The 56164-nt window shown below is 72.6% G+C and carries 53 protein-coding genes (2 of these 53 only partly in view); 28 read left to right on the forward strand and 25 right to left on the reverse strand.

The window, feature by feature from the left end; all coding sequences use genetic code 11:
- The 7 genes in view from B0I33_RS18355 to B0I33_RS18390 are tightly spaced (at most 25 nt apart) and all read left to right on the forward strand, a layout consistent with a single transcriptional unit that may run on beyond the window.
- On the forward strand, positions 1-2072 hold the 3' portion of the coding sequence (locus tag B0I33_RS18355; RefSeq protein ID WP_181193352.1) for a UbiA family prenyltransferase. It extends 496 nt beyond the left edge of the window; 2072 of the gene's 2568 nt are visible here — the last part of the coding sequence; its start codon lies off the left edge, out of view; its stop codon occupies positions 2070-2072.
- Entirely contained in the window at positions 2057-3229 is a 1173-nt protein-coding gene (locus tag B0I33_RS18360) for a radical SAM protein (protein ID WP_106180025.1), read from the forward strand. The genes B0I33_RS18355 and B0I33_RS18360 overlap by 16 nt, the downstream gene beginning before the upstream one ends.
- Positions 3230-3240: 11 nt before the next feature.
- Positions 3241-3711 (forward strand): hypothetical protein, encoded by a 471-nt coding sequence (locus B0I33_RS18365; protein ID WP_106180026.1) that lies wholly within the window; start codon positions 3241-3243, stop codon positions 3709-3711.
- Positions 3708-4928, forward strand: a complete 1221-nt coding sequence (locus tag B0I33_RS18370) for a cytochrome P450 (RefSeq protein ID WP_106180027.1) — start codon at positions 3708-3710, stop codon at positions 4926-4928. Before B0I33_RS18365 ends, B0I33_RS18370 begins: the two co-directional genes overlap by 4 nt.
- A gap of 5 nt (positions 4929-4933) precedes the next feature.
- On the forward strand, positions 4934-6598 hold the full coding sequence (locus B0I33_RS29705; protein WP_181193353.1) for a prenyltransferase/squalene oxidase repeat-containing protein: 1665 nt from the start codon (positions 4934-4936) through the stop codon (positions 6596-6598).
- Positions 6595-7791, forward strand: coding sequence for a cytochrome P450 (locus tag B0I33_RS18385; RefSeq protein ID WP_219927211.1), 1197 nt, complete (start codon positions 6595-6597; stop codon positions 7789-7791). The genes B0I33_RS29705 and B0I33_RS18385 overlap by 4 nt, the downstream gene beginning before the upstream one ends.
- A gap of 25 nt (positions 7792-7816) precedes the next feature.
- Positions 7817-9121 (forward strand): FAD-dependent oxidoreductase, encoded by a 1305-nt coding sequence (locus B0I33_RS18390; protein ID WP_106180029.1) that lies wholly within the window; start codon positions 7817-7819, stop codon positions 9119-9121.
- Here B0I33_RS18390 and B0I33_RS18395 read toward each other — a convergent pair.
- Entirely contained in the window at positions 9090-9884 is a 795-nt protein-coding gene (locus B0I33_RS18395) for an SDR family NAD(P)-dependent oxidoreductase (protein ID WP_106180030.1), read from the reverse strand. The genes B0I33_RS18390 and B0I33_RS18395 overlap by 32 nt on opposite strands.
- Before the next feature lie 90 nt (positions 9885-9974).
- Between B0I33_RS18395 and B0I33_RS18400 the strand changes: the two genes are divergently transcribed.
- On the forward strand, positions 9975-10928 hold the full coding sequence (locus B0I33_RS18400; protein ID WP_106180031.1) for a TIGR03560 family F420-dependent LLM class oxidoreductase: 954 nt from the start codon (positions 9975-9977) through the stop codon (positions 10926-10928).
- Positions 10929-10969: 41 nt separating this feature from the next.
- Positions 10970-11818: an N-acetyl-1-D-myo-inositol-2-amino-2-deoxy-alpha-D-glucopyranoside deacetylase gene (mshB, locus tag B0I33_RS18405; RefSeq protein ID WP_106180032.1), complete on the forward strand. Its 849-nt coding sequence runs from the start codon at positions 10970-10972 to the stop codon at positions 11816-11818.
- Between the two features lie 21 nt (positions 11819-11839).
- Here mshB and B0I33_RS18410 read toward each other — a convergent pair whose 3' ends face one another.
- The 6 genes from B0I33_RS18410 to B0I33_RS18435 all read right to left on the reverse strand — a co-directional run bounded on the left by B0I33_RS18410 (position 11840) and on the right by B0I33_RS18435 (position 18673).
- Positions 11840-13903 (reverse strand): helix-turn-helix domain-containing protein, encoded by a 2064-nt coding sequence (locus B0I33_RS18410; RefSeq protein WP_106180033.1) that lies wholly within the window; start codon positions 13901-13903, stop codon positions 11840-11842.
- 389 nt (positions 13904-14292) lie between these two features.
- Entirely contained in the window at positions 14293-15063 is a 771-nt protein-coding gene (locus B0I33_RS18415; RefSeq protein ID WP_106180034.1) for an SDR family NAD(P)-dependent oxidoreductase, read from the reverse strand.
- Positions 15060-15773: an acetoacetate decarboxylase family protein gene (locus B0I33_RS18420; RefSeq protein WP_245900797.1), complete on the reverse strand. Its 714-nt coding sequence runs from the start codon at positions 15771-15773 to the stop codon at positions 15060-15062. The genes B0I33_RS18415 and B0I33_RS18420 overlap by 4 nt, the downstream gene beginning before the upstream one ends.
- Positions 15763-16701, reverse strand: a complete 939-nt coding sequence (locus tag B0I33_RS18425) for an alpha/beta hydrolase (RefSeq protein WP_106180035.1) — start codon at positions 16699-16701, stop codon at positions 15763-15765. Before B0I33_RS18425 ends, B0I33_RS18420 begins: the two co-directional genes overlap by 11 nt.
- Complete coding sequence (locus tag B0I33_RS18430) at positions 16698-17327, reverse strand: TetR/AcrR family transcriptional regulator (protein WP_106180036.1); 630 nt, start codon at positions 17325-17327, stop codon at positions 16698-16700. Before B0I33_RS18430 ends, B0I33_RS18425 begins: the two co-directional genes overlap by 4 nt.
- The gene (locus tag B0I33_RS18435) at positions 17324-18673 is read right to left on the reverse strand and encodes a flavin-containing monooxygenase (RefSeq protein ID WP_106180037.1); all 1350 of its coding nucleotides are present in this window, start codon (positions 18671-18673) and stop codon (positions 17324-17326) included. The genes B0I33_RS18430 and B0I33_RS18435 overlap by 4 nt, the downstream gene beginning before the upstream one ends.
- A gap of 89 nt (positions 18674-18762) precedes the next feature.
- On the opposite strand from B0I33_RS18435, the gene casG reads away from it, so the two are divergent.
- Positions 18763-20409 (forward strand): steroid-24-oyl-CoA synthetase, encoded by a 1647-nt coding sequence (gene casG / locus B0I33_RS18440; protein ID WP_106180038.1) that lies wholly within the window; start codon positions 18763-18765, stop codon positions 20407-20409.
- A 51-nt stretch (positions 20410-20460) separates the two neighbouring features.
- Complete coding sequence (locus B0I33_RS18445; protein WP_106180039.1) at positions 20461-21474, forward strand: SDR family NAD(P)-dependent oxidoreductase; 1014 nt, start codon at positions 20461-20463, stop codon at positions 21472-21474.
- Here the strand turns inward: B0I33_RS18445 and B0I33_RS18450 are convergent.
- Positions 21422-22051, reverse strand: coding sequence for a TetR/AcrR family transcriptional regulator (locus tag B0I33_RS18450; RefSeq protein WP_106180040.1), 630 nt, complete (start codon positions 22049-22051; stop codon positions 21422-21424). The two genes, B0I33_RS18445 and B0I33_RS18450, sit on opposite strands and share 53 nt — an antisense overlap.
- 112 nt (positions 22052-22163) lie before the next feature.
- Between B0I33_RS18450 and B0I33_RS18455 the strand changes: the two genes are divergently transcribed.
- Complete coding sequence (locus B0I33_RS18455) at positions 22164-22574, forward strand: DUF6292 family protein (protein WP_106180041.1); 411 nt, start codon at positions 22164-22166, stop codon at positions 22572-22574.
- A gap of 33 nt (positions 22575-22607) precedes the next feature.
- On the opposite strand, the gene B0I33_RS30910 is transcribed toward B0I33_RS18455, so the two are convergent.
- From B0I33_RS30910 to B0I33_RS18475, 4 genes are all read right to left on the reverse strand, one after another.
- On the reverse strand, positions 22608-22898 hold the full coding sequence (locus B0I33_RS30910) for a DUF5994 family protein (protein WP_245900799.1): 291 nt from the start codon (positions 22896-22898) through the stop codon (positions 22608-22610).
- Positions 22899-23247: 349 nt separating this feature from the next.
- Positions 23248-23721: a nitroreductase/quinone reductase family protein gene (locus B0I33_RS18465; RefSeq protein WP_106180043.1), complete on the reverse strand. Its 474-nt coding sequence runs from the start codon at positions 23719-23721 to the stop codon at positions 23248-23250.
- 115 nt (positions 23722-23836) lie between these two features.
- Positions 23837-25024: an MFS transporter gene (locus B0I33_RS18470; protein ID WP_106180185.1), complete on the reverse strand. Its 1188-nt coding sequence runs from the start codon at positions 25022-25024 to the stop codon at positions 23837-23839.
- Between the two features lie 36 nt (positions 25025-25060).
- Positions 25061-25513, reverse strand: a complete 453-nt coding sequence (locus B0I33_RS18475; protein WP_219927213.1) for a carboxymuconolactone decarboxylase family protein — start codon at positions 25511-25513, stop codon at positions 25061-25063.
- Between the two features lie 52 nt (positions 25514-25565).
- On the opposite strand from B0I33_RS18475, the gene pdxR reads away from it, so the two are divergent.
- The gene (gene pdxR / locus B0I33_RS18480) at positions 25566-26999 is read left to right on the forward strand and encodes a MocR-like pyridoxine biosynthesis transcription factor PdxR (protein WP_219927214.1); all 1434 of its coding nucleotides are present in this window, start codon (positions 25566-25568) and stop codon (positions 26997-26999) included.
- A 180-nt stretch (positions 27000-27179) separates the two neighbouring features.
- Here pdxR and B0I33_RS18485 read toward each other — a convergent pair whose 3' ends face one another.
- Both B0I33_RS18485 and B0I33_RS18490 read right to left on the reverse strand, forming a co-directional pair.
- Positions 27180-27644 carry a PPOX class F420-dependent oxidoreductase gene (locus B0I33_RS18485; protein ID WP_106180044.1) on the reverse strand — a complete coding sequence of 155 codons (465 nt, stop codon included), beginning with the start codon at positions 27642-27644 and terminating at the stop codon, positions 27180-27182.
- 202 nt (positions 27645-27846) lie between these two features.
- The gene (locus B0I33_RS18490) at positions 27847-28782 is read right to left on the reverse strand and encodes an NADP-dependent oxidoreductase (RefSeq protein WP_106180045.1); all 936 of its coding nucleotides are present in this window, start codon (positions 28780-28782) and stop codon (positions 27847-27849) included.
- Between the two features lie 131 nt (positions 28783-28913).
- Here B0I33_RS18490 and B0I33_RS18495 point away from each other — a divergent pair, with 131 nt between their 5' ends.
- Complete coding sequence (locus B0I33_RS18495; protein ID WP_106180046.1) at positions 28914-29411, forward strand: MarR family winged helix-turn-helix transcriptional regulator; 498 nt, start codon at positions 28914-28916, stop codon at positions 29409-29411.
- An 82-nt stretch (positions 29412-29493) separates the two neighbouring features.
- Here the strand turns inward: B0I33_RS18495 and B0I33_RS18500 are convergent, their stop codons facing one another.
- Together B0I33_RS18500 and B0I33_RS18505 are read right to left on the reverse strand one after the other, a co-directional pair.
- Positions 29494-30621, reverse strand: coding sequence for a winged helix DNA-binding domain-containing protein (locus tag B0I33_RS18500; protein WP_106180047.1), 1128 nt, complete (start codon positions 30619-30621; stop codon positions 29494-29496).
- Positions 30622-30693: 72 nt separating this feature from the next.
- Positions 30694-31404 (reverse strand): TetR/AcrR family transcriptional regulator, encoded by a 711-nt coding sequence (locus B0I33_RS18505; RefSeq protein ID WP_106180048.1) that lies wholly within the window; start codon positions 31402-31404, stop codon positions 30694-30696.
- A gap of 65 nt (positions 31405-31469) precedes the next feature.
- On the opposite strand from B0I33_RS18505, the gene B0I33_RS18510 reads away from it, so the two are divergent.
- The 3 genes from B0I33_RS18510 (at position 31470) to B0I33_RS18520 (ending at position 33923) form a co-directional block, all read left to right on the forward strand.
- Complete coding sequence (locus B0I33_RS18510) at positions 31470-31802, forward strand: nuclear transport factor 2 family protein (RefSeq protein ID WP_181193354.1); 333 nt, start codon at positions 31470-31472, stop codon at positions 31800-31802.
- 29 nt (positions 31803-31831) lie between these two features.
- Positions 31832-32674 (forward strand): oxidoreductase, encoded by an 843-nt coding sequence (locus B0I33_RS18515; RefSeq protein WP_106180050.1) that lies wholly within the window; start codon positions 31832-31834, stop codon positions 32672-32674.
- Positions 32675-33080: 406 nt separating this feature from the next.
- Entirely contained in the window at positions 33081-33923 is an 843-nt protein-coding gene (locus tag B0I33_RS18520) for an alpha/beta fold hydrolase (protein ID WP_106180051.1), read from the forward strand.
- A gap of 13 nt (positions 33924-33936) precedes the next feature.
- Here the strand turns inward: B0I33_RS18520 and B0I33_RS18525 are convergent, their stop codons facing one another.
- Positions 33937-34602, reverse strand: a complete 666-nt coding sequence (locus B0I33_RS18525; protein WP_106180052.1) for a GntR family transcriptional regulator — start codon at positions 34600-34602, stop codon at positions 33937-33939.
- 48 nt (positions 34603-34650) lie between these two features.
- On the opposite strand from B0I33_RS18525, the gene B0I33_RS18530 reads away from it, so the two are divergent.
- Positions 34651-35658: a 1-aminocyclopropane-1-carboxylate deaminase gene (locus B0I33_RS18530; protein WP_106180053.1), complete on the forward strand. Its 1008-nt coding sequence runs from the start codon at positions 34651-34653 to the stop codon at positions 35656-35658.
- Between the two features lie 357 nt (positions 35659-36015).
- Here B0I33_RS18530 and B0I33_RS18535 read toward each other — a convergent pair whose 3' ends face one another.
- Positions 36016-36666 (reverse strand): TetR/AcrR family transcriptional regulator, encoded by a 651-nt coding sequence (locus B0I33_RS18535; RefSeq protein WP_106180054.1) that lies wholly within the window; start codon positions 36664-36666, stop codon positions 36016-36018.
- 460 nt (positions 36667-37126) lie between these two features.
- On the opposite strand from B0I33_RS18535, the gene B0I33_RS18540 reads away from it, so the two are divergent.
- The 5 genes from B0I33_RS18540 to B0I33_RS18560 all read left to right on the forward strand — a co-directional run bounded on the left by B0I33_RS18540 (position 37127) and on the right by B0I33_RS18560 (position 42828).
- A complete protein-coding gene (locus B0I33_RS18540) occupies positions 37127-38605 on the forward strand; it encodes a sodium:solute symporter family protein (RefSeq protein ID WP_106180055.1) in 1479 nt (492 codons plus the stop codon).
- A gap of 48 nt (positions 38606-38653) precedes the next feature.
- The gene (locus B0I33_RS18545; RefSeq protein ID WP_106180056.1) at positions 38654-39061 is read left to right on the forward strand and encodes a hypothetical protein; all 408 of its coding nucleotides are present in this window, start codon (positions 38654-38656) and stop codon (positions 39059-39061) included.
- Between the two features lie 119 nt (positions 39062-39180).
- Positions 39181-40170 carry an LLM class flavin-dependent oxidoreductase gene (locus tag B0I33_RS18550; RefSeq protein WP_106180057.1) on the forward strand — a complete coding sequence of 330 codons (990 nt, stop codon included), beginning with the start codon at positions 39181-39183 and terminating at the stop codon, positions 40168-40170.
- A 63-nt stretch (positions 40171-40233) separates the two neighbouring features.
- A complete protein-coding gene (locus B0I33_RS18555) occupies positions 40234-41127 on the forward strand; it encodes an SMP-30/gluconolactonase/LRE family protein (protein ID WP_106180058.1) in 894 nt (297 codons plus the stop codon).
- Between the two features lie 27 nt (positions 41128-41154).
- A complete protein-coding gene (locus tag B0I33_RS18560; RefSeq protein ID WP_106180059.1) occupies positions 41155-42828 on the forward strand; it encodes a long-chain fatty acid--CoA ligase in 1674 nt (557 codons plus the stop codon).
- A 15-nt stretch (positions 42829-42843) separates the two neighbouring features.
- Here B0I33_RS18560 and B0I33_RS18565 read toward each other — a convergent pair whose 3' ends face one another.
- The 5 genes from B0I33_RS18565 to B0I33_RS18585 form a co-directional block, all read right to left on the reverse strand.
- The gene (locus tag B0I33_RS18565) at positions 42844-43521 is read right to left on the reverse strand and encodes a TetR/AcrR family transcriptional regulator (protein WP_106180060.1); all 678 of its coding nucleotides are present in this window, start codon (positions 43519-43521) and stop codon (positions 42844-42846) included.
- 130 nt (positions 43522-43651) lie between these two features.
- Positions 43652-45286 carry a carboxylesterase/lipase family protein gene (locus tag B0I33_RS18570; RefSeq protein WP_106180188.1) on the reverse strand — a complete coding sequence of 545 codons (1635 nt, stop codon included), beginning with the start codon at positions 45284-45286 and terminating at the stop codon, positions 43652-43654.
- A gap of 200 nt (positions 45287-45486) precedes the next feature.
- Positions 45487-47013: a tripartite tricarboxylate transporter permease gene (locus B0I33_RS18575; RefSeq protein ID WP_106180061.1), complete on the reverse strand. Its 1527-nt coding sequence runs from the start codon at positions 47011-47013 to the stop codon at positions 45487-45489.
- Between the two features lie 15 nt (positions 47014-47028).
- Positions 47029-47523 carry a tripartite tricarboxylate transporter TctB family protein gene (locus B0I33_RS18580; RefSeq protein WP_146147525.1) on the reverse strand — a complete coding sequence of 165 codons (495 nt, stop codon included), beginning with the start codon at positions 47521-47523 and terminating at the stop codon, positions 47029-47031.
- A gap of 5 nt (positions 47524-47528) precedes the next feature.
- Positions 47529-48512 carry a Bug family tripartite tricarboxylate transporter substrate binding protein gene (locus tag B0I33_RS18585; RefSeq protein WP_106180063.1) on the reverse strand — a complete coding sequence of 328 codons (984 nt, stop codon included), beginning with the start codon at positions 48510-48512 and terminating at the stop codon, positions 47529-47531.
- 785 nt (positions 48513-49297) lie between these two features.
- Here B0I33_RS18585 and B0I33_RS18595 point away from each other — a divergent pair.
- The 4 genes from B0I33_RS18595 (at position 49298) to B0I33_RS18610 (ending at position 53883) form a co-directional block, all read left to right on the forward strand.
- Positions 49298-50125, forward strand: coding sequence for an enoyl-CoA hydratase/isomerase family protein (locus tag B0I33_RS18595; RefSeq protein WP_106180065.1), 828 nt, complete (start codon positions 49298-49300; stop codon positions 50123-50125).
- Positions 50126-50133: 8 nt separating this feature from the next.
- A complete protein-coding gene (locus tag B0I33_RS18600; protein WP_106180066.1) occupies positions 50134-51264 on the forward strand; it encodes a CaiB/BaiF CoA transferase family protein in 1131 nt (376 codons plus the stop codon).
- Between the two features lie 32 nt (positions 51265-51296).
- Positions 51297-52334, forward strand: a complete 1038-nt coding sequence (locus B0I33_RS18605) for a LysR family transcriptional regulator (protein WP_106180067.1) — start codon at positions 51297-51299, stop codon at positions 52332-52334.
- A 298-nt stretch (positions 52335-52632) separates the two neighbouring features.
- Positions 52633-53883, forward strand: a complete 1251-nt coding sequence (locus B0I33_RS18610; protein ID WP_245900802.1) for an SGNH/GDSL hydrolase family protein — start codon at positions 52633-52635, stop codon at positions 53881-53883.
- A gap of 28 nt (positions 53884-53911) precedes the next feature.
- Here B0I33_RS18610 and B0I33_RS18615 read toward each other — a convergent pair whose 3' ends face one another.
- Together B0I33_RS18615 and B0I33_RS18620 are read right to left on the reverse strand one after the other, a co-directional pair.
- Positions 53912-54673, reverse strand: coding sequence for a class I SAM-dependent methyltransferase (locus B0I33_RS18615; protein WP_106180189.1), 762 nt, complete (start codon positions 54671-54673; stop codon positions 53912-53914).
- Between the two features lie 10 nt (positions 54674-54683).
- Positions 54684-55496, reverse strand: a complete 813-nt coding sequence (locus B0I33_RS18620) for an LLM class flavin-dependent oxidoreductase (protein WP_106180069.1) — start codon at positions 55494-55496, stop codon at positions 54684-54686.
- A gap of 143 nt (positions 55497-55639) precedes the next feature.
- Here B0I33_RS18620 and B0I33_RS18625 point away from each other — a divergent pair, with 143 nt between their 5' ends.
- A protein-coding gene (locus B0I33_RS18625; protein ID WP_106180070.1) for a LysR family transcriptional regulator crosses the window boundary here: on the forward strand, positions 55640-56164 show its 5' portion. It continues 495 nt past the right edge of the window; only the first 525 of its 1020 coding nucleotides appear in the window; its start codon is at positions 55640-55642; its stop codon lies off the right edge, out of view.

The following is a 56164-nucleotide window of genomic DNA, read 5'->3' on the forward strand; positions in this document are numbered from 1 at the left end:
CGCTCGTGCTCGCCTTCGTCCTGCACGACACCGGGACGAACCTGATCGGCGCGCTCCGCGACGTCGACGGCGACCGGGCGGGCGGGTACGAGACCTTCCCGGTACGCCACGGGACGCGGGCGGCCCTGTGGCTGGCCGCCGCTCTCGGGGCGCTGTGGTCGGGGCTGGCGGTCGTCGTGCCGTTCACGGGCGCGGCCGGTGGCTCGGTGCCCGCGTTCGCCGCGCTGCTCGCGGTCGCGGCCCTCGCCTGGGCGGCCGTGCTGGCCCGGTTGTGGCGCGCGGGTGAGCCCGTGCCCCGCCGCGCCGCCCTCGCCGCGCACGAGGTGCTCACCGTCGAGCGCATCGGGCTGGGCACGGCGTTTCTCGCACTCGGCTGGGGCGCGGCGCAGGCCGTGGCGGTCGGGCTGCCCGTCGCCGTGCTGACAGTACTCGCGCAGCGCCTGCTGCGCGCGCGCTACGAGTTCGCCGACGAGCCCGGACCGTCCGTGTCGGCCGAGACGATCCTCGGCTACGTCGACGCGCGGTTGCGGGACATCGCCGGGGGCGCGGCCCGCCCGGTCCGCACTCCGGCGGGCTGGCGCCGCCGGATCCGCATCCGCGTGGCGGACCTTCCGCTCGACGTCCACCTGGTCGCCGACGGGGCGATCCGCCGGGTGCCCTCGGCCGAGTTCGCGGCAGGCACCCTCCCGTCGCTCACCATCACCACGACCAGCGACGTCTTCGCGGACATCTTCCTGTCCCGGCGCAGCACCCCGCGCCGCGCGTACCTGTCCCGGGCCATCCGGATGGACGCCTCGGCCCGGGACATGCTGTCGCTGAACCAGATCTTCAACGAGTTCCGCCGCGCCGTGCCGGCCCCCGCGCCGGACCGCGCTCCGGCCAGGACGGAGCAGCCCGGGACCGGGTCCCGTGCGGAGGCCGGACCGGGCCTTCTCCCGGACCGGGTGGTCATCAGTGACACGACGTTGCGCGACGGCGAGCAGATGCCCGGCGTCGCGTTCGCCCCGGAAGCGAAGGTCACGCTGGCCCGCGAGCTGGACGCCCTCGGCGTACCGCTGATCGAGGCGGGCTTCCCGGCCGTGTCCCGCGCCGAGGAGGAGGCCGTGCGGGCGGTCGCCGGCGCGGGGCTGGACGCGGTGATCCAGGTGATCGCGCGCCCGAGGCGGGACGACATCGACGCGGCGGTGCGCAGCGGGGCGCACAGCATCGCCGTGTTCGTCGGCACCTCCGACGCCCACATCCGGGCCAAGCTGCGGACCACACCGGACGCGCTGCTGCGGGACGCCGCCGACGCCGTGGCCTACGCCAAGCGCGCCGGTCACCAGGTGGTGTTCGCGGCGGAGGACGCCACGCGCACCGACCCCGGGTTCCTCATCACGCTCTACGACGCGGTCGCCGGTGCCGGTGCCGACGCGGTCGGGCTCGCCGACACCGCCGGGGTCGCGACACCGTGGTCGCTGGCCGCGCTGGTCCGCCGGGTGACCGAGGCCTGCGAACTCCCGCTCGCGGTGCACTGCCACAACGACCTCGGGCTGGCCACCGCCAACTCGGTCGCCGGGGTCCTCTCCGGGGCGTCCGGGGTGCAGTGCTCGGTGCTCGGCATCGGCGAACGGGCAGGCAACGCCGCCCTGGAGGAGGTCGTGCTCACGCTGGAGATCGCGTTCGGCCACCGCACCGGACTCGACCTGCCCCGGCTCACCGGGCTCGCGCGGCGGGTCGGCGACCTCGCGGGCACCGGCGTCCCTGTGAACAAGGCGGTGGTCGGCGAGAACGCGTTCGTCCACGAGAGCGGGCTGCACGTCGACGGGCTGCTGCGGGACGCCGCCACCTACGAACCGTACGAGCCCGCCCTGCTCGGGCGTCAGCGGCGCATCGTCTTCGGCAAGCACTCCGGACGGTCGGGCATCGCCGAGACGTTGCGGCGGCACGACATCGCGCTGGACGAAGGCCAGCTCGGCGAGCTGGTGCGCGAGGTGAAGCGGGGCGGCACGGGAACATCCTGTCTGGACGAGAACGGCCTGGTGCGCCTGGCCGGCGACCTGCTGAAGGGAGCATCGTGTCGCACGACGTGAGCTGGCTCGAGCAGTACATGAGCGACGCCAAGGCCGGCACCCTGGCGGCCCCGCCGTCGGCCTGGTGGATCGTGACCCGTGCCTGCAACCTGAACTGCTACTACTGCTTCGCGGACGCGCGGAAGAAGGACCCGGACGAGCTGGACACCGCCGAGGCGATGGCCGTGCTCGAGGACTTCGCCGCCAGCGGCCTGATGTTCGTCACGTTCCTCGGTGGGGAACCGCTGGTGCGCAAGGACATCTACCGGCTCGTCGACCACTCCACCGATCTGGGCCTCTACACCGCGCTGCTCACCAACGGGCTGAACGTGCGGGAGGACAAGATCGACCGCCTGGTGGACGCGGGCCTGGAGATGATCGGCGTCTCCATCGACAGCACCGAAGCCGCCACGCACGACTCCGTCCGCGGTGTCCGCGGGTCCCTGGACTGGACCAGACGGGTGGTCCGCCACGCGGTGCGGCGGGGAGTGCGGACGAGTGTGCGCATCGTGGTCAGCGAGGACAGCTACGAGTCGATCCCCGACCTGTTCCGGTGGGCGGTCGACGAGGGCGTCGAGGAACTGATCCTGCTCCCGATGTTCATGGTCGGCCGCGCGGCGGGGGGAGCCGAGGACAGGCGGGCCGACATCGTGGGCAAACGGCTGTTCCTGGACAGCCTCCGGCGCCTGCGCCGGCTCGGCGAGCCGCTCGGCATCTCGGTCCCGGTGCAGGAGACGCTGGCCTGCCCGCAGGGCATCGAACTGCGCCCGCCCACGGACCGGCACCACCACGCCGGGCACGCGGCCGGATTCGAGCTGAGCTCCGGCTGCAAGGTCGGCAGGTTCATGATCAGCGTGCAGCCGAACGGGGACGTCTATCCGTGCCCGTTCGTGCACACCAGCATCGGCAACCTGCGCACGCGGAGCGTGACCGACATCTGGCGCTCACCGCTGCTGCGGCGGGCACGGGGCGAGGACCTCGGCTGCCTGGCGCGATCGATGATCCACACCGGCAGGGCCGACGTGGCCGATCCGACCTACCGGGCCGACGCCGCGCGGCTGCTGGCCGAGCTGCCCGCCCCGGCGGAGGGCGGCGACCGGCCTGCCGCCGGAGACCTGCCGTTCGTTCCGGTGGACGGGCTGTCGCTGGCCTCGCACCGGGCCCGCGGCGAGGGATAGGAGGACACACGATGGCCGAGACGATGTCCGTCGACGAGATCGTCGGGGAACTGCGGGAGATGATCGAGGTGAGCCTGCGCAACCCGACCACCCTGCGCAGGCTGCTGGGCAACTCGATCGTGATCCAGTACCAGTTCGTCCGGCCGGGCGGCGACGTGGTGCCGTACGTGCTCACGGTGGCCGACGGACGCGGCGGTGTCGAGCCGGGCGAGGTGCCGGAGCAGGACGCCGACCTCGTCATCCGGACCGAACCGATCACCCAGCACCGCATCACCAGCGGCGAGCTCGGCGGGCGGGAGGCGGTGGTCAGCGGGATGCTCGACATCCGCAAGGCTCCGTCGATGCCGAAGCTGGTGTTCCTGCGCTCGATGTTCAACCAGTACAAGAAGGCCCGGCTGCGGGCGGACCCGCCGGACGGCGACGGCTGCGCCGTGGAGACGAGCGGACGCCTCGGGCGGCGCGGGAAAGGGGGAACCGAATGACCACAGTGGACTCGGATCGGCCGTCCGGAACCGGCTTCGACCCGTTCGACCCCGCCGTGCGGCAGGATCCCTACCCGCACTACCGGCGGCTCAGGGAGGAGGCGCCCGTCTACCGCGACCCCTCCGGGTTCTGGGTGCTCACGCGGTACCGGGACGTGCGTGCCGCCCTGCGCGACCCGCGGTTCGGGCACAACCTGCGCGAGGTGCTCTCGGGCGGTACCGATTCGGACAGCCTGTTCTTCAAGCTGCCGCCGCTGTTCGTCGTGTTCGACCCGCCCGAGCACACCCGGCTGCGCAGGCTGGTGGGCAAGAGCTTCACCCGCAAGTACGTGGGCAAGCTGGCGGGGCGGGCCCAGGAGATCGTCACCGAGCTGGTGCGCGCCGCGCTGGACCAGGGCGAGGCCGACCTGGTGACGGCGCTGGGCAGGCCCTTCCCGGTCATCGTGATCGGCGAGATCCTCGGCGTCCCGGAGGCGGACCGCACGAACTTCTATCGCTGGTCCAATGACCTTGTCCGGGCCTGGGACCCCGGGTTCGCGCGAACCGAGGACGTCGTGCGGAAGGGTGAGCAGTCCCTGCGCGAGTTCGGCGAGTACTTCGCGTGGCTGGCGCAGCGGCGCCGGGACGAGCCCGGTGCGGACCTGCTGAGCAAGCTCGTGCGGGTGGAGGACGAGGGCGACACCCTGACCATGGAGGAGATCGTCGGCACCTGCGTGCTGCTGATCGTCGCCGGGTACGAGTCCAGCGCCAACGGCATCACCCTCTACGCCCGCGAGCTGCTCAGCAGGCCGGGGCTGCTCGAGCTCTTCCGCTCCCGGCCCGACCTGCACGACCAGGCGGTCGAGGAGCTGCTGCGCTACGAGCCGCCGGGACACATGACGGTGCGCTCGGCGCTGACCGACGTGGAGGTCGACGGGCACACGATCCGGCAGCACGAGCGGGTCATCCTGATGATCTCGACGGCCAACCGGGATCCCGAGGTGTTCGACGACCCGGAACGGCTGGACTTCCGGCGCTGGCCGAACCACAACATCACCTTCGGCGCGGGAATCCACCACTGCATGGGCGCCCCGCTCGCGCGGATGGAGCTGCGGCTCGCGCTGGCGACCCTGTTCCGCGAGGCCTCGCGGGTCGAACTGGTCACCGACGACGTCCGGTTCCGGGACAACCTGCTGCTGCGCGGGCTCGTCTCGCTGCCGGTGCGGCTGGGGCGCTGAGCAACGTGACCAGGGCCGGGGAACAGGCGCCGCGGGCCGAGCCCGCGGTCGGCGCGGCCGCCGAGGCGGTGCTCGCGCTGCGGCGGGCCGACGGTGGCTGGACGGGCACACTGCCGCCGTCCGCGGTGTCCACCGGTGCCGCCGTGTTCGCGCTCGCCTTCGCCGACCCGGACGGCTCCGCCGCTGTCCTCGAGCGGGCGGCGCGGTGGCTGCGCCAGGCGCGGGAACCCGACGGCGGATGGGCCGACTTCCCCGGCGGGCCGTCGACGGTGAACGCCACGGCCATCGCCGTGGCCGCGCTCCGGCTGTGCGAACCGGAGCGGTCGGATGCGCACGTGCGGACCGGCCTGGCCTGGCTGGAGCACCGTGGCGGCGTCGACGTGGTCGCCGACAAGCGGCGCTGCACGCTCAAGGCGGTGTGCGAGCACTACCTCGCGCTGGCGGGGTTGTACGACCCGGCGCGTCTGGCCCGCATGCCGGTGGAGCTCCTCGTGCTCCCGCGGGCGTTGCGGCAGAAGCTGTCCTTCACCGTGCCCGGTCTCGCCGCGTGGGGCGTGATGCAGGCACGCACGTGGCGCTTCGGTCCGGTCCGGCGGGCGGTGAACCGGCTGGCCGAGCCCGCGGCGCTGCGCTACCTGCGCGCGATCCACGACTACGAGGGCCCGGAAGGCGGGGTGGAGGAGTCGCCGCTCATGGTGGCCATCGTCTGCCTCGGCCTGCATCGCGCGGGCCGCGCGCCCGACCTGGTCGCCGCCTACCGCGACTACCTGCACGCGACGGTGCGCCGCGACGGGGCATGGGCGATCGACCGCGACATCGAGTGCTCGGTGACCGGGTACCTGGTGCCGGCGCTGGCCGAGGCGGGCCTGCGGGACGACCCTCGGCTTGCCGCCACCCGGCAGTGGATCCAGCGGTGCCAGCGGGCCGAGCGGTTCCCCGCCACCGGCTGCCCCGCGGGCGGGTGGGGCTGGTCGGTGCCGTCGGGATGGCCGGAGACCGACGACACCGCGGGCGCCGTCCTGGCGCTGACCGAGCTGGGCGTCCCGCCGGGGGATCCGGGGCTGCGCCGCGGCGTCGCCTGGCTGCTCACCATGCAGAACCGGAACGGCTCGTGGAGCTGCTTCGCCCGGGACACACCGTCCGACATGGACGCGCCCTGCACGGTGCTCACCGCACACGCGCTGCTGGCGCTGCGCCGGGTGGGAGCGGGAACCGCCGCCTGCCGCCGCGCCGTCCGGTGGCTGACCCGCACGCAGCGTCCCGACGGCTCGTTCGGCTGCGTCTGGTTCCGGGACCACACCGCCGGGACCGCCCGCGCGCTGGAGGCGCTCGGCGCGCTCGGCCTCGCGGACTCCGCCGCGGCGCGGGGCGCCCGGGACTGGCTGCTGCGGCACCAGCGCGACGACGGCGGCTGGGGCGACGGGCACGGTGCGGCATCCACCGCGGAGGAGACGGCCTGGGCGGTACTGGGCCTGCTGCGCACCGGGGAGCGCGCGGCGAGCGAGCGCGGAGTGCGCTGGCTGCTGGCCGCCCGGCGAGCCGACGGGCTCTGGGACGCCGCGCCCGTGGGGTTCTACTTCCTCGAGCTGACCTACTGGTGCGACCACATTCCGCACGCGTACGCGTTGCAGGCGCTGGCCCGCTACCGGACGGAGGCCGGGTGCCGATGAATGGCCGCCCCCGTTACCCGTTCGCCCGGGAAAGCCAGCTGGTGATGCCCCGGGAGTTCGCGTGGCTGCGCGAACGGGACCCGGTCTGCCGGGTGACGTTGCCGCACGGCCGCGAGGCGGTGCTGCTGACGCGGTACGACGACATCCGCGCGGCCCTGTCCGAGCGGCGGCTCAGCTCTCGGACCAACCGGCCGGGTTCGGCGCTGGAGGGCAGCGCGCCCGGGTTCGGCAACGCGGAACGTCCCTTCAGCGACCCGCCCGAGCACACCCGGTGGCGGGCGCTGGTGGCGGGTGCCTTCACGGCTCGCCGGGTGGCGGCGCTGCGGCCGCGGGTCCAGGACATCACCGACGGGTTGCTCGACGCGATGGCCGCGCACGGCCCGCCGGCGGACCTGATGGCGGGGCTCGCGCTGCCCGTACCGGTCGCGGTGATCTGTGAGCTGCTCGGGGTGCCGGCAGCCGACCAGGCGGAGTTCCGGGACTGGGTCGACGAGGTGTTCCTGCTCCCGGCCGGTCCCGAACGGCGGACGCGGGCGCTGGGCGCGCTCGCCGACTACGTGCGCGGGCTGCTGGCCGCCCGGCGCGCCCGCCCCGGCCGGGACGACCTGCTCGACGGGTTGCTGGCCGTGCGGGACGCCGACGACGGCAGGCTGACCGAGGACGAGCTGGTGCAGACCGTGATGATCCTGCTGGCGGCCGGTTACAAGTCCACCGCCGCGCAGATCGGCCGCGGCGTGCTGACCCTGCTGCGGCACCGGGACCAGCTCGCGGTCCTGCGGGCGGATCCCGGTCTCGTGCCCGCCGCGGTGGAGGAACTGCTGCGGTACGCGGCGCCCGGTAACGGCCTCGGCGTCACCCGGTACGCCACCGGGACGCTGGACATCGGCGGGGTCCGTGTCCCCGAGGGGACGGTCGTCGTGCTCCCACCGCAGGCGGCGAACCGCGACCCCCGCCGGTTCCCCCGTCCCGACCGGTTCGACGTGTGCCGGGCCGGTGCGGCCCGGCACCTGGCGTTCGGCGCCGGGCCGCACTTCTGCCTCGGCGCGGCGCTGGCGCGGCTGGAGCTGCAGGTCGTGTTCGACCGGCTGCTGCGCCGGTTTCCGGGCATCGAGCTGGCGATCCCGCCCGGAGAGCTGCGCTGGCCCGCCGACGGCGCGCTGCAGGGACCGGACGAGGTTCCGCTGCGCTGGTGACCGGTCGCATCCGGAGAGGAGGCCGATGTCCCACTACGACGTGCTGATCTGTGGCGCGGGCGTGGCCGGGCTGACCCTGGCCCGCGTGCTCGCCGCGCAGGGGCGCCGGGTCCTGGTGGTGGACAAGCAGACCCGCGATTCGATGGTACACAAGGGAGAGTTGCTCCAACCGCGGTCGCTGCAGGTGCTCGACGACCTCGGGGCGCTGCCCGCGCTGCGGGACCGGGAAGCCCTGGTGGCGCACCGGCTGGTGTGCTGCCGTCCCTCGGGGGAGGAGATTGCGCCACTGGACTACCGGCTGCTCCCCGGGCCGTTCAACTACTGCCTCGTACATCACTACCACGCCATCACGGCGGCGATCGGGCACGAGCTGGGGCCACGGGTCGAGATACGGCGGGGCACCCGGCTGGCTGCGCTCCACGAGGACTCCTCGGGGCGCGTCCGTGGAGCCCGGCTGGTGGAGGGCGGCGAGGTGCGGCAGGACGTCACCGCCACGCTCACCGTCGGCTGCGACGGAGCGTCCTCCCGGGCCCGGTCGGAGGCGGGTATCGGGGTCACCCGGCAGCCGTACGAGCATCATCTCGTCGGGATCGATCTCGCCGACGGCAGCGGCCTTGGCCGGGACATCGCGGCGCACCTGACGGCGCGCGGCCTGCGGCTGCTGCTGCCCATGCCCGGCGGGCGTGCCCGGCTGTACGTGCAGGCGAGCCCGGCGGAGTGCAGGGAGCTGCGGCGGGACCGGCGCCGGTGGACGGAGCGGCTGCTGGCCGACGTGCCCGCGCTGGAGGTGGTGGCCGGGTCACTGCGGGCCGACGCGGTGCGGCCGCAGCTGCGGACGGCGGTCCGGCTCACCGCGCACTCCTGGACGCGTCCCGGGCTGGCCCTTCTCGGCGACGCGGCACACTGCGTGCATCCCATGGCAGGCCAGGGGATGAACTCCGCCATCGCCGACGCGTGGAGCCTCGGTGCCGCGCTGGGCGAGGTGGACCGGTTCCGCGCCGCCGAGGTCGACGCCGCGCTGGAACGCTACCGCGCGGCCGGAGAGCACCGCATGGCCTACGTGTGCCGGCTCAGCCACAACCTGGCCACCCTGTTCACGGACACCTCCCCGCGCACCAGGCTGCTGGGCCGCTACCTGCTGCGCCGCAACCGGACCAACCGCAGATTGCAGTTCCTGCTGACCTACAACATGTCCGGGCTGGGCGTGCACCGGTTCACCACGCGCGACCGGCTGGTCCAGTTCGGACTGATCCCGGACCGGCGTGCGGGTGAGATCCCGGCGGTCCGGGCAGGCCGGGTCAGCACGTCCACTCGCCGCCGTCGGCCGTGATCACCGAACCGGTGACCCAGCCGCACATCCCGGTGGCCGCGGCGTACACGACCCGCGCGATGTCGTCGGGCCGCCCGTACCGGCCGGCGACTCCGCCACCCGCCGCCGACGAACCGTCGGCCACGCCGTGCCTGCGGGCGGCCTCGATGGCACCCTCGGTGACGGTGGCTCCCGGAGCCACCGCGAGCACCCGCACGCCGCTCGCGGCGAGCTCCTCGGCGAACGCCCTGGTCAGCCCGACGACGCCGGACTTCGCGGCGGCGTAGGCGGCCTGCGCCCCGCCTCGCAGCGCCGCCGTGGACACGATGTTGACGATGCAGCCGCCGCCCTGCTCGCGCATCAGCCGGGCGGCCGCGGCGGTGCCGTGGAAGGTGCCGTCCAGGTTGACGGACAGCACCTCGCGCCACTCCCGCACCGTGGTCGCGAGCGTGGACGTGCTCACGGCGAACACCGCGGCGTTGTTGACCCACACGTCGAGACGGCCCCGCCGCCGGTGGAGCAGTCCGGCCAGTTCGGCGACCTGCTCGGCGGAGGTGACGTCCAGCGCGTGGGCCGTCGCCTCCCGCCCCTGCCCGCGCAGCGCGGCCGCCGCCGCGTGCGCCCGCTCCGCGTCGATGTCGGCGATCGCCACCGCCGCGCCCGCCTCCGCCAGCCGGGCCGCGACCGCACGGCCGATTCCCCGCGCGCCGCCGGTGACGACGGCGTGGTGCCCGGTGAGGTCGGTCAGGTCCGGCAGCGGCGTGTCCGTGAGGTCCTGCAGCATGGTCACCTCAGCTTCGCAGAGCGTCGGCGGACCGGATGTCCGGGCTTTCCCGGACGTGCGGGCCGGAGGGGCTCCGCTAGCGTCGGCGGGGTGCGCTTCGGACTGTTCGTGCCGCAGGGACTCCGCATGGACCTTCCGGAATCCCCGGATCCGTCGGCACAGCTGGACACGCTGCTGGGCGTGGCCAGGGCGGCCGACGAGGGTCCGTGGGACTCGGTGTGGGTGCACGACCACCTGCACACCGTGCCCGAGCAACGGGACAGCACCCTGTTCGAGGCGTGGACGCTCACCGCGGTGCTGGCCAGGGAGACGCGGCGGGTGCGAATCGGTCAGATGGCCTGCAGCAACGGATTCCGGCACCCGGCGTTGTTCGCGAAGATGGCCTCCACTGTGGACGTGGCCAGCGGTGGACGGCTCTGTGCGGGGCTCGGTGCGGGCTGGTTCCGTGGCGAGGCGGTGGCGTACGGGTATCCGTGGCCGGGGCTCGGCGAGCGGATGGCCCGCTTCGCGGAGGCGGTGCGCGTGGTGCATGCCCTGTGGACGGAGCGGCGGCCCACGGTCGACGGCCGGTACTACGCGGTCGACCGGCCCAGCAACGAACCGCGCGGGCTGCCCAGACCCGAGTTCTGGATCGCCGGGGGCGGCGAGCGCGTGACCCTGCCGCTCGTGGCGCGGTACGGCGACGCCTGCAACGTGGGGGCGGGCGACCCCGCGGTGGTCGCGCGGAAGCTGGCGGTGCTGCGCGCGCACTGCGCCGACGCGGGACGCGACGAGGCAGGCATCACGAAGTCGACGAGCCTGGACGTGTTCCCCGTCGGCACCGAGGCGGAGCGGGAGACCGCCCGCACGTACGTGCTCCGGCACGACAGCCTGGCCCGCCTCGACGGCGGGACGGCGGTGCGCACCGTGCGGGAGACGCGGGAGCGGGTCGCGCACCTGCGGGACGCCGGGGTGGAGCACCTGCTGGTGTACCTGCCCGGCCTCGCCCACGACCTGGAGCCCTTGCACCGGTTCGCGGAGGCGGTCATCCCGGTGTTCCGGTAGGTCCGTGCGCGGCCGGTCGGTGGAGACGACGGAGGCAACCGATGACGGAGCACGCAGTCGCCGCCGCGGAGTCCGCGCGGCGTGCCCTGTTCGTCCACGCCCACCCGGACGACGAGACGATCGGCAACGGCGCCACGATCGCCCGGTACGTGGCGGAAGGCGTGCACGTCACCGTGGTCACCTGCACGCGGGGGGAGGAGGGGCCGGTGCTCCGGCCCGAGCTGGCGCACCTCGCGGCCGACCGGGAGGACCGGCTCGGCGAGCACCGGGCGCGGGAGCTGGCGGCCGCGCTGGCGGTTCTGGGCGTGCGGGACCACCGCTGGCTCGGCGGTGCGGGCACCTACCGGGACTCCGGTGACCGGGACGTCGCGCCGGGGCTCCCCGCCGGTTGCTTCCGGCTGGCCGACCTGCGCGAGGCCGCCGATCATCTCGTGGCGGTGATCCGGGAGGTGCGCCCGCAGGTCCTCGTCGCCGACGAGCCCGGAGGGGGCTACGGCCACCCGGACCACGTCCAGGCACACCGGGTCGCGACCTATGCGACCGCGCTCGCCGCGACCGCCGGGTACGCGCCGGAACTCGGGCGGCCGTGGGAGATCGCCCGGGTGTACTGGAACGCCCTGCCCGCCTCCGTGTTCCGGCGGGCGTTCCCCGGGTACCGGTTCCCCGGCGGCCCGCCGTCGATGGTCGTCGACGACGCCGCGGTGACCGCGCGGGTGGACGCGAGCGCCTACCGGGACCGCAAGCGGGCGGCGTTGCGTGCGCACGCGACGCAGATCGACCCGGCACTGCCGGTGTTCACCGTGCTGTCCGACGGTGTCGAGTACTACCGGCTGGCGCACCGGCGGCCTCCCGGCACGATGGTGAGCGACCTGTTCGACGGAACGCGGTGAGCCGCCGTCCCCGTACCGGTGTCAGTGGCCCTGGCTCCGGCCGATCAGGCCGGCGAGCTCGGTGCGCGAGGCCACGTCGAGCTTGGCGAAGATGCGCTCCAGGTACGTCTCGACGGTCCGCGCGCTGATCGTGAGCCTGCGGGCGATCTGGCCGTTGGTCTGCCCGGTGCTCACCAGCAGGGCGATCTCGCTCTCCCGCTTGCTGAGCACGGCGAGCGGACCGGCGGGTTCGGGCGGCTTCTCGCGCGGACCGGTGGCCAGGGCGAGCGTCTCCGCCCGCAGTGTCCACACCGGATCGCCCAGCCTGCGGAAGGCGGCCGCCGCGGCCGCCGCCCTGAGCCTCGCCGCGTCCCCGTCACCCTGGGCCGACAGCGCCCGCGCGGCCGCCAGCGCGGCGAAGCCGACCGGCCGGCACAGGAGGTCGAGACCGCGCGCCGCGGTCTCGGCCCGCGCGGCCCACTCGGCGGCGGCTCCCGGCCGCCCGGCGCGCAGCTCGCAGCGGACCAGGAGGTCGTACACGCGAGGGCGTTCCGGGACGCTCAGCGTCGGCAGGTCCGGACCACCGCAGGTCCGCAGCAGGATGTCGGCGCAGCCGTCGGAGCGCCCGCCGTCCAGCCGCGCCTCCTGGGCGAGCACGTGCAGCCGCTGCGACACCCGGCAGCGGTCCCGGTCGTCGGTGCGCAGCACGTCCGCGCACAGCCTGCTCGCCGTGGCGGGATCGTCGTGTGCCAGTGCCAGCTCGGCCCGCACCATGTGCGCGGTGGCGCGCAGGTAGTTGCTGCGCATCTCCTCGGCCAGGTCGAGCGCGGCGGCGGCCTGCTTCCCGGCCTGCTCCAGCTCCCCGAGCCGCACGTGCCGCATGGCCAGCGTGAGCAGCAGCTCCGGCGCCGCGCGCACGTGCTGCGTCGAGCGGGCGATCGCGAGTCCCCGGCGCGCGTGCCGGGCGGCGGAGGAGAACCGCTCGAGGCGCACCTCGCTCCAGGCCAGGTACACGCTGGCGTCCAGCGTGTCCACCAGTTCCCGGTCGGTCATCCCGTCCACGATCGGGCTCGACTGGTCCGCGTAGTCGAGCGCGGCCGGCACGTCTCCGGTGTCGTAGTGCATCGCGGCGGCGAGCCCGCAGGCGAACGCGAGGGTGCCGGGATGGCCGTAGGTGCGGGCGCTGGCGACCGCGTCCCGGACCTCGTCGACGTCGTGCTCACCCGAGTGGATCTTGCACGCCACCGACCGGAGCGTGAGGGCGAGGCGGACCGCCACTCCTGCCCGCGAGCGCACCCGCGATGCCTGTTCCAGGAATCGTTGCGCCTCCGCGAAGTGGCCGAGCAACTGCTCGACCAGCACGCAGAGCTCGGTGGCCTTCGGCTGGTACTCGCCGAGCGCGTCGCCGCGGCGAAGCCAGTCGTGCAGGAGGGAGCGGCTGCGCCACAACCGGCCCGTGACGGCGAGCGCCTGCGCCTGAACGCACACCAGCCGTGCGCGCCGCCCCAGGTGCCGGTCGCCGTCCGGCAGGAGGCGCAGCGCCGCCGCCGAGTAGGCCGCGCTCTCCGCCGCGCCGCCGGGCAGGGCCTCGCCCGCCGCCGTGAGGAGCTCGTCCACCGCGGCCAGATCGCCGGTCCGCCCCGTGCGCATCACATGCCGAGCCCGGGCCAGCGCACCGGCACCGGCCGCCGCGAGGGTCGCGTCGGCCCGCCGGTGCGCGCCCCACCGCCAGCTCACCGGCGCCGCGGTGTACACGGCCTCGCGTGTCTCCGGGCTGGTGAAGCGCACCCTGCCCGCGTCCAGGTCGCACGAGACCAGCCCGCGCTCGGTGAGCTCGTCGAGACCGATCAGCACTTCGACGGCGTCGAGTTCGGACACCGCCGTGAGCAGCTCGATGTCCAGTGCCTCGCCGACGACGGCGAGGGTGCGCGCCACGAGTGTGGCGGGGGAGGGCGCCGAGACGGGGACGGCCGACGGGTTCGTTCCCGCCGGTGTGGTGATGTCCGGCGATGCACCGCCGGGTGCGGGCCTGGTCTGGTCCAGCCAGGGCCGCTCGGCCTGCCTGGCACCGTCGAGCCTGGTGATATCGGACTCATCCCTGTTCACGTCGCCCCAGTTCTGTTGTGAACGAACAGGCTTCGTCCCCCTCGGAGCTCCCCCGACTCCGTGCGCCGCACGATTTTTCGTTCGCCGCTCCCGTGGCCGTCAATTGTTGACGTCGAGACAATTTATCCAGACGATCTTCCACTGTCAACGCTTCCCGTGCGGGGAGCCGGGTTTTTCCCGGCCACGGCGGGAAACGTGGCGGAGCGCGGAAAAGAGGCACACGCTCTCCGGAGTTCTGTCCCCCATAAGTGTGAATACGAAATGGTTCCGGCAACTGTTCGTGGTGCGATAAACAGAAATTCTTTCACGTGTGAGGCGGTCCCCGTGCGCCGCCGCGCGGTCCTAACCAGACGCTCGCGCCGCGCGCGTGGCTGTCCGGAAACGGTGTTTCAGTCGGCGGGCCGGACGTACCGGGTGACGAGCCTGCCGAGCAGCCGGGGTGCCAGGCGGCGGGCACGCCACACCCACCGGGCACCCCGGCCGGGGAAGACGAACAGCGGCGCGCGGGGATCGGCGAGCGCCCGGTCGACGGCGTCGAGCACGGCACCCGGGTCGGCCCCGGTCCGCCCGCCGAGGACCGCGGGGTCGACCGCCCGCACACCGTCGGCCAGCGGGGTCTCCACCTGGTCCGGGCAGGGACACAGCACCCGGACACCGGTGCCGCGCGTCTCCTGGGCCAGAACCTCGCAGTAGGCGTGCACCGCGCACTTCGACGACGAGTAGGCGGCCAGCCGCGGCGAGGGCAGCCAGCCCGACAGGGAGCCGAACACCACCACCGTGCCGTGGCCGCGCCGGACCATCGCGGGCACGGTCGCCTGGCAGACGTGCACGGTGCCCAGGTAGTTGACCTCGTGCACCCGGCGCAGCTCGGCGGGCGGCTGGTCCAGCGCCCGGCCGATCCGGCACAGCCCGGCGGCGTGCACGACCAGTTCGACCGGACCCAGTTCCGCCGTGGCGGCGGCCACCGCGTCCCGCACCGCGGCCTCGTCGGTGACGTCGCACGGATAGGCCCGCGTGGCAGGCGCCCGCCACGTGGTGCGCGCGAGGTTGCCCGCGTCGACGTCGAGCGCCGCCACCGGCCTCCCGGCGGCGGCCAGGCGCAGCGCGGCCAGTCTGCCCAGCCCGCTGGCCGCGCCGGTCACCAGCGCCGTGCCGTTCATCGGACCGCCGCCACGGGCGCGGCGCCGGCGAACGTCATCTCCAGCCGGCCGATCGTGCTGCCGGCCAGCGCGGTCCTCGGCAGGCCCAGCGCACGGAGTTCGTCGGCGACCGGATGGTCCCCGAGCCGCAGCACGGCCCCGCCGGGCCGGGTGCGCACCCGCCGTGCCCGCAGGCTCCACGGGGTCCGGCGGAGGACGCCGTCCAGGCAGGTGTAGGCGTCGACCGAGGCCGCCGCGGCCCGGCCCGGAGTCGGGACGCCCGGCCTGACCAGGAGGTCGACCGCGAGCCTGCCCTCGTGCCGGACCACGCAGCGCCGCGCGCGGCCTGCGTGCTCCAGCCGGATGTCGGCGAGCTCCTTGGGAAACCCCCAGATCGAGCGCCCGGCCTCCAGCGTGAACGGCTGGTTGACGGGAAGCCAGTGGACGAACGCGCCGAGGCCCCCGCCCACCGGGGCGCGGATCAGGAACGCCACCCCGAACTCGTGGTACGGGCCGAGGTCCCCGTCGGTGTAGCGGACGAACACCAGCGAGCACAGCGCGGCGCCGCGCCAGGGCTCGGCGACGTCCACCCCGGCGTAGGCCAGCACCGACCGCGCCGAGGCCGCGCGCACCGCGAAGGTCGCCGAGCACGCCGCCGCGTCCCGGACCCGGACCGGCATGGTGACCCGTTCTCCCCGGATCAGGTGCCCATCGTGGATGTCACCGTCCACTGTGGTCCTCCTCGGTATCCCGGCCAAGGTGCCGCCGCAGGAAGGCGAGCTGGTGCTCGACCGCGGGCCGGAACCAGGGGTTGCCAGGGAAAACGTCGAAATGGTCGCAGGGGTAGTGGCGAACCTCGGCGCGGCCGGCCACGGCCGCCCTGGCCGCCGCGCCCGGCGGGGCGCTGCGGTCGAGGTCGGCGATCTGCACCAGCAGCGGGGCCCGGACGGCACGCGCGTGCCGGATGGGCCGGTAGCGCCCGATCTCCAGGCCCGCCGCGGGATCGATCTCGTTGCGCCAGGCCGGTCCGGCCAGCGCGGTGTACGCCTCGAACTGACCTGGCAGGGACAGCGCCGCGGCCGAGCCGGGAGCACCGACGAGGGGCACCGGCCTGGTCCCGCGCCCGGCCAGCCGGGCCACCGCACCGCGCACGGCGGTCGCCGCCGACCTGGCGAGCGTGCCCGGCCGGTGCTGCCGGGCGGCCTGCCGGACGGCGGCGAGCCCGTCGGCCATCGGCACCAGCGACACGATCGCCGCGACCCCGCCGTCGCGAGCGCCGGTGACGAGGACGTGTCCCCCGGCCAGGGATGCGCCCCACAGCACGATGCGGCCCGGGTCGACGCCGCCGAGCCCGCGCGCCGCCGCCACCGCGGCCCGGTAGTCGGCGAGCTGCCGGGCGACGGACACGGTCTGGCGCGGCTCGCCGCCGCTGTCGCCGAATCCGCGGTAGTCGAACGCGAGCACCTCGAACCCGCACCGGGCGAACTCGTGGGCGAACGCGCCGAGCCCGCAGTCCCGGGTCGCGCCGAACCCGTGTGCCATCACCACGCACGGCGCGCCCGCCCCGGTGCTCAGGTCGTCGCGGGCGGCCCGGAACCGCCACGCGGCACAGACGGTGCCGCCGGACGGGAAGGAGAGGCGCTGCGCGGGGAGCGTCATGGGCACCTGCCGTAGATCGTCCGCAGCCACACGGTCACCAGCGCCTCCCGCAGCTCGTCGGCGGGCACGGCCGAGGGGCCGCCGCGGGAGAGCCGCTCCAGCGCGCGGTCGTTGAGCTCGAGCAGGACCGTCGCGAGCAGGGCGGGGTCCGGTCCCTCCGGTGCCCTGCCTCCGGTGCGCTCGCGTTCGATCAGGGCCGCGACCCGCGGCACGAACGACTCCCGGTCGCGGTCCCACAGCGCCCGCACGGTCTCGTCGGTGTCGCGCGCGTCGAGCATGGCCCGGAAGACGTGCCGGTGCTTGGCCCACGCCTCGAACAGCCCGGCGATCGTCCGCCGGATGCGGTCCTCGGGGGAGCCCTCGCCGGAGAGCAGTGCGGTGCCCGCGGTGAACGACTCCTGGTACATCTCGTCGCACAGAGCGGCGACGGCGACGGCCTTGTTCTCGAAGTAGAAGTAGAACGCCGAGCGCGTGACGTCGGCCCGCCGGGAGATGTCCCGCACGTTGATGGAGGCGAGGCTGCCCTCGCGCAGCAGCTCGTCGAGTGCGCTGAGCAGCGCCCGCCTGCGGCGGTCGCCCCGGTTGGGCCCGCGCCGGTCCAGCACGTGCTCCCGCTCGGCGCTCACCGGGACCGCCCTCCGAGCGGCACGGGGCCGTTGGCCCGCGCCCGCGCCCGGCCCGCGGGCAGCTCCCGGACGCGGATGTCGTGCTCGTAGACGAAGTAGTCGACCTGCTGGGTGTGCCGGGGCCGGTCGGCGAAGTGCGCGACGAACCGGCGCTCGTCCTCGGCGATGGTCCGCCACATCTCCCGCTCGCCCGGCGGCCGGTAGATCCCCGCCAGGTAGGCGGCCAGCAGCCGGGCCTGGCACTCCACGAACGGGAAGAGAGTCGGCGTGGCCTGGGCGAAGCCGACGAAGACGAGGTCGTCGAGGCCGGGCCGGAACATCCGCTTGTACAGCCGCAGCCGGTTGCCCGGCGCGCTGAGGAACCCGGGGTCGAAGAACGGGAACGAGATGTTGTAGCCGGTGGCGTACACGACGGCGTCGAACTCGGCGGAGCTGCCGTCGGCGAAGTGCACGCGGCGCCCGTCCAGCCTGCTGACGTCGGGTTTTGCCGTGACGTCGCCGGACCCGAGCCGGACCGGCAGTTCCTGCGACTGGGTGGGATGCGCCTCCAGGAAGTGGTGGTTCGGCGTGGGCAGGCCGAACCGCTCGGGGCGGCCCGTCAGCAGAACCGGGCTCTTCCGGAACAGCCACCGCTGCCACGACAGCGGCACGTGCGGGCTGGTGGCGAACAGCCGGTCGGCGGGTACGCCCAGGACGTACTTCGGCACGATCCACGCGCTCGACCTGGTCGAGACGACCACCGTGTTGCCCAGTGCGCGCTGGGACAGCTCGACCGCGATGTCCGCCGCGCTGTTGCCCATACCGACCACCAGGATCCGCTTGCCGTGCAGGTCCAGCGGGTCACCGGGATCGACGTAGTGGTGGGAGTGGATGCTCTCCCCGGTGAACTCGCCGGGGAAGTCCGGGTAGCGCGGATCCCAGTGGTGCCCGTTCGCGACCACCAGTGCGTCGAACGTGTGCCGCTCGCCGTGTCCGGTGCGGATCTCCCACCCGCCACCGGGCCGCCGCCGCGCGTGCTCCACGGTGGTCCGGAACCGGATGTTGTCGTGCAGCCCGAAGGCCGCCGCGTACCGCTCGAGGTACTCCTTGATCTCCGAGTGGTGCGGGAAGTCGGGGAAGTGCTCCGGCATCGGGAAGTCCTTGAAGGACAGCCGGTGTTTCGACGTGTCGATGTGCAGGGACCGGTACGCGCTGGAGTGCCCGTTGGGGTTGCCGAAGGCCCAGTTCCCGCCGATCCGGTCCGAGGACTCGAAGCACTCGTACGGCACGCCGTAGTCCGTCAGCATCTTCCCGGCGCAGAGCCCGCTCAGCCCGGCCCCGATGACGCACGTCCTCGGCAGGGTCATGTCCGGCACGCTACGAGGCGATTTGACGCGTGTCAATGACTATGGACATGTGTCGACAACGGGTTCTCGCGTTGCTAGCCTTCCGGCGCATGAGCAGCAACGTCGCTGATCCCCTGCGTGTCCGTGCCGAGCTGACCGGGCCGGGTGGCGAGTTCGAGATCGTCGAGGAGGACGTGCTCGGCGTGCGGCTGCCGGTCTTCGCCCGGCGCCCGCGGAACCTGGGGGAGCTGCTGGCCGCGGCGCCCGCGCCGGAGGATCGGGACTATCTGGTGACGGCGGACCGCCGGATCGGCTACGGCGAGCACGCCGGTGCCGTCGGGGCTCTCGCCCGCGTGCTGGCGCAGCGGTACGGGGTCGGCAGGGGTGACCGCGTCGCGATCCTCGCCGCGAACTGTCCGGAGTGGATCGTCGCGTTCTGGGCGACGGTGAGTCTCGGCGCCGTGTGCGCCACCTACAACGCGTGGTGGACGACCCGGGAGATCGAGTACGCGCTCGGCCATTCGGAGCCCGTGCTGCTGATCGCCGACGCCGAACGCGCGGCGCGGCTGCCTGCCGGAATCGATGTTCCCGTGCTCGGCATCGAGGGGGACCTGCCCGGGCTGACGGCGGATCCGGCGCCGCTGCCCACAGTGGATGTCGGCGAGGACGAGCCCGCCGCCATCGTCTACACGAGCGGGACGACCGGGCGGCCCAAGGGCGTCACGCACTCGCACCGCAACATCGTGGCGACGGCTTTGTACCACCGGCTGATGAAGGCCACGGCCGCCGCGCTGGACCCGCGCGCCGCGGCCCCGGGCCGGTGGCTGCTGAGCCTGCCGCTGTTCCACATCGCGAGCCTGCACAACGTGGCGGTGCCCCGGCTGGCCACCGGCGAGACCGTGGTGCTCACCCAGGGCGCCTTCGACCCGCACCGGGTGCTGGAGCTGGTGTCCAGGGAGCGGGTCACCAACTGGACCGTCGTGCCCACCATGGGGCACCGGCTGAGCGCCCTCGGCGACGAGATCGGCCGGTACGACCTGTCCGCGCTGATCGCGTTCGGGCTGGCCTCGGCCCCGTCGTCACCCGCGCTCCAGGCGCGGCTGCGCGAGCTGATCCCCGCGGCGCGGCACAGCCTCGTCAACAGCTACGGGCTCACCGAGTCGGGCACCGGGGCGACCGTCGCCGCACCGATGATGCTGGCGGCCGATCCGGACACGGTGGGCGTGCCGATCCCGACCGTGGCGGTGCAGGTGCGCGACGAGTCCGGCGCGGTGGTGCCCGACGGCGTGACCGGCGAGATCTGGCTGCGCAGCCAGTTCAACATGCTCGGCTACTGGGCGGACCCGGCGGCGACGGCGGAGGTCTTCGACGCCGACCGGTGGCTGCGCACCGGGGACCTGGGCTGCCTGCGCGAGGGCAGGCTTTACCTGACCACGCGCCGCAGCGACCTGATCCTGCGCGGTGGGGAGAACGTCTACCCCGTCGAGGTGGAACGGTGCCTGGCGGAGCACCCCGCCGTCGCCGAGGCGGCCGTGTTCGGCGTCGAGCACCCGGACCTGGGCCAGGAGGTCTGCGCGATCGTCGTCACCGGCGGGCAGGTGGTGGACGAGGCGGACCTGCGGGCCCACACCGCCGAGCGGCTCGCCTACTACAAGGTGCCGTCCCGCTGGCACCTCACCACGGAACCGCTGCCCCGCAACGCCACCGGCAAGGTCGTGCGCACCGCTCTCGCGTCGCTCCACCCAGAGCTGCCCTGACCCGGCGGCTATGCTGGAGTCAACTAAGTTGACTTCGACGAGGGAGCCGCGATGACCGGCGAGCGCAGGCCGCTGACGGGCGCCACACCGATCGGGGACTGGTTGGCGCATCCCGAGGGCGGGCCACTGATCAGGAACCTGCTCGCCGAGAGCGGGTTCGACGAGAGCGTGCTCGCGCCCGTGCGCCTGCTGCCGCTGCGGCAGCTCGTCACCCTCAGCCGGGGGGCGCTCACCGAGGAGGTCGTCGACGACCTCGTCGCGCGCGCCAACGGCGGGGAGACGCCCGCCGAAGAGGACACCGGGACCGGCTGGCAGGAGCGCATCGTCCCCGGCAGGTTCGCCGACCGGACCGTCATCGTGACCGGCGCCGCGTCCGGGATCGGCAGGGCCACGGCGTCCCGCGTGGCGCGCGAGGGCGGCCGCGTGGTCGCCGTCGACCTCGTGGCCGAGGGGCTGGACACGCTCGCCGCGGAGCTCGATTCGTCCGACGTCGTGCCGGTCCCGGCCGACGTGACGAAGCAGGCCGACATCGAGCGCGTCGTCGCGGCGGCGGGGGACCGCGTCGACGGTCTCGCCAACGTCGCCGGCGTCGTCGACGATTTCACCCCGGTGCACGAGGTCTCGGACGCGATGTGGCAGCGGGTGTTCGCGGTCAACGTCGACGGGCTGTTCCGGCTCACCCGCGCGGTGGTCCCGGTGATGCTCTCGGCGGGGAGCGGCTCCATCGTCAACATCGCCTCGGAGTCGGCGTTGCGCGGGTCCGCGGCGGGTGTGGCCTACACCGCCTCGAAGCACGCTGTGGTGGGCATCACCCGCAGCGCGGCGTTCATGTACGGGCCCGGCATCCGCGTCAACGCGGTCGCACCGGGTGGCGTGGCCACCGGGATGGCGGCCGGGGAGATGTCGGAGTTCGGCCGGCGGCGGACCGCCGACTTCCTCACGCTCATGCCGCCGATCGCGACGGCGGCCCAGCTCGCCGCGTCGATCACGTTCCTGCTCAGCGACGACGGCGTCAACGTCTCGGGCGCGGTGCTGCCGTCGGACGGGGGCTGGTCGGTGCAGTAGCGCCGGGAGTGCCGGTCGTGCCCGTGGGGACGGGGGTGAGCAGCTGCTGGAGCAGTGCGCCGTAGCGGGAGACGAGCTCGTCCCGGCCCACGGCGATCAGGTGTTCGTCGCCGACCACCCACAGCGCGTAGAGCAGCCCGCCGACCAGTGCCCCCGCCAGCCGGGCCCGTACGTCGGCGTCGGCACCGGGCAGCCGCCTGCGCAGCGGCTCCACGAACGCGGTCTCGTGCGACGCGCTGAGCCGGTCGGCGATCTGGGGGTTCCCGCTGCCGCGCAGCAGTGCGAGGTAGACGCCGCGGATGTCCTCACCGGAGTCGAGCAGCACCTCGATGAAGCGTCGCCCGAGGGAGTCCAGCGGGACGTCGAGCAACGGCTCGTCGTCGATGGTCAGCCGCACGGTCTCCAGGAACAGCAACTCCTTCGACCCGAAGTGCCGGATCACGAGGGCCGGATCGATGTCCGCCCGCGCCGCGATGTCCCGCACCGAGGTGCCCGCGAACCCGTGGTCCCGGAACAGCCGCGCCGCCGCGGCGCGGATCGCCTCCCGGGTCGCGGCGCCGGAGCGCTGTCTGGCCATGGGCCGATCGTAGTGCGGTGGGCCGTGCCGGACCGGCGTGGCGGTGGCTGGTCCACACGGGTCCGCGTGGGGGGACAGCGGGCCGGCGGCCGGGCGTCGTAGCCTGGTCGGCGTGAACGACGACCAGGGAGGCGAGCCGGCGCTGAGCCGCGGACTGGCCGGGTACGTGCGCGCGGTGGCCGCGGCCGTCGGGGTGCCGCCGGAGGCGGCGTCATTCGAGGTCAGCGACACGGCGACCGCCTACCTGGGACTGGCGGCACGGTGGTCGGGACGGCCCGGCGACGACCTGATGCTGATCTGGAGCGAGCGGCACGGATGGGCGGTCGCGGTGGAGACCGATCCCGGCGAGGCGCCCATGGTGCTGGCCTACTTCACCGATGCGGATGCCGTCCCGGAGCCGGCGGCGGTGGCCCGGTTCGTGGCGGGCGTCGTCACCGGCGAGGAGCCCGGTTCGTCCTCGCCCGTCGTCCCGGCTCGCACGGGGCGCGCCGAACTCGCGGCCCGGCTGGCCCGGTACACCTGATCAGGCCGGACGTGGCGGGCGGAGCCGCGGGACTCAGGCGTTGCCGGATCCGCCGTCCAGCACGACGACCAGGGTGACGCTGCGGCCCGACCGGGTGGTCACCTCGACGGTGTCCGGTCCCGGGCAGCGGTAGCCACCGAGCGGGGCGAGGCTCCCGGCCCGCCGGAGCCGACGTGCGGACGGATCCCAGTGGGCCGGGTGGTAGGCCACCCGGGTGAGCGGGCCCAGCCGGGTTGCCAGCGCCGTCGCCAGCGCCGGCAACTCGGCGGACAGGTCCCGCGATCGGGGCCACCAGGCCCCGTCGACGTACCCCGGGGTGGGCACCTTGGGCTTCTTGCTCAGGTGGAGTTTCAGCCGAGGCGGCTCAGCGGCCATCGTGGCGCTCGGGGTGGTGTTGCGAACTCGCGGGCCCGACATCATGCCGGCGCTCCTGCCCCCGGCCGGCACCGCCGACCGGACTATCGGCGCCGAGAACGAGACCGGCTCGACCGCCGGCCCGCGAAATGCTCTCGACATGCCGACACTACACCTCGGCGAGCGCGGACTCCACCGAACGGCACCACCGCTTCGGGCGGGTTCGCCTACCCGGGTGCCGGCCGCCGGCACTCACGGGCCCGGGCGTTCCCCGCTGGGCATCGTCAGTCCACTGCGGACGGCCGCGCTCCCGGCCGCCTCACCGCGGGGTCAGCCGGACCACCGGGTACTCGCGGTCGGACTTGCGCTGGTACTTCGCGTAGCGCGGCTGTTCGGCGGTGATGCGCTCCCAGGCCCGCGCGCGGTCGTCGCCGGTCAGTCGCCGCGGAACCACCGGCACCGGCTCGCCGCCGGGCAGTTCGATGGCGGCCCGATCGGGGTGCGCCATCAGGTTGAGGTACCAGTCCGGGTGCCGGCTCCCGCCACCCGAGGCGACGACCAACCGGGCGTCCTCCCCGTCGGCGAACCACGTCACCGGCGACTCCCTCGGCTGCCCGCTCCGGCGGCCCACCGTGTGCAGGATCAGCAGTTCCATGCCCATGACCCGGCCGCCCTTGCGCCGGATGCGGGTGCACGTGCGGGCGTTCATCCTCCGCTGTATCCACCGGGACAGCGTCCCCGGCGAACCGGGCTTGCGCCCGCCGCGGCGGCTGTCCTGGTCGTTCCGGGTCATGCGCTTCCTCCAGGTCACGTGAACGGTGATCTCCTGGCGGTCACGGTAGGTGTGGTCCGGTGCCCGCGCTTCTCGATTCCTGACCAGCCGGGTCAGGTTCGTCCACCGGCGTGGATCAGGTACGGCTCGCGGCCCGTCCGGCGACCGGCAGGGCGAGGACGACGAGGGCGGCGCCGATCCACAGCACGCTCGTGGTGGTGATGCCGTCCACAGCCAGACCGCCGGCGAGGGCGCCGAGCGCGATGGACAGGTTGAACGTGGAGACGTACAGGGAGGACGCGGCCTCGGTCGCGGCGGGGGCGGCCTCGAGGATCCAGGCCTGGAGGGTGACGGGAACGGCCCCGTATCCCAGGCCCCACAGGATGAGGATCGCGCCGGCGGTCACGGTCGTGTCCTCGACGGCGGCCAGGATGAGCATGGCCAGGGCGAGTACGACGGAGATCCCCATGACGGTGTGCCGCAGACGGGTGGCGACGAGGGCCCCGGCGATGAAGTTGCCGCAGATTCCCGCCACCCCGAACACCAGCAGCAGCGCGCCGATCATCCTGCCGTCGACGCCGTCGCCGGCCAGGAGCGGGCGGACGAACGTGTAGGCGAGGAAGTGGCCGGTGATGACGAGGAACGTCATGGCGATGCCGGTCCGTACGCCCGCACGGCCGAAGGCCCGTGCCAGGTCGGTGAATCCGGTCGTTCGCCGCGCGGGCAGCTCCGGCAGCAGGAACACGAGGCAGGCCAGGGAGACCAGGCCGAGCACACCGACGGCCGCGAACGCGGTACGCCAGCCGCTGAGGTCGCCGAGGAAGGTGCCGGCGGGAACGCCGAGGACGGACGCGGTCTCGACCCCGCCGAAGATCACCGCGGTGGCCCGCGGGACGTGCCTGGCGGGTACCAGTCGCAGCGCGATGCCGCCGGCGATGGACCAGAACCCCCCGACGCTGATGCCGATGAGGAAGCGGGCGATCAGAACGACGGTGAAGCTGGTCGCGAGACCGGAGACGAGGTTCGCCGCGCCGACCAGTCCGATGAGGACGGCCAGGACGAGGCGGCGGTCGAAGCGGCCGGTGGTCACGGTGACCAGGGGCGCCGAGACGGCGGCGACCAGGCCGGGTACCGTCACCATGAGCCCGGCGGTGCCGTCGGAGACGCCCAGGGCGGAGCCGACCGGCGTGAGCAGGCCCACGGGCAGCAGCTCGGAGGTCATCAGGGCGAAGATGCCCAGAGTCACCGCCAGCACGGCCAGCCAGCCCCGCAGGGGCGAGCGGCCGTCGCTGGTGGTGGTTCCGGGTGTGTCGAGTGTGGTCACGCGGGTGTGCACCTCTCCTGAAGGGGGTCGCGGCGGCTACCGGGTTCCGGGGGTGGTGCGCGCGGTGATGTTGAGCCGGTTCCATGCGTTGACGGTGAAGATCAGTGCGATGAGCTGGGCGAGTTCCGCCTCGGAGAAGTGCCTGGCCGCCTCGTCGTAGACCGCGTCCGGGACGCCGTCCGGCAACCGGGTGACGGCCTCGGTCAGCGCCAGCGCGGCCCGCTCCCGAGCCGTGTAGAGGCTGGACTCCTCCCACGCGCCGAGCTGGTGGATGCGTCGCTCCGTCTCACCGGCCTCGCGCGCGTCCGTGGTGTGGTAGTCGATGCAGTACGCGCAGCGGTTGATCTGGGAGGCGCGGATCTGGACCAGCTCGACCAGTACCGGGTCGAGGCGCTCGCGTGCGGCGGCGTCGAGGGCCAGGACGGCCTTGAAGACCCGGGGAGCGACGGCGGAGAAGTTCATGCGCTGGGGCACCGGAATCGTGGTCATGGCACGACCCTAGAAGTGGAAAGACCCACCGGAATGGTGCATTCTCGTGCCAATGGAATGGGTCAATTCGGCCGGCCGTGGCGACGAGCCCGGCTCCGGACCGAGTCAGGGAGCGGATCTCCACCTGGACCTCACCGGTGAGGGCGGCCGCCGCGCGCAGCTCATGCGGGCTCTGCGTGAAGCCATCCGCTCCGGCAGGCTCACGCCAGGGACACGACTTCCTCCGTACCGGAGTCTCGCCGCCGACCTGGGGATCGCCCGCAACACCGCCGCGGCAGCCTATGCCGAGCTCGTCGAGGAGGGCTGGCTCACCGCCCGGCAGGGGTCCGGCACTCGCGTGGCGCGCCGCGCCACGCCGCTGGAACCCGGCCGCGCGCCGCGGCCGGTCCCGGCCACCGGCCGGCGCGTCGTCCACGACCTGCTGCCCAGTTCTCCGGACGCCGCCGCGTTCCCCCGTACCGCGTGGCTCACGTCGGCCCGGCGCGCTCTCGCGGCCGCGCCGAACGACGCGTTCGGAGTGCCGGACCCGCGCGGCAGGCCCGAGTTGCGCCGGGCGCTCGCGGAGTACCTGGCGCGAGCGCGGGACGTGCGCACCGAGCCCGACCGGATCGTCGTCTGCGCCGGTTTCTCCGACGGGCTGCGCCTGCTGACGAACGTGCTCGACGGTGGCATCGCGACGGAGTCCTACGGCCTGGACTTCCATCGAGCCATCCTCCACCAGGGCGGCCGGCGCACCGTCCCGCTCACCGTCGACGTGCACGGCGCGCGGATCGACGAGCTCCCCGGCACCGGCGCGCGGGCCGTCCTGCTCACCCCGGCACACCAGTACCCGACCGGCGGTCCGCTGCAGGCGCACCGCCGGGCGGCGGTCGTCGACTGGGCCCGCTCCAGCCGGGGACTGGTGCTGGAAGACGACTACGACGGGGAGTTCCGGTACGACCGCCAGCCGGTCGGCGCGCTCCAAGGCCTCGACCCGGACCGGGTCGTCTACCTCGGCTCGACCAGCAAGAGCCTTTCTCCCGGGCTGCGCCTGGGCTGGATGGTGCTGCCGGGGTCACTCGTCGATGCCGTGCTCGCCGCCAAGGGCGAACGCGAGACGTGGACGGGCGTCACCGACCAGCTCACCCTCGCCGACTTCATCGGCTGTGGCTCCTACGACCGGCACCTGCGCCGGATGCGGCTGAGCTACCGGCGGCGCCGGGACCAGCTGGTGACCACGCTCGCGGACCGCGCCCCGCACATCCGCGTCAGCGGCATCGCGGCCGGACTGCACGCGGTCCTCGAACTTCCCGGCGGCACGGAGGAAAGCACGGTGCGCGCCGCGCGGCGACAGGGGCTGGCCCTCGACGGACTGCGCCCCTACCGGCACCCCGGCAGCACCATGCCGCCACGCGACGGCCTGGTCATCGGATACGGCACGCCACCCGGCCACGCCTTCACCGCCGCCCTGGACGCCCTGTGCACGGCGTTGCCAGGCCCTTCCTGAGCGGCGGCGGACGGTCGGCGGGCACGGTCCTCAGTGGAGGCGCGGCGAGGGAGGGTGAGCCGAGACGCGCGAGGCCGCGTCCCCGGTTGCCTCGGGCCCGGCCTGGGCCGGTGAGAACCGCGCACGACGGTCTCGCGTGCGGCCGTGCCCGCCGCGGTGCGACCGGAACGGCTCCGCGGTTCAGGCCCCGGCGAGGCGGGGCGGGAAGCCGCCGGTGGCGATCGGGCCCCATCGTTCGATGTGGACGCGGAGGAGCGACTTGTCCTGCCGCGCCATCGCTTCGCGGTACTCGTCCCAGTCCGGATGCTCGCCGGAGACGCGGCGGAAGTACTCGACGAGACCGTCGAGCGCTTCCGGCATGTCCAGCACCTCGGCCCGCCCGTCGACCTGCACGTACGGGCCGTCCCACTCGTCGGAGAGGACGCACACCGACACCCGGGGGTCCCGGCGGGCGTTGCGGGTCTTGGCCCGGTCCGGGTATGTCGAGATCACGATCCGGCCGCCGGCGTCCACGCCGCAGGTGACCGGGGACAGCTGCGGGCGGCCGTCGGCCCGGGTGGTGACGAGCAGGCACCGGTGCCGCGGTCGCAGGAACTCCAGCAGCGCCTGCCGGTCGACGCGGTCGGTGGTGGCGATGCGTGGCATGGATTCGTGGTCCCTTCCCTCGCTGTGCGGTCTCATCGTAGGAGGCGCGCGGGATCGTGTGCGGTGCGGTGAGCGGCCCGTGTGGCCTGCTCGCACGGCGCGGGGGATCGTCCGGTGCGGTCGCGCCGCCGGGCCGGGCCCGGCATTCCCGGCGGCGCGACCTTCCTCGGTGGCGAACACCGCGGCCGCACCGGCTGCCCGCTCAGGGCAGCAGTACGGTCTTGCCGGCCAGGCGGCCCGCGGCGGCTTCGTCGTGGACCGCGGGAAGGTCGCCCAGCGGGCGACGGGCGGCGACATCGATCCGCAGCTGCCCGGCGTCGACCCGGGCGGCGAGGCCGGCCAGCTGGTCGGCCTCGCTCCGCGCGAACACGCGGGCGGTGCGGATCCCGCGCCCGGGTTCCGCCGGGGGCGGGGTGGTGGTGCTGACCAGCGCGCCGTCGTCGCGCACCAGGTCGACCAGCGCCGCCGTCTCTTCCGGGGTGGTCGCGACGAGGTTGAGCACCACGTCGAACGGTTGTCCCTCGGCGGTGACGGGGGTGGTCGTGTGGTCGAGGTGGCCGACGAGCCGGTCGGCTCCGTACCCGCGAAGCCGGTCGGCACTGCGTGCGCTCGCGGTCGCGGTGACGACGGCTCCGGCCTGCTTCGCGAGCTGGACCGCGTAGCCGCCGACCGCGCCCCCGGCCCCGTTGACCAGGATGGTCTGGCCGCGCTCCAGCCCGGCGTGCTCGAACAAGGCCTGCCAGGCGGTGAGCCCGCCCACCGGAAGCACCGCGGCGTCGGCGAGCTCGACCGTCCGCGGGGCGGGGGCCAGGACCTCGGCGGGGGCCAGCACGTACTCGGCCGCCGCGCCGTCGGCGTTCATCGGGAGGAACGCCACCACCGCGTCACCGGCCCGCCAGCCCTCGACGTCGGCGCCCAGCTCCGCGACGGTGCCGGCGAGGTCGACACCCGGCACGTGCGGGAAGGAGAGCGGGAACACCTCCCGCAGAGCGCCGGCGCGGAGGCCGATGTCGACGGGGTTGAACGATGTCCCGGCCACCCGCACCAGTACCTGTCCCGGTCCGGGAACCGGCCGTTCGGCCTCCTCGTGGTCCAGCACGTCACTGCCGCCGTACCGGTGATACCGCATCGCCTTCATGACATCCTCCTCGGGAAAGTTGCTTCGAAGTCGAAGTATCCCGAGCGTAGTCTTGCTTCGAAGTCGAAGCAATTGCCGAGACGGTGACGGTCGCCACTCTGCTTCGATCTCGAAGCATCTAGGATGGGTGGATGGCGGATGCGCTGGCGCCCGAGGAGCTGAACACGTACTTCGCGCTGATGGAGTCCGTGAGCCTGCTCCACCACGCGGTCGAACAGCACCTCCGGGCCGAAGGAGGGCTCAGCTACGTCCAGTTCCAGCTCCTGGCCCGGCTCGCCGACGCCCCGGAGCGGCGGCTGACCATGACCGAGCTGGCCGACGGCGTCGTCTACAGCCGCAGCGGCCTGACCCACCAGGCCGGGCTGCTGGAGCAGGCCGGCCTGGTCACCCGCGGCCCCAGCCCCCACGACCAGCGCGCCACGCTCGTCACCATCACCGAAGCGGGACTGGCCCTGGTGGCCAAGGTGCTACCCGGTCACATCGAGGTCGCCCGCAGGTTGCTGTTCGATCCACTGTCCGATGCGGACCTTCGCAGCCTGGGCGAGATCATGACGCGGGTCCGCGACCACATGCGCGCTCAGCCGCCCCGCTCGGCGGCCACGCGCAAGCGCCGCGCGCCCGGAGCCTGAACGCACCCGATGTGGCATCCGATGCGTTGAACGCCACCAAGGCCACAGTGGGGAGCGTGCGGACGGCTGACCTGAGGACGTGTCACTCACGACCGGCGGGGGCGGTGATCCGCACCCGGTCGCTGTCCCCATCGGACAGCAACGCCGCCAGCGCGTGCCCCTCCTCGGTGACCGCGGCGCGCTCGGCCCGCGAGAGGCGGCGCAGCGGGGCGACGGTGACGACCGTGCCGGACCCGGGATCCGTCTCGTCCGTCCACGTGGCCGCGACCCGGCCGTCGACCAGCACCACCCGGGCACCGGCCACGGACAGGCCGCGGTGCGCGTCGTCGATGATCCGGCCGCGGTCGTGGTAGCCGAGGATCGCGTTGTCGAACGCGGGCAGGAACCGCACCGGAGCGGGGGTGTCGGCGTCGGGGCGCGGTGCGCCGGGCAGGTCGAGGAGTTCGCGCCCGCGTTCGTCGCGGAACGTGACCAGCTCGCGGCGCATCGCGGCCACCGTGGCGGGCAGGCCGGCGAGGCCACTCCACGCGCGCAGGTCAGCGGTGGCGGCGGGGCCGAACGCCGCCAGGTAGCGCCGGACCAGCGCGGCGTCGACCGGACCGTCGCCGTCCGCCGATCGCGGGCCGGTCGCGCGTCCCAGCCAGGTGGCCAGCGGGAGGTTGCGCACTCCTGCCTTCGTCCGCCACAGCCCGCGCGGGGGCAGCTGCGCCACCGGGACGAGGGCGATCGCCATCTCGCCGAGCGCCCTCGGCCCGCTGTCCGGCCAGCGCGTGGCGAGCGCGCGGCCGAGTTCGCCCATCGAGCGGGGCTCACCGTCGGCCAGCACCGCCCGCGCGGCCTCCGCGAGCTCGTCGAGGTCCACCCCGTCGAGCTCACGGCGGTAGACCCCGAGTACCCGCTGGCGCAGCATGGTGTCGTGGCGCGCCCGCCAGGCCAGGGCGTCCCGGGCGGTGACCAGGTGGATGGTGCGGCGCATGAGGTGGGTCCGCACCACGCTCCGCCCGGTCAGCAGCTCCGACAGCGTGGCCGGGTCGAACGCGCGCAATCGCGACCAGAGACCGACGAACGGTTCCTGCGGCTCCTGCGCCTGCAGGCCGCAGACGTGCGCGACGGCGTCGAGCACGGGCAGCTCGGCGCGCTCGAGCAGGAGCTGCCGCGCGAGCGTCGCCCGGTTGAGCGCCCGGGTGCTGAGAACCTCGTGGACCGTCATGTCACCACGGTGACAGGGATAGCGGCCAGGTTCTGACCGCCTTGGCGGTCGCCCTGCTCGGGTTGTCGTGCGTCAGGAGGCGGCCAGCCGGTCCAGGAGCTCACCGAGCAGTGCGTGTTCCCCGGGGCTGAGCCCTGCCGTGTCGTCCGCGAGCAGGGTGCGCAGCGTCAGCGCGGCGGTGGCGCGCGTGGCCGGGACGGGCCTGCCGGGTCGCGTGGTGTCGTGGAGCACGCCGGCGAGCGCCGCTTCGCGCACCCGGTCGGACAGGCCCAGGTCGCGCTGGTCGCCGGGCCGGGTGATCAGGGTGAGTGTCACGCCGATGTTGGCGGCCAGGATCTGCTCGGCCGCGTCCCCGGCGGGGACCGCGAGCCGGCCCTGGCGTGCCACGGCGGCCAGCAGGTCCCGCAGCATGGCCTGTGCGGGCGCGGTGATGGCGCAGGGCCTGCCCGGTTCGATCCGGCCGTACAGCAGCGCGTAGAAGTTCGGGTGGTCCAGCCCGAACCGCACATGCTGGTCCCAGCCGCGGCGGATGTCCGCCACCGGGTCCTGGCTTTCCCCTGCCCCGTGCGCGGTCCGGACGTACTGGTCGAACCCGTGGCCGATCACCGCGTCGATCAGGCCCTGCTTGCTGCCGAAGTGGTGGTACAGCGTCGGGGCCTGCACCCCGGCTCGCTCGCACACCGCACGGGTCGACAGGGCTCGCTCACCGGAGCCGTCCATCAGCTCGGCGGCAGCCAGCAGGAGTCTGTCGCGGGCATCGCCGGACGGAGACCGAGTTCCCATACCACTACACTACCCTCTATAGTGATACACAAGACTGTGTATCGAATGTAGCGATGGAGGCTGTCATGGACACACCCGTTCCCGGTGTGGTGAGGACGTTCTTCGAGGCGAGCTCCCGCCGGGACGTCGAAGCGATCACCGGCCTGTTCACCGAGGACGGCGTGGTGGTCGACGAGGCCGCCACCCGCCGTGGCACGGGGGAGATCCGGGCCTGGCAGGAGGGCCCGGCCTCGCAGTACCGGTACACCACCGAGGTGCTCGCCACGGAGGTCCAGGGGGAGGACGTGTTCCTGGTCAGGGGCCGCATCGTGGGCGACTTCCCCGGCGGCACCGCCGACCTGACGTGGCGTTTCACCCTCGCTGGTGAGCGCATCCACCGGCTCGAGATCGCGCCCTGACGGCGACGGCGCGGACGGAGGGAGATCCGTTGCGGACATGGTTCATCACCGGCGGCACGCCCGGCGGGTTCGGCATGGCCTACGCGGAGGCGGCGCTGGCGGACGGCGACCAGGTCGCCGTGACCGTGCGCAGGCCGGAGGAGCTGCGCGGGTGGGCCGCCCGGCACGGGAACCGGGTGCTCGTCCTGCCGCTCGACGTCACGGACGCGGCTCAGGCCGAGCGAGTCGTGGCCCGCGCCGAAGAACATTTCGGCGCTCTCGACGTTCTCGTCAACAACGCGGGCCGTGGCTGGTACGGCTCGATCGAGGGCATGGACGACGCCGCGGTACGGCGGCTGTTCGAGCTGAACTTCTTCGCGGTCCTGACCGTGACCCGCGCCGTGCTGCCGGGGATGCGTGCCCGGCGCAGCGGCCGCATCGTGAACATGTCCTCGGTCGCCGGGCTCGTCGGCGTGCCGGGCTTCGGCTTCTACACCGCCGCGAAGTTCGCCGTCGAGGGGATGACGGAGGTACTGCGGCAGGAGGTCGCGCCATTCGGTATCCGCGTCGTCGCGGTGGAACCCGGCGCCTTCCGCACCCGGGCCTACGCGGGCTTCGCCGACGAGCCGGTCACCGAGGCGATCGCGGACTACCGGCGAATGCTGGAGGCGGTCCGGGAGCGGATGATCGGCGAGGACGGCAAACAGTCCGGCGATCCCGCCCGCGGGGTCAGGGCCGTGATCGCGGCGATCGACCGGGACGACCCGCCGGACCGTCTCGTGCTCGGCGGCGCCGGCTACGACGCTGTCGCGGCCGACCTCGAGCACCGGCTCGCCGAACTCCGCGCGCAGCGCGCCGTCTCCCGCAGCGTGGATTTCCCGGCGGCACCGTGAGTTCGGGTGGTGCCGAGCCGTCCGCGCGGTAGGCGCGGCGACGGCGACACACCTACCGCGCCGCGAGACCGCTCCCGGCGCTCGTCCGGACGCCGATGCGCCACACGACACCGCCGGATCACCCGCCGCTACAGGGCCGGTCCGGTCGCCTTGCGCGGGCGCCCCGTGCATCGCCGCTGCCGTCGTCGGCTTGACAACGTCCCGGGGTGCGATATATTGCATATCGCACCACTCACCACGGTCCTCCGGACATCGGCACTGTGGACATCCGCAGATCCCGGCGGTGTGCCCGCCACGCGAGGACGGACCGCTCGCGTTCCCGTATCGCGTGCGTCGCGGTCGCCCCCGAAGCGGCGCCGGGACGTGCCGATCCCGTCACCGACCCAGCTCGACCAGGAGGACCATCATGGGTTTCGTCACCGCCGGCATCGAGAACAGCACGAACATCGAGCTCTACTACGAGGACCACGGCACGGGCCAGCCCGTCGTGCTGATCCACGGCTACCCGCTCGACGGGCACAGCTGGGAACTGCAGGCCCGAGAGCTGCTCGCGGCCGGCTATCGCGTCATCACCTACGACCGGCGCGGCTTCGGCCGGTCGAGCAAGGCGGGCAGCGGCTACGACTACGACACGTTCGCGGCCGATCTGAGTGTGCTGCTCGAGACCCTGGACCTGCGGGACGTCATCCTCGTCGGTTTCTCGATGGGCACCGGTGAGCTCGCACGATACGTGCGCAACCACGGCCACGAGCGGATCGCGAAGCTCGCCTTCCTCGCCTCGATCGAGCCGTTCCTCGTGCGGACCGAGGACAACCCGGGCGGCCTGCCGCGGGAGGGCTTCGACGGCACGATCGCGGCCGCCCGCGCCGATCGGTTCGCCTGGTTCACCCAGTTCTACCAGGACTTCTACAACCTCGACGAGACCCTCGGCACGCTGGTCAGCGAGGAGGTCGTCCGCGCCAACTGGAACACCGCCGCCGGGTCGGCGCCGATCGCGGCCTGGGCGGTCGTGCCGTCGTGGCTGGAGGACTTCCGCCCCGATGTGGAGGCGGTGCGTGCCTCCGGCAAGCCCGCGCTGATCGTGCACGGGACGAAGGACGCCCTCCTGCCGATCGAGGTCACCGGCCGCCCCTTCCACGCGGCGCTTCCGGAAGCCGAGTACCTCGAGATCGAGGACGCCCCGCACGGTCTGCTCTGGACCCATGCGACCGAGGTCAACGACGCGCTGGTGCGGTTCGCGGCGAAGTAGTGGCCGCGGAGCGTCAGCCGGGCGGCAGGTCGTCCCGGTGCGGGTCGAGCGTCATCCAGTTGCGGCGTGCTTCGAGCGCCGCCGCCTCGGCATCACCGGCCTCGGCGAGCTCGACGATCCTGGCGTGCTGCGCGACCGACTCCCTGCCGACGAGCGAGGCGAACCGGATCCGCTCGACCCGCCGGAGCACCGGTGTGTACTGGTCGAGCACAGCCCGGATCGCGTCGTTCCCGGCCCGGTCCACCGGTACCCGGTGAAAGTCGTCGTCCGCTCCGATCGCGGCCACGACGTCGCCGGTCGTCAAGGCGCGCTCGAAGGCCTCGTTCGCCCGCCGCATCGCCGCGAAGTCCGCCGCCGTGAGGTGCGGGACGGCGTCCCGCACCGCGAGCTCGTGCATCGCCGCCGTGACGGCCTGCGCGTCGGCGACGCCGCGCGGGTCGATCGGGCTCACGATCGTGTAGCGCCCCGGCTTGGTCTCGACCAGGCCGGCCGTCTCGAGCCGGGTGAGGGCCTCGCGGATCGGCGTTCGGCTCACCCCGAGCCAGGAGCTCAGCTCCGCGTCGAGCAGCCGCTCACCCGGTTCGAGGGTGCCGTCGATGATCGCGTCGCGAATGCGGACGAACACGCTGTCCCGCAGCAGCTGGCGCTGCTCGGACCTGCCCGTGACCGGAATCGGCATATCCCTATCTTGCAATGCCCCCTTCCCCCGCGGAGCACCAGGAGCACCATGTCCCTCACCGACTTCGACCGTTACCCGCTGACCTTCGGCCCGAGCCCGGTCCACCCGCTGGAGCGGCTTACCCGCCACCTCGGCGGTCCGCGGATCTGGGCCAAACGGGAGGACTGCAACTCCGGGCTGGCCTTCGGCGGCAACAAGGTCCGCAAACTCGAGTACATCGTCCCGGACGTGCTCGCCTCCGGTGCGGACACGCTGGTCTCCCTCGGCGGCTACCAGTCCAACCACACCCGGCAGGTGGCCGCCGTCGCCGCGCGGCTCGGGCTGAAGGCCCGGCTCGTCCAGGAACGCTGGGTCGACTGGCCGGACGTCGTCAACGACAAGGTCGGCAACATCCTGCTGTCCCGGATCATGGGTGCCGACGTGCGGCTGGACCCGTCGGGGTTCGACATCGGGATCAAGCGTTCCTGGGAGAACGCCATGGAGGAGGTCCGGGCGGCAGGCGGGGTGCCCTACGGCATACCCGCCGGAGCGTCCGAACACCCGCTCGGCGGACTGGGCTTCGCGAACTGGGCGAACGAGGTACGGGAGCAGGAGCGCGAACTCGGCGTCTTCTTCGACACCATCGTCGTCTGCACGGTCACGGGCTCGACCCACGCCGGGATGATCGCCGGGTTCGCCGGCCAGGACCGTCCGCGCCGCGTGCTCGGCATCGACGCCTCCGCCATGATCGAGCGGACTCGCGAGCAGGTCGGGCGCATCGCCCGGCACACCGCACAGCTCATCGGGCTCGGCCGCGACCTGCGCGAGGACGAGATCACCGTGCTCGACGGCTGGGCAGGCGAACGCTACGGCATCCCGGTCGCGTCGACGGTCGACGCGATCCGCCTCTCCGCCCGGCTGGAGGGCATGATCCTCGACCCCGTCTACGAGGGCAAGTCGATGGCCGGGCTCATCGGCCTGATCGGGTCCGGCGACATCCCCCCGGACGCGACCGTTCTCTACGCGCACCTCGGTGGGCAGCCCGCGCTCAACGCCTACGCCGGAGCGCTCACGTGAGTCCTCGGCCCGGCTGAGGAAGGATGGGGAAGGCCGCGCAGGCGGCGCGGCCGCCGCACACGCTCCCGACCGTCCATCGTGGTCGCAACCGACGATCACGCCGAGCCGGCGTACCCGTTGCTCCGCCGGGTTGCGGGAACCCGGCGGAGCAGCACGATGCCGGACGCGGGATGCTGTCGCCGCCGGGCGGGCCCGGTGAGAGTTCGGACACCAGGGTGGCCGCGACGCCCGCTGCGGCGACCGGCCGCACGGGCTTCCGGTGACGACGGGGCGCATCGGTGGACCGAGCCGGCACCGGCGGCCCTCGCGGCCGTCATCGGAACGAGGGCAGGTCGCTGTCGCTCGCGGCGGGAACCCTCAGCCGGCGCCGGTTCCGGTGGCGGGCCGGTCGGTGGCGATGCCGCCGATGAGGAGATCGACGATCTGGCGGGCCAGCGCTTCGATGACGTCGTCCGGCTGGTCGTCGATCTTCCGGTACCACATGTCCACCGCGTTGAGGCTGCTGAGCAGTGTCCTGGTGGTCAGCGCCGCGTCGGTCGTGCGTAGCGAACCGTCGGCGATTCCCTCGGAGACCACCTGGCGGAACATCTGCTCGTAGTCGTCGCGGAGCTTGTTCAGGGACCGCAGCGCGTCCCGCTGACGGGTTTTCAGCGCGGCCGACGACTGGGCACGCACACCCTCGTGCACGACGTTGTGGTAGGCGAGGTCCGTCATCAGGTTCCGCACGTGGGCGACGGACATCGCCACCAGGCGCTCGCAACCGGTTCCCTGACCGTGCGCGTACGGTTCGACGTTGGCGCGCACGCGTCGCATGGCTTCCTCGTACACGGCGAGAAACAGGTCGAACTTCGACCGGAAGTGGTAGTAGATCAGCCCCTTCGTCGCGCCGACCTCATCCGCGATGTCGTCGATCGTGGTGCTCCCGAATCCCTGGAGCTGGAAGGCCTCCGCGGCCGCGTCCAGGATCCGCCGCTTGGCGCCGGTGTCCACGCCGGGACCTGTGCTCAACGTGTGCCTCCATCGGTCGAGGTGCCGACACCATCATGGCACCGCCAGTGGGCCGTGCCGATCACGCCGGGCAGTTGACTTCACGTGCCCGCGTTCACATAATACTCCGTAGTATTGCAGATGAGAGGCAGTTTACCGGTGTGCGCGAACCCTTCTGGCAACGTCGCCATCGCGACCGGGAGCCCTGCGGCACCCGGTCCGGCGCACGTGCTGGTCCCGGCTGCCCGCGGCGCCGCGGTGCCGGTCGAAGGCCGGGACGCGGCGGACTTCCGGAGCCGCCCTGGTGACGGGACGCGGCTGAAACGCGTGCTCAACCGGGATGCCGCCGGGCCGCCACCGTGGCGACCGGGTACGTCCCACTCGTTCCCGACCGTGATGAGCGACGCTCGTCTCGCCGTTCCGCGCCGGGCGTGACAGTACGCCTCCGCCTCGTTTGTGCTTCTGTCGCAGGGAGTTCAGCATGACACCTGTTATCGCCATCGTGATCGTCTACTTCGTCATCATGTTCGCCATCGGGTACTGGGCGAAGTCGCGGATGAAGTCGTCAAGAGACTTCCTCGTCGCGGGCCAGACCCTGGGATTCTTCGTGATGGCCATCGGCACGTTCTCGTCGATCCAGAGTGGATTCGGCATGATCGGGCACACCGCCAACACCTACTCGTGGGGCGTGCAGGCCGTGGTGGCCGCGGCGTTCCTGGTGCCGCTGGCCTTCGCGGTCTCGTGGTTCCTGCTCGGGTCGCGCCTGTACCGGCTGGCCCGGAAGTACGAGGTCTACTCGGTTCCGGACGTCATCCGTATCCGGTACCCCGGCCGACGGGCGCAGCTGGCGATGTCGGTGGCCATGTTCGTGGGCTCGGTCGCGTACATGACCGCCCAGGTCACGGCGACCGGCGTGATCATGAGCCTCATCTTCGGGACCTCGGTCACCGTCGGCGCCATCATCGGGTCCGCCGTGGTGGCGCTCTACACCGTCGCGGGCGGGATGCTGGCCGGCGCCTGGACGGACTTCCTGCAGGGACTGCTGATGGTCGTCATGTCCATCGGGACCTTCTTCGTGGCGACCAACACCGTCGGCGGGTGGAGCAGCATGCTCGAGACGATCGCCAGCCACGACATCGACTTCCTCCGCCTGGACGCCTCGCAGCCGCTGACCTACGTCTACACGTTCATCGTCATGGCGGTGCTCGGCACCGTGGCGCAGCCCCAGCTGATCGCCAAGTTCCTGATGCTGCGGTCCTCCTCGGAGCTGAAATGGGGGGCGCTGGTCGCCTCGCTGGCGTACGGGATCACGACGCTGTTCGCGCTCAGCGTCGGCCTGTCGATGCGTGCGCTCTCGATCGAAGGCAGGGCGCCCGAACTCGAGAACATCGACAACACCACGACCTGGTTCTTCGACAACATGGTGTCACCGGTCTTCGCCGGTTTCGTCCTCGCGGGACTCCTCGCGGCGATCATGTCCAGTGCCAACTCGTTCATCGCTGTCGGAGCGTCGTCGTTGATGCGGGACATGCCGAGCGCGCTCGGCATCACCGTCCGGAACGACGTGCGGTGGGCGCGCATCGCGAGCGTGTTCGTCGTCCTCTGTGCCCTGGTCTTCGCCCTCTACCTGTCCCAGGTGGTCTTCCTGCTCGGCGCCATCGGATGGGCGGCGTTCGCGGCCGCCATCTTCGGGCCGCTCGTCCTGGGCTTGTACTGGCGCCGTGCGACGGGCCTGGCGACCACGATCGCGATCGCCTTCGGCATCCTGTCGAACCTCGCCGCGACGATCCTCACGGCCCAGGAAGTGATCACGTTCCCGGCCTACATCCAGACCGGCGGCCTCATCACCTGCCTCGGGATAGTGCTGTTCATCGTCGTGTCGGTCGCCGTGCCCTCACGGGAGTCGCTCGACAGGTTCACGGAGATGAACCGGCTGCCCGGCAGCAAGAGCGTGGTGTAGGCGGCCTGCCCGCGTGTACCGAGTGGAACTCGACCGAAAGGTGGCAGAATGCACGTCGATCGCGTTGACCGGCTGGTTCTTCTCTGTTTCGTCACGACGACCGTCGCCATCGTGGGAATGGTCTTCGACCACTGGCAGCTCGTCTACTACTCGATTCCGGTGTTGACCGCTCTCTTCCTGCTGATGGCTGCGCTCAACAGGCGGGGCGAATGGTCGGCTCCGGTGGTCACCGGCGTTGCCGCGTTCGGCGGCGTGATGCTGGCCCTGTTCGTGGCGAGCAACATCGCGCTCCATACCGACGAACTGATCGGTGGCCTGCCCGCGGCGACCGCGGTGTTCGTGTACGCGGTCTGGCCCTTCACCACCGTGGCGGCTCCGCTGCTGTTCGCCTGGGTCTACCACCGGTGGTTGCGCCATGACGTCGACGACGCGCATGCGCGGTCCGTGGGGTCGTAGCGACCCGTGCGGGGCAGTCCCCGGTGCGGAGCGACCGCGGAGTCCCGTGTGCGCACTCGCGGCGCCTTCTCCGGAGGGCCGTGTGCTCAGTCATTGACCCCACGATTGGAGGAGGGCACATGGATGTGTCTTGCGCTTTTCCCACCGCTCTGCACTCTCCGGACCACATCGCCCTGGCCGAACGGCTCGGTTACCACCGTGCGTGGGTCTACGACACACCGCAGCAGAGCCCGGACGTGTGGATGACCCTGGCGCTCGCCGCCGAGCGCACCGACCGCATCGGGCTCGGCCCGGGAGTGCTGGTCCCCAGCCTCCGCCACCCGATGGTGAACGCCGCGGCGACCGCCACGCTCGCCGCGCTCGCGCCCGGCCGGGTGGCGGTCGCCTTCGGAACGGGGTTCACCGGCCGCCGGGCGATGGGCTACGGGGCGATCCGCTGGTCCTTCATGGAGTCCTACATCCGGGCCTACCGGGCCCTGCTGCGTGGTGAGACGGTCGAATGGGAAGGCGCCCTGATGCGGATGCTGCATCCCGGCGGTCACGCTCCGGATCGGCCCGTCGACGTGCCGATCCTCGTCGGCGCGCTCGGGCCGAAAGGGAACAGGGTCGCGCGCGAGCTCGGTGACGGGCTCTTCGCCACGCTTCAGCCTCCGGACTTCATGACCGAGCATCGCTGGGTTGCCTACCTCGAATGGGGCACCGTGCTCGGCGAGAACGAGGACGAAGACTCGGAGCACGCGCGCCTGGCGGCGGGACCAGGCTGGGCACTGTCGTTCCACGGCGCCTACGAGTTCGGTGGCCCCGAGGCCGTACGGGCACTGCCCGGCGGCGAGGAATGGCTCGAGGTCGTCGAGTCGGCACCCCCGGGTCGACGCCATCTCGCGGTGCACTCCGGGCACTGTGTCGAGTTGAACGCCGCGGACGAGGCGGCCTGGCGAGCCGGGGGCAACGGCACGCTCCGGGATGTCACCTTGAGCGGGACACCCGGCGACATCCGGCGCAGACTCGATGACTACCGCTCCCGCGGCGTCACCGAGATCGTCTTCCAACCGTGCGGGCCCGACATCGCGGGGGAGCTGGAGCGGTTCCGCGACGTCGCGAGTCCGTAGCCGGCCTCCGCAGGAGAGCGAAACCTCCGACGCACCCGACCGCCCACGTCACCAGGGGAGATCATGAGCCGTGAAACGAGCACCGTCATCGATGGGCTGTCCTATCTGGAGTGTCCTCGATGGCGTGACGACCGGGTATGGTTCGCCGACTTCTACACGTACCAGGTGTACTCCGCGGCCGAGGACGGCAGCGACGTCCGGGTCGAGGCCGAGGTCCCCGAGCAGCCCTCCGGGCTGGGCTGGCTGCCGGACGGCCGGCTCCTGGTGGTCTCCATGCGAGACGCCCGCGTGCTGCGCCGCGAGCCCGGCGGCGCGCTGGTGACGCATGCCGATCTGTCCGGCCACGTTCGCGGTCATCCCAACGACATGGTCGTCGACGACCGGGGCAGGGCCTTCGTCGGTGAGTTCGGGTTCGACCTGATGGGCGGAGACCCGCTGGACACCGCCGTCCTGTTGCGGGTGGATCCCGACGGCACCGTCACGGCGGTCGCGGACGACCTGTGGTTCCCCAACGGCAGCGTCATCACCGACGACGGCGTGCTCCTCGTCTGCGAGACCTTCGCCAACCGGGTCACCGCGTTCGACATCACGGACCGCGGCGACCTCGTCAACCGCCGCACGTGGGCGACGTTCGGCGAGTTGCCCACGCACAGGGACCTGGACAACCTGCTGACCCAGGTCGTCGTCGCGGCGGACGGGTGCTGCCTCGACGCCGACGGGGCCCTGTGGGTGGCCGACGCCGTCGGCGGGCGAGTGCTCCGCGTCCGGGAGGGAGGCGACGTCAGCGAGGAGATATCCGCAGGCACGGGCGTCTTCGCCTGCATGCTCGGTGGTGCCGACGGTCGCACACTGTTCCTGTGTGCGGCGCCCGACTTTCACGAGGACGCCCGCAAGAACGCGCGCGAAGGAAGCCTGCTCACCGCGCGCGTCGATGTTCCCCACGCGGGCCGGCCCTGACCCGGCACCGGAAAAGGAGCGCCCACCGTGTTGAGCACGATGCAGGACGGTGAACTGTCGATCGCCCGGCTGCTGCACTACGGCACCACGGTGCACGGCGACAGCACCGTGGCGACCTGGGACGGCGCCGGGTCCCGCGTCGAGCCCTATCGGATGCTCGGACGGCGTGCCGCCCGGCTCGCACACGGCCTGCGGGCACTGGGAGTGAGCGGTGACGCGCGGGTCGGCACCTTCATGTGGAACAACAACGAGCACCTCGAGGCCTACCTCGCCGTGCCCGCGATGGGCGCCGTCCTCCACACGCTCAACATCCGGCTGTCCCCGGAACAGCTGGCCTTCGTGGTCAACCACGCCGCCGATCGCGTGGTGCTCGTCGACGGTCACCTGGCGCCGGCGTTCAGCCGGGTCCTCCCGCTGCTGGAGACGGTGCGGCACGTGGTCGTCGTCAACGGCGACGCGGCCGCGCTGGACGCACCCGCCGGTGTGGAGGCGCATTCCTACGAGGACCTGCTCGCGGTCCAGGAGGACCGGTTCGACTGGCCGGTCGTCGACGAGCGGTCCGCCGCGGCGATGTGCTACACGTCGGGCACGACCGGAGACCCCAAAGGGGTGGCGTACTCCCACCGTTCGATCTGGCTGCACTCCCTGCAGCTGTGCATGAGTGACGGGATGCGGCTGGGGCAACACGACTCGGCGCTGGCGATCGTGCCCATGTTCCACGCGATGGCCTGGGGCATACCGTACGCCGCGATGATGGTCGGTGCCTCGCTGGTCCTGCCGGACCGCTTTCTGCAGCCGGACCCGATCGCGGCGATCCTCGCCGCGGAGCGGCCCACGTTCGCGGCCGCCGTGCCGACGATCTGGCAGGGACTGCACCAGCGGCTGGCGACCGCACCACAGGACATCTCACATCTGCGAGAGGCCGTGGTCGGCGGGTCGGCCTGCCCGCCGTCCCTGATACGTGCCTTCGCCGACCGGCACGGGGTGCGGCTGCTGCACACCTGGGGGATGACCGAACTGTCCCCACTCGGCTGTGTGGCCAGGCCACCCGCCTCGGCGACCGGCGAGGAGGCGATGGCCTACCGGGTCACGCAAGGCCGCTTTCCCGCCTCCGTACGGGCCCGGCTGATCGACGCGGATGGCGCCGAGATGCCCTGGGACGGGGAGAGCGTCGGCGAGCTCGAGGTGTCCGGCCCGTGGGTCACGGGCTGCTACTACACACCGGAAGGCACGGCCGCCGAGCCGGACGGCTTTCCGGACGGCTGGCTGCGGACCGGCGATGTCGGCCGCATCTCGCCCGACGGGTTTCTCACCCTCACCGACCGGACCAAGGACGTGATCAAGTCCGGTGGCGAGTGGATCTCGTCGGTCGAGCTGGAGAACGCCGTCATGGGACACCCGGCCGTCATCGAGGCCGCCGTCATCGCGGTGCCCGACGAGAGATGGCAGGAACGGCCACTGGTCGCGGTGGTGGTCGACGAGGGCGATCCGGTCACCGCCGCGCAGTTGCGGGACTTCCTCGCGGGCCAGGTCGCCGACTGGCAGGTTCCCGAGAACTGGGCGTTCGTCGACGAGATCCCGAAGACCGGCGTCGGCAAGTTCGACAAGAAACGACTGCGGGCGCGCTACCACGAGCACGGGCTCGACATCGAGCGAGTCCAGCGGCACAGCGGCGGGCGGACCCGGGAACCGTCCGGCTGAGCCCTCCGGCTTGTCTCAGAACCGTTCCCGCGCCTGATCGCGCAGGGCGGCCAGTGACTGCCGCACGGCGGCGGTGTCCGGCAGCACGGCCAGCAGGAGGGGATCACCCTCCTGCCGTTCGGCGGCCAGCACCCGCCGGACCCACTCCATGCCTTCCGCGAGTTCGGCGTAGGCGTCCACCTTCCCGCCGCTGCGCGCGAAATCGCCCAGCGCCGACCGGTGTATCGCGTCGATCAGCGCGGCGAGCGCCACCGGAAGGAACGACGGGCCGCCCGCCGGCAGGTGATCACGGAGGTAGGCCGTGGTCAGCGCGAGGTAGCGCTCGTGTTCCAGCACCTCCCGCCTGCGCAGCTCCGGCACCAGACGGGTCAGCTGGTAGCGCCGGAGAACCAGCTCCGGCCGGCTGAGGAAGTCGAGCAGGACGGCCTCGGTGGCCGCGATGACGATGTCCACGGGCGACCTGCCACCTGCCGGTTTCACCAGGTGCCGTGCCAGCAGTTCCAGCCGCGCGGAATGGTCGGGGAAGGCCAGTTCGTCCTTGCCGTCGAAGTGGCGGAAGACCGTTCGCCGGGACACCTGCGCGGCATCCGCGACCGCCTCCACGGTGACGCTCTCGTAGCCCTGCTCCAGGAACAGCCCCATGGCCGTCTCCGCGATGCGGTACTTGTTCTCCAGCCCCCGATCGGCAGCCAAGGTCGCTCTCCTTCCGATGCCGGCCCGCCGTTGTGGCGATCGTCGAGACTACTGGGGCCGGCAGCACGAAGCGCACGGCGCACCGACGGCAGCGGCGCACCGTGCGCTTCTCCAGCGAACGAGGTGGCCGCTACCGCCCTTCGGCCGAGCCGGGGCGGACGGTCGCCGTGTGGTTCCCGGCGTCGAACACCAAGCTCCGTGGCCACTGCGGCCACTGCTCGCCCAGCCCCGGGTGCTGTGGTGTGCCGGTACGGACGAAGGCCCGGACGCTGGCGATCATGAGATCGGACAGCCGCAGGCGTCCCGGCTCGTTCCGGTGGCTGAACGAGAACGAGAAGAAGCCCTCGTCGAAGGTGCGGAAGAGGAACGGCAGGTCGATGGCGTGAACGGCGCCGTAGACGGTGTCGAACGGAGCGGGTTGCTGGTTCCAGCCGAACTGGTAGTAGTAGAGGCGGTCGTGTCCGGCTGCTCGCAACGAGTTCATGGAGTCGTGGATCAGCCCCGTGAAGATGCTGTCGGTCAGCGCGTCGGCCGCGTCGTTCCACCCGCCGGGGCGCTTGGCCGGGAGATACCGGTCGACGATGAAGTCACGGACCTTCAGCCGGGAAGGCCGGTTGGGATCGAACCGGTACTGCCAGGTGAAGCGCTCGTAGTCGGTCGGGCGGAACGCGCCGATCGCCGACCCGAAGAGCTTGCCCTCCTCGAGCGTGTTGCCGGCCAGGACCGGGATGTCGCGGTACTTCCCCGCCGCGATGGCGGAATGGTAGTCCTCGGGCAACACCGCGCCGTCCGCGATGACCCTGGGCGGGTCGCCCGCGGTCTCCGCGTGGCGTACCTGCGCACGGATGAGGTCGTCGGCCGGCATGGACCTGAGCCGCCGCACGACGTCCCCTTCCCGGCCTGCCGAACCGAGCGCCTCGCCGGCGAACGCCTCGGCATAGGTTCGCGCCGACGAGGGCGTCGAGAACTGCAGGCCGCCGCTGAGCGGGATCGCCTTGTCGATCAGGTTCTTGCTCAGTGGCGAGACCATGAGCGCCCACACGTTGACCGCGCCCGCGGACTCGCCCATCACCGTCACGTTCGAGGGATCGCCCCCGAAGGCCCGCGCGTTCCGGTTGACGAAGCGCAGTGACTCGACCTGGTCCAGCGTCCCGAAGTTGCCCGAGTCGTTGTGCGGGTCGCCGGTCTTGAGCCCGGGCAGGTCGAGCCAGCCGAAGACGCCGAGCCGGTAGTTCACCGTGACGACGACCGCGTTGGCCCTGCGGGCCAGCGCCCGTCCGTCGTACATGGGGTCCGCGGAGTAGCCGACCATGTTGCTTCCGCCGTGGATGAAGACGATGACCGGCAGGTTCCGCTGCGAGGTCGACGGGCGGAAGACGTTGAGCGTGAGGCAGTCCTCGGCGCCCACGGGCTTGTTCAGGCCGTCCCGGATGTCCAGGCCGTAGTGCGGACCGCTCGGCGCGGGGCTGAACATCCGGCCTTCCTGGATGCAGCCTTGCCCGAACCGCCGCGCGTCGCGGATGCCGGGCCACGGCCGGTGCGGCACCGGGGCGCGCCAGCGCAGGTGCCCGGTCGGTGGCTCGGCGTAGGGGATGCCCAGCCACGCGAACGTTCCGGCCGACCGGCTCTGGTCGATGCCCCTGACGAGCCCGAGACTCGTGTCCCGGACCAGGTGGCCGTCCCGCGCGTGTGCGGGCGCTACCGCGCTGACCGCGCCGGCCAGCAGAACGATCTGAAGCAGAACGATGACGAAGCGACGTCGCATGTCCACTGCCTTCCCTCGCGGGTGCCTGGTGCCGGAAGTCGCGTGGTCGTGAGACGTCGGCGACTCACCCTGCTCCAACGCTGTGTGTCTGGCACTCGATGACACTCAAATGTCATCGGGTGCCATTTCGGACTGTGTCACACGGGGACCACCGGGGCAAGAGGGCGCTGGTGCCGTGGTCCGTCCGTCCGCCCTGGCGGTCACCGGTGGGCCGCCTCGCCCGCGTTCGGGCGGGCGGCGAGACGTTCCCGCTGGCGCGCGCGGACCGCCCGGCGGGCGGACACCGTCACCGCCACGACGACCAGGGCGAGGATCACCATCGCGACGGGCCGCCCCAGCAGGTAGCCGGGATTCCCGGAGGAGTAGGCGAGGGTCTGGCGCAGGGACACCTCGAGTGTGGGCTGGAGGACGACCGCCAGGACGAAGGGAGCCATGCTGAATCCCGATCTGCGCAGCAGGAAGCCGAGCAGCCCGGCGGCCAGCATGACCACCACGTCGAACATCGAGTTGCCCTCGGCGTACACACCGACGATGCACAGCCCGATCACGAACGGCATCAGCGCCTGGGGCGGGATCGCCAGCAGCCGGGTGAACAGGCCGACCAACGGCAGGTTGAGCACCAGCAGCATGAAGTTCGCGATGTACATCGCGGCGATCACGGTCCAGAACAGCTGGGGCTGATCCGCGACGAACGTCGGACCGGGCACGATGCCGTTGAGCAGCAGCGCCGCGAGGACCAGCGCCATGGTCGGCGCGAACGGGATGCCCAGTACCAGCAGCGGGACGAAAGCGGCGCCTGCCGCGGCGTTGTTCGCCGCCTCCGGCCCGGCGACCCCTTGCACGGCCCCGGTGCCGAACCTCTCCGGGCGTTTCGAGATCTTGCGTTCCGTGACATAGGAGGCGAAGGTCGACAGTACCGCCGCCGGACCCGGCACCAGGCCGAGCAGGAACCCGATGGTCGATCCGCGCAGGGCCGCGGGCGCGGCTTCCCGCGACTCCCGCCGCGAGGGCAGGAGTTCCCGCAGCTTCGGGGCCTTCGCGGGTTTCGGACGCCAGCGCCCACCGGCGAGTGTCAACGCCTCCGCGACGCCGAAGACACCCATGACCAGCGCGATGAAGCTGAACCCTTCGGCGAGCGCGTCGGAGCCGAACGTGAACCTCAGGTCGCCGGCCGCCGGATCGATACCGACCGTGCCGAGGGCGAGCCCGGCGCCGATCATGACCACGGCCTTCGCGGTCGGCCCGCTGGACAGCGCCGCCAGCAGCAGCAGTCCCGCGACACACAGCGCCATGTACTCCGGCGGCCCGAGCTCGACCGCCACCTCACTCAGCCAGGGAGCGAACATCATGAGGCCGAAGATCGCGACGGTGCCGGCCACGAACGACGAGACCGCCGCGATCGTCAGCGCGGGTCCCGACCTGCCCCGTTTCGTCATCTGGTGGCCGTCGAGCGCGGTGACCACCGAGGACGCCTCACCGGGGACGTTGAGCAGGATCGAGGTCGTCGACCCGCCGTACGTGGAGCCGAAGTAGATCCCGGCGAACAGGATCAGCGATCCCGCGGGCCCCAGCTGCGTCGTCATCCCGAGCAGCACGGACATCGCACCGATCGGCCCGATGCCGGGGAGTACCCCGACCAGCGTGCCGAGGACCACTCCGGCCACCGCGAGGATCAGGTAGGTCGGATCGGCGAAGGCGGCGAAGCCCGCCCAGAGGTTGTCGAGCACGTCTGTCCTTTCCGGTCAGACCAGTCCGAGGACTCCGGTCGGCAGCGGGACGAACAGCCAGTACACGAAGATCAGCCAGGTGGCCGCCCCGAAAGCGAGGCCGAGGACGAGCGCGCTGCTCCACCGGGACAGCCCCATGATCTTGGCGATCAGCACCAGCGAGACGGACAGGGTGACGATCATGCCCACCGTGGTGCCGAGCAGCGGCACGAGCAGCGCGGCGAGCACGACTCCGACGACCCGCGGCCAGTCAACCGTGCCGCCGAAATCCTCCCCGTCCTCGTCGGTGCGCGCCTCCGTTTCGGTTCCACGCCGCCGCGCACCCACGAGCACGGCGATGCTGGACGCGACGAGCACCAGCGCCACGAGGAAGGGGAAGAAGCCCGCGCCGGTGTCCGACACCGTGCCGAGACCCTCGCCGAGCGCCAGGCCGCCGTACACCAACCCCAACGCCAGCAGCGTCGCGGCGCCGGCCACCTCGGCGCCGGAGCGCACCCGCACCGGACTCATCGCCGTCACTGCGCGGGTGCGAGCAGGTCCGCCGCCGCGGCCGACTTGTCGGTCAGCCGTTTCTCGGCCGCCGCACCGCCGGCGCCGCTCACCACCAGGCCCAGGTCCCGCGCCGCCTTGGTGAACGCCTCGCTCCTGACGGCAGAGCCGAAGACGTCGGACAGCTTCGTGGCGACGGCGCCGGGCAGCTCCGGCGGGGCGACCACGACGTTGTACGCCTCCCACTCGAGAGCGACGTCCTGTTCGCGGAACGTGGGGATGTCCGGGGCGAGGTCGGTCCGCTCGGCGGAGGCGATCGCCAGCGCGCGCACCTTGCCGGACCTCAACTGCGCGAACGCTCCGGCCAGTTGCATGACCCCGACGTCGAGGTTGTCGCCCAGCAGCGCTGTCGTCGTCGCCTGGTCGCCGTCGAACGCGATGTGCTGGAAGCGGGTGTCCGTCAGCTGTTCGAACTTCTCGGCAGGGACCGCGTAGTTCAGCGGTCCCTCGCCGAGAGTGATCGTCCCGGGCCGGGCCTTCGCGGCGTCGATCAGGTCTCCCAGATCCCGGTACGGTGAGTCCTCCGGAACCACGAACAGGACCGGGGAGATCGTCACCTCGTTGAGCACCGAGATGTTCTCCGGGTCGTAGGAGACCTCTTCGGTGTGCGGGACCAAGGTGAGCGGGCCGTCCGGCAGTACGCCGACGGTGTAGCCGTCCGGTTTGGCGTTGAGCGTGGCCGTCGTCCCGACGGAGCCCGCACCTCCTTCCCGGTTCACCACCTGAACGCGCTTGCCGAGCGTGCCCTGGTCGTTGATGACCTCGGCCAGTGCCCTGGTCGTCGTGTCGATGCTGCTCCCGGCCGGGTACGGGACGATGATCTGGATGTCCCGGACCGGGTAGGTCCCCTGGCCGGGTGGCCCGCCACAGGCCGACGCGAGGAGGGCACCCGCCAGGAAGATCGCGGGCAACGCGGCCCGCCGGCCCGTCCGGATCGGAGAAATACTCATGATGCGACTCCCGTGTGCGCGTGGGCGACCGCCCCGTTGGCGGCCGCCGTGGTGGTCGGGTGGTGCCGGCCGGCATCGCCGAATCCGGTGGGCATCTCGAAGGGGCCGGGTGCGGAACGGCTTCCCGTTGTGCTGCCCGGTGAGACCGGCGGCGCCGTGGGGGTGACCGTGGCCGCGGACTGCCGGGGAGCCCGGCCGGGCGCGTGGCTTGTCAACACGGACGTCACGTAGGTGGCGCCCGCGCGGACCGATGCTCGCGGACGGGCCGCCCCCACCTCGGACCGGCCGCCCCCGCGGGTGGAACCGGCCGCGACCGGGACGGAACCCGCGGTGGCAGGCCGTGCGGGACCGGCCGCACCCGGCTCCGGCCGGTGCCGCGTGCGGCACCGCTCGGCGTCGCCTGTCGCGCGCCGCTCGGCACTGAGCCAAAGATCCATCACACCGGTCCACTTCGTCGAGGTGGCACACAGTCCACAACGGGAGGAATCAGTACGTCAAAGACGTGAACCCAAAGCCATCCATTGCGGGAACCAATGAATGACGTAGTGCGAGACGCAATGGGCGGCGTTCGATTTTGCTCTTTGACGTACTACATCGCGGGTCCCGAGGATGGACCTGCCTGCCCGGCGGCACCACGATCGGATCTCGAACAGGGGAGTGATCCACAGTATGGACCTGCGCTGCACACCGGACGAGCCGGCCGGTCACCGGTGCCGGCGGGCCGCGGGCGGCGTCGCCTGGACGCCGCGTGCATCGGTCCGGTGCGACCTGCCGGATCCGCTCCGATGAGCGGCATCGTGATCGGCTCCGGTGCCGCGCTGCTCGCCCTCGACGACGGCGTCGGCACCGTGACGCTGAACCGGCCGGAGCGCCGCAATGCCCTCTCCTGGCAGCTCATCGAGGACCTGCTCGCCGCGCTCCGGCGAGCCCGCACCGCCGAAGGGCTCCGGGTTCTCGTTCTCACCGGGGCGGGCGACGACTTCTGCGTCGGCGCCGACCTGGCCAGGGTGGGGTCGGAGAGCGCGCGCGACCAGGAAACCCGAACGCTGCGCGGACGTTCCGTCGCCGACGACCGCGAACGGCTGGCCGTGGCGTCGACCGTCGTGGAGCTGATCGAGTCGTTTCCGGCTCCGACGATCGCCGCCGTCAACGGTGCGTGCGCGGGCGCCGGCCTGTCGCTGGCCCTGGCCACCGACTTCCGGATCGCGGCCCCGGCGTCGGTGTTCAACACGGCGTTCGTGAGCGCGGGCGTGTCCGGTGACCTGGGCAGCGCGTGGCTGCTGACGCGCGCGGTCGGCAGCGCCCGCGCGCGAGCGCTGCTCCTCGACCCGGCGAAGATCGGCGCGGAGGAGGCCCTGGCGGCCGGGCTCGTCACCGAGATCGCGGCGGACCTCTCCGCCAGGGTCGGCGAGCTGGCCGGCAAGCTCGCGGTTCAGGCGCCGAAGGCGATGCGGTACGCGAAGCGGAATCTGGCCGACGCGGGCCGGTTCACCCTGGCCGAGTACCTCGAACGGGAGGTGCCGCGCATGGTGGACTGTGCGCGCAGCGACGACGCACGCCAGGCGGCTCGCGCCTTCCTGGAAAAGCGCAGGCCGGTTTTCACCGGGGAGTAGGAGCGGGGATGACCAACCCACTTGCGGGCGTCCGGGTCGTCGAGTTCGGACACTACATCGCGGCGCCCGCGGCGACCCAGTCGCTGGCCGATCTGGGCGCGGAGGTCGTCAAGGTGGAGCCCCCCGGAGGCGACCAGGCCCGTGGCATCGGGGCCTACGGCGAGGGCATCGTGCTCGCGTACAACCGGGGCAAGCGGTCGGTGGTGCTCGATCTCAAGCGGGACGACGACAAGCGCGCCGCGTTGGGCCTGATCGCGGAGGCGGACGTGGTCGTCCAGAACCTCCGGGCGGGCGCGATGGCCCGGCGCGGGCTCGGTCCTGACGCGCTCCTGCCGGATCACCCCCGGCTCGTCTACGTGTCGGTCAGCGGGTTCAGCTCCAGGGGTCCCTCGGCGTCGCGGGCCGGTCTGGACATCGCCGCGCAGGCGGAAAGCGGCCTCATGTCGATCAATGGGGAACAGGACGGCGATCCGCTGCGCGTCGGGTTCCCGATCGCCGACGTCGCCGCGAGCAACGCCGTCGTGCAAGGCGTGCTCGCCGCGCTGTTGCGCCGCGAGCGGACCGGCCGGGGTGGAGTCATCGAGGTGTCGTTACTGGACGCGATGATCCACATGCAGTCGGCGATGTGGGGAGAGTGGCACGCCTCCGGCCAGGAGCCGCGGCGGAAGGGCAACGGTCAGGCCACGGTGGCGCCCGCGGCGGACCTCGTCCGTACCGCCGACGGCGCCATCGTGCTGTCCGCGTACACGCCCGAGCATTTCGCGCGGTTGTGCGAGCTGATGGGCAGGACGTGGATGCTCGACGACCCGCGCTTCGCCGACAATCCCTCCCGGGTGGCGCACCGGGACGTGCTCCTGGCCGAGATCTCGGCGGCGTTCGGTACCGTCCGGACCGAAGACTGCCTCGCCGCGCTGACGGAGCGCGGACTCGTCGCGGCGGCGGTGCGGACCTACGGCGAGGTGGCCGCCTCGGCCGACGCACGGTCCAGCGGCATCCTCACCACCGGGGTGACCCCGGATGGGGTGCGCTACCCGATCCCGTCGCTGCCGTTCACCCTCGACGGTGTCGATCCCGTCCCGGACCGCGCGGTGCCGGAGGTGGGCGCCGACACCGGCACCCTCCCGCGGGACGAGTCTTGACCGGTGCGGGAGGGCGGGCATTGGATCAGCCGATGAAGGTCCACGAGCTCGAATGCTTCCTCGCCGTTGTCGACCACGGCAGCATCACCCGGGCGGCGTCCGCGCTGTACCTGGCGCAGCCTTCGGTGTCGCAGATCATCCGCAGGCTGGAGGCCGAACTCAGCATCGAACTGTTCCGCCGGGTCGGGCGCGGACTGGTGCTCACCCCGGCGGGTGAGGCACTCGTCGGCCCGGCGCGTCAGGTCGTGCGCGACCTGCAGCACGCCCGCCAGGTCGCCGACGAGTACCGTGGGCTGGAAAGGGGCAGGGTGGATCTCGCCATCTCCGCTTCGCTCACCTCCAACTTCCTGGCCGCGTGGGTGGGCCACTTCCGCCGCAAGCATCCCGGCCTCACCGTCCGGATCACGCAGCATCACGGGGACACCGACGACATCGTCGCCCTGATCAGATCGGGGGAAGCCGAACTCGCCTACACCGTCAGCCCCGTGTCCCGGCAAGGGATCGACTGCGTGCACGTCGGTGACGGCGAGGTCGTGCTGGCCCTGCCGCCCGGCTGGCGCACCGAGTTCCCCGATCCGGTCCCGATCAGGATGCTCGACGGCCTGCCCATGGTCGTCGACCGTGGATTCGGACGGTCCTACCTGCAGTCGATTCGCGACGCCACCGGAGTGGAGCCCACCGTCGTCGTCGACGTCTCCGAGTCCGCGGGCCTCGTTCACCTCATCGTCGCGGGAGCGGGTGCCGCGTTCCTGCCGATGCGCCAGGCGCTCGACGCCCGGCGGAGGGGCGCGAACCTGCGCATGATCGATCCATTGGCCCTGCGGCCGATCTACGCCATCATGCCCAGTTCGCCGATGTCGGCCCCGGCGCGCAAGTTCCTCGAGCTCAGCAGGGAGAACCTCGACCGCTGGCGCCGCGCGGTCGCGCGGCGTACCGGGCAGGGGAGGAGCCTGCTGGAGGCTTCCGTGGAAGCCGACAGCGTGATCGAGGCCGCGTACCAGCGCCTGGGCGAGGAGAAGGCCGAGCCAGGGAACCGCACCCCGGCCGGGCAGGTCGACGCACGGCGATGACCCGTCCCGTGACCGCCCGGACCTCCCGCGGCGCGGCCGCGGCAGGTCGGTCGCGGGAAGATCCCCGACCACGCCACGACTGGTCGTCGCCGACGGGGACGCAGGCCCGGCCCTGGAACAGGTCCATGGCCTCCGGGCCGGCGCGGATCGCGCCCGCCCTCACCGCGCCTGCCGTGGTGAACTGACGCCGGGCAAGCTGAGGCGACCGTTTCCCTCCCGCGCACGGCGCCGGAGACCTACGATGAGCCGGTCACCGTGCAGCCTGGGAGGTCACCGCATGAGGTCACGAGGTCGTCGCTTGCCTGCCGTTCTCGCCGCCGTGGTGGCGGCGCTCGCGTTCGCGGTCCCCCCGGCCGGGGCGAGCGGTCCTCCCGGGCCCGGGACCGGGCCCTGGACCGGAACGTGGGCCGCCGCCATGATGCGGCCCAGCCCGGGATTCGGCCCGAACTGGTCGGAGGAGGGCTTCGCCGACCACACCCTGCGCCAGGTCGTCCGGGTCAGCACGGGAGGTGCGCTGGCACGGGTCCGGTTGTCCAACGCCTACGGCACGACGCCGCTGAGGATCACCGGGGTGACCCTCGCCCGCGCCGCCGACGGAGCCGCCGTGCGGCCGGGCACGGTACGGCACCTGACCTTCCGCGGTTCCCGCTCGGTGGCGGTGCCCCCGGGCGGTGAGGTGGCCAGCGACCCGGCCGCGTTCGGTGTGCGGCCGCTGGACACGCTGACCGTGAGCCTGTACTTCGCCGAGCCGACCGGGCCCGCGACACAGCACCTGTTCGCCTCCGCGACGAGCTACCGGGCCGGCGGCGACCACCGGAGCGACGCGGGCTCCGGCGCGTTCACCGAGACCACCGAGTCCTGGTACTACCTCGCGGGGGTCGACGTGGCGGGCGCCGTGCCGCGACGCGACGCGATCGCCGCGTTCGGGGACTCGATTACCGACGGTGCCTTGTCCACAGTGGACGGAAACAACCGTTACCCCGACGAGCTCGCCGAACTGCTGGCCGCACGGGGCAAGCCACGCGGGGTGCTCAACGCCGGCATCGGCGGCAACCGGGTGCTCACCGACTCGCCGTGCCTCGGGGAGAAGGCGACCAGCCGCTTCCACGAGGACGTGCTCGACGAGCCGAGGGTCGGCACGGTGCTGGTCCTGGAGGGCATCAACGACATCGGCTTCTCAGCCCTGCCGCCCGGCGAGGACCCGTGCTTCAGCGGCGGCCCCGAGGTCACCGCGGAGCAGCTGATCGCCGGGCACCGGGAGCTCATCCGGCAGGCGCACCGGCACGGTGTCAAGGCCATCGGGCTGACCCTGCTGCCGTACAAGGGCGCCGACTACTACACCCCCGAGGGGGAGGCGGTGCGCGACGCGCTCAACCACTGGATCCGGACGTCCGGGGAGTACGACGCGGTCGTCGACCTCGACCGGATCATGGCCGCGCCGGGTGACGCCGACCTGCTCGACCCCGCCTACGACAGCGGGGACAACCTGCACCCGAACGACGCCGGGTACCACGCCATGGCCCGGGCCGTCGTGTCCGCGCTGCGCTGACGCCGCCGACCGGTGCCCGCGAGCAGGGTCAGCGCCGCCGCGCGGTGATCAGCCAGGCGCGGGAGCCGAACCACACGCCGTCGCCGGTGTCGTGCGCGTCGAGCGTGGCCCGCAGCCGATCGATCGCGTGCCGGTAGGACGCGGCATCCAGGCCGGTGAGCAGCGTGGTCGCCAGGTGCAGCTGGAGGACGGCGGCGCAGGCGTGTTCGGCGTCCGGTCCGTACCAGACGGGCTCGCGCACGTCGGTGAACTCCACCGCCGCGAAACCGGCCGCGGTCAGGACGCTCGCCGCGATGTCCGGGTCGCTCAGGGAGAAGGCCGCGGCCGCTCCGGCCGGTGCCGGGCGGCTGCCGGCGAGCGCCGCCCGGATCGCGGCACTCCACTCCTGGTGCTCGGCGGCCTGCCAGACCAGCTGCACGAAGCGGGAGCCCGGACGCAAGGCGCGCCCGATGTTGGCGAACGCGGCGACCGGATCGGCGAAGAACATCGTGCCGAAGCGGCTGATGGCCAGACTGAAGTGATCCGCGGGGAAGGCGTGATGCTGGGCGTCGGCCCGCACGAAGCCGACAGTGCGGAGCCCTTCCCTCGCGGCCTGTGCGCGGGCCCGTGCCAGCATCGGGCCGGAGACGTCGATGCCGAGCGCGGTTCCCGGCGATGCGGCCCGCGCCGCGTTCCGGGTGGTCTGGCCGGTGCCGCAGCCGACGTCGAGGACGTGATCGCCCGCCTGGATGCCGAGGACGTCCCGCAGCCGCCGGTCGTAACGGCGGAGTTCGGAGTCGTAGTCGAACAAGGGGACCGCCTCATCCCACCGGGCCGTCGCGGAGTACACCGCGCACGGTGTCGAGACGTGCGCCCGGTTCGAGCTCCGGCAGCCACCACGTCGCGCCGGCTTCCGCGTACGGAGCGGGGTCGGCACCGAGGGGCAGACCGACAGCGAGATCGTAGGACGTCAGCCCGCCGGGGCGCAGCGCGGTGAGGGTCGCGACGATCTCGGCGAGCTGGTCCGGGTGGTCGAGGTTGGCCGGGAAGAAGCCGTCGAGCCGCGCGGCCCGGCGGATCGGCGCGAGGTGGCCCGGGAACCCGGCGGCCCACACCGGTATGCCGGGCCGTTGGACCGGCCGGGGCAGGAACGCGATCCCGTCGACGGTGTAGTGCTCGCCGCCATGGCGCACCGGATCGCCGGACCAGGCGGCGGCCAGGATCGCCAGGGCCTCGTCGAGCATCCGGCCACGCCGCCGTCCGTCGAGCTGCTCACCGGTCCTGGACAGCTCGCCGCCGAACCGGTCGCTGCCGAGCCCGACACCGAGGGTGAGCCGGCCGTTGCCGAGCCGATCCAGGGTCGCGGTCTCGCGCGCGACCTTGGCCGGCCTGCGGCGGGGAAGCGGCGTGACCATCGGGCCGAGCCGCAGCCGTTCCGTCGCGGTGGCGATCGCCGAGAGCGCGATCCAGGGGTCGGCGACGGGCCGGACCGGCCCCCGCCAGGACAGCTGGTCCCAGACGAAAACGCCGTCCCAGCCCGCCTCCTCCGCGTCGGCGGCGAGGCGCGCGACCGCCTGCGGGTCGGCGAGCTCGTCGAACAGCGGCAGCCACAGGGCCGACCGTAGCCGGTTCATGAACGGTCTCCTTCCGGGTGCCGCACCAGGCTCGGCACGGGCCGGCGGCCACGTGTCCGGCCGAGCGGCCATGTCTCGCACGCTAGGCCGCCCGCCTGATCGCGAAAAGCGATACTTTCCGATCGATTCGATCGCATTGGACGATGGACTCGCCTAGCGTGGTGCTCGTGACCGACATCGAGCTGCGCCCTCTCGTGGCGCTGGCGGCCATCGCCGAGGAAGGTTCGTTCGCCCGGGCGGCCGCGCGCATCGGTTACGCCCAGTCGACCGTGAGCCAGCAGATCGCCGCGCTGGAGAGGGCCGTCGGTGGCGCCGTGTTCGAGCGGCCGGGCGGCCCCAGGCCGGTACGGCTCACCCCGCTCGGCGCCCTGGTCCTCGACCGGGGTCGCGAGCTGCTGGCGAAGGCGGAGGCGCTGGCCGACGCCGTGGAGCGGTTTCACGCCGGTGCCGGCCGCATCGACATCGGCACCTTCCAGAGTGTTTCCAACGTGATCCTGCCCTCGCTCGTCCGCCGGTTGCGGGACGAGCATCCCGGCTGCGACATCAGGTTGTCCGAGGAGGAGCCCGAGCAGCCGCGGCTCGGCGACCTCGACCTGCTGTTCTACGACGGCCGCCTCGACGGGGAGACCGAGCACCGCAAGCTGCTCGACGACCCGTACCTGCTGGTG

This window comes from Prauserella shujinwangii, assembly GCF_003001955.1.
Lineage (GTDB): Bacteria > Actinomycetota > Actinomycetes > Mycobacteriales > Pseudonocardiaceae > Qaidamihabitans > Qaidamihabitans shujinwangii.

Excerpts from the sequence above, each read along its gene's own strand:
- B0I33_RS18550 (WP_106180057.1), top strand. The coding sequence starts at position 39,181 with ATGGATGTGTCTTGCGCTTTTCCCACCGCTCTGCACTCTCCGGACCAC.
- B0I33_RS18390 (WP_106180029.1), top strand. The coding sequence starts at position 7,817 with ATGTCCCACTACGACGTGCTGATCTGTGGCGCGGGCGTGGCCGGGCTG.
- B0I33_RS18485 (WP_106180044.1), bottom strand. The coding sequence starts at position 27,644 with ATGCCACGCATCGCCACCACCGACCGCGTCGACCGGCAGGCGCTGCTG.
- B0I33_RS18525 (WP_106180052.1), bottom strand. The coding sequence starts at position 34,602 with ATGCCGATTCCGGTCACGGGCAGGTCCGAGCAGCGCCAGCTGCTGCGG.
- B0I33_RS18385 (WP_219927211.1), top strand. The coding sequence starts at position 6,595 with ATGAATGGCCGCCCCCGTTACCCGTTCGCCCGGGAAAGCCAGCTGGTG.
- B0I33_RS18465 (WP_106180043.1), bottom strand. The coding sequence starts at position 23,721 with ATGACCCGGAACGACCAGGACAGCCGCCGCGGCGGGCGCAAGCCCGGT.
- B0I33_RS18520 (WP_106180051.1), top strand. The coding sequence starts at position 33,081 with ATGGGTTTCGTCACCGCCGGCATCGAGAACAGCACGAACATCGAGCTC.
- B0I33_RS18585 (WP_106180063.1), bottom strand. The coding sequence starts at position 48,512 with ATGAGTATTTCTCCGATCCGGACGGGCCGGCGGGCCGCGTTGCCCGCG.
- B0I33_RS18545 (WP_106180056.1), top strand. The coding sequence starts at position 38,654 with ATGCACGTCGATCGCGTTGACCGGCTGGTTCTTCTCTGTTTCGTCACG.
- B0I33_RS18570 (WP_106180188.1), bottom strand. The coding sequence starts at position 45,286 with ATGCGACGTCGCTTCGTCATCGTTCTGCTTCAGATCGTTCTGCTGGCC.
- B0I33_RS18540 (WP_106180055.1), top strand. The coding sequence starts at position 37,127 with ATGACACCTGTTATCGCCATCGTGATCGTCTACTTCGTCATCATGTTC.
- B0I33_RS18370 (WP_106180027.1), top strand. The coding sequence starts at position 3,708 with ATGACCACAGTGGACTCGGATCGGCCGTCCGGAACCGGCTTCGACCCG.
- B0I33_RS18445 (WP_106180039.1), top strand. The coding sequence starts at position 20,461 with ATGACCGGCGAGCGCAGGCCGCTGACGGGCGCCACACCGATCGGGGAC.
- B0I33_RS18365 (WP_106180026.1), top strand. The coding sequence starts at position 3,241 with ATGGCCGAGACGATGTCCGTCGACGAGATCGTCGGGGAACTGCGGGAG.
- B0I33_RS18555 (WP_106180058.1), top strand. The coding sequence starts at position 40,234 with ATGAGCCGTGAAACGAGCACCGTCATCGATGGGCTGTCCTATCTGGAG.
- B0I33_RS18500 (WP_106180047.1), bottom strand. The coding sequence starts at position 30,621 with ATGACGGTCCACGAGGTTCTCAGCACCCGGGCGCTCAACCGGGCGACG.
- mshB (WP_106180032.1), top strand. The coding sequence starts at position 10,970 with ATGACGGAGCACGCAGTCGCCGCCGCGGAGTCCGCGCGGCGTGCCCTG.
- B0I33_RS18595 (WP_106180065.1), top strand. The coding sequence starts at position 49,298 with ATGAGCGGCATCGTGATCGGCTCCGGTGCCGCGCTGCTCGCCCTCGAC.
- B0I33_RS18605 (WP_106180067.1), top strand. The coding sequence starts at position 51,297 with ATGAAGGTCCACGAGCTCGAATGCTTCCTCGCCGTTGTCGACCACGGC.
- B0I33_RS18475 (WP_219927213.1), bottom strand. The coding sequence starts at position 25,513 with ATGACCACGATTCCGGTGCCCCAGCGCATGAACTTCTCCGCCGTCGCT.
- B0I33_RS18580 (WP_146147525.1), bottom strand. The coding sequence starts at position 47,523 with ATGAGTCCGGTGCGGGTGCGCTCCGGCGCCGAGGTGGCCGGCGCCGCG.
- B0I33_RS18415 (WP_106180034.1), bottom strand. The coding sequence starts at position 15,063 with ATGAACGGCACGGCGCTGGTGACCGGCGCGGCCAGCGGGCTGGGCAGA.
- B0I33_RS18600 (WP_106180066.1), top strand. The coding sequence starts at position 50,134 with ATGACCAACCCACTTGCGGGCGTCCGGGTCGTCGAGTTCGGACACTAC.
- B0I33_RS18495 (WP_106180046.1), top strand. The coding sequence starts at position 28,914 with ATGGCGGATGCGCTGGCGCCCGAGGAGCTGAACACGTACTTCGCGCTG.
- B0I33_RS18620 (WP_106180069.1), bottom strand. The coding sequence starts at position 55,496 with ATGAACCGGCTACGGTCGGCCCTGTGGCTGCCGCTGTTCGACGAGCTC.
- B0I33_RS18425 (WP_106180035.1), bottom strand. The coding sequence starts at position 16,701 with ATGACGCTCCCCGCGCAGCGCCTCTCCTTCCCGTCCGGCGGCACCGTC.
- B0I33_RS18450 (WP_106180040.1), bottom strand. The coding sequence starts at position 22,051 with ATGGCCAGACAGCGCTCCGGCGCCGCGACCCGGGAGGCGATCCGCGCC.
- B0I33_RS18435 (WP_106180037.1), bottom strand. The coding sequence starts at position 18,673 with ATGACCCTGCCGAGGACGTGCGTCATCGGGGCCGGGCTGAGCGGGCTC.
- B0I33_RS18505 (WP_106180048.1), bottom strand. The coding sequence starts at position 31,404 with ATGGGAACTCGGTCTCCGTCCGGCGATGCCCGCGACAGACTCCTGCTG.
- casG (WP_106180038.1), top strand. The coding sequence starts at position 18,763 with ATGAGCAGCAACGTCGCTGATCCCCTGCGTGTCCGTGCCGAGCTGACC.
- B0I33_RS18395 (WP_106180030.1), bottom strand. The coding sequence starts at position 9,884 with ATGCTGCAGGACCTCACGGACACGCCGCTGCCGGACCTGACCGACCTC.
- B0I33_RS18530 (WP_106180053.1), top strand. The coding sequence starts at position 34,651 with ATGTCCCTCACCGACTTCGACCGTTACCCGCTGACCTTCGGCCCGAGC.
- B0I33_RS18510 (WP_181193354.1), top strand. The coding sequence starts at position 31,470 with ATGGACACACCCGTTCCCGGTGTGGTGAGGACGTTCTTCGAGGCGAGC.
- pdxR (WP_219927214.1), top strand. The coding sequence starts at position 25,566 with ATGGAATGGGTCAATTCGGCCGGCCGTGGCGACGAGCCCGGCTCCGGA.
- B0I33_RS18490 (WP_106180045.1), bottom strand. The coding sequence starts at position 28,782 with ATGAAGGCGATGCGGTATCACCGGTACGGCGGCAGTGACGTGCTGGAC.